The 57,671-nt window shown below is 56.1% G+C and carries 46 protein-coding genes and 1 tRNA gene (2 of these 47 cut by a window edge); 18 read left to right on the top strand and 29 right to left on the bottom strand.

Going from position 1 to position 57,671, the window contains the following annotated elements:
* Window positions 1-228 carry the start of an LPS export ABC transporter permease LptF gene (gene lptF / locus KUF54_RS08005; protein WP_219346096.1) on the bottom strand. The gene continues 882 nt to the left of window position 1, outside the view, so the window shows 228 of its 1,110 coding nt (coding positions 1-228); the start codon lies at window positions 226-228; its stop codon lies beyond the left edge, outside the window.
* Window positions 229-251: 23 nt separating this feature from the next.
* Here lptF and KUF54_RS08000 point away from each other — a divergent pair, with 23 nt between their 5' ends.
* The 3 genes from KUF54_RS08000 to KUF54_RS07990 are packed head-to-tail and all read left to right on the top strand — an operon-like array spanning window position 252 to window position 3,048.
* Complete coding sequence (locus KUF54_RS08000; RefSeq protein WP_219346095.1) at window positions 252-1,826, top strand: leucyl aminopeptidase; 1,575 nt, start codon at window positions 252-254, stop codon at window positions 1,824-1,826.
* Between the two features lie 52 nt (window positions 1,827-1,878).
* Window positions 1,879-2,310 carry a DNA polymerase III subunit chi gene (locus tag KUF54_RS07995; protein ID WP_219346094.1) on the top strand — a complete coding sequence of 144 codons (432 nt, stop codon included), beginning with the start codon at window positions 1,879-1,881 and terminating at the stop codon, window positions 2,308-2,310.
* 3 nt (window positions 2,311-2,313) lie between these two features.
* Window positions 2,314-3,048, top strand: coding sequence for a hypothetical protein (locus tag KUF54_RS07990; RefSeq protein ID WP_219346093.1), 735 nt, complete (start codon window positions 2,314-2,316; stop codon window positions 3,046-3,048).
* Window positions 3,049-3,208: 160 nt separating this feature from the next.
* On the opposite strand, the gene KUF54_RS07985 is transcribed toward KUF54_RS07990, so the two are convergent.
* The 8 genes from KUF54_RS07985 to KUF54_RS07950 all read right to left on the bottom strand — a co-directional run bounded on the left by KUF54_RS07985 (window position 3,209) and on the right by KUF54_RS07950 (window position 14,129).
* A tRNA-Sec gene (locus KUF54_RS07985) sits at window positions 3,209-3,304 on the bottom strand.
* A gap of 182 nt (window positions 3,305-3,486) precedes the next feature.
* A complete protein-coding gene (selB, locus tag KUF54_RS07980; RefSeq protein ID WP_219346092.1) occupies window positions 3,487-5,412 on the bottom strand; it encodes a selenocysteine-specific translation elongation factor in 1,926 nt (641 codons plus the stop codon).
* A 110-nt stretch (window positions 5,413-5,522) separates the two neighbouring features.
* Window positions 5,523-6,962, bottom strand: a complete 1,440-nt coding sequence (selA, locus tag KUF54_RS07975; protein ID WP_219346091.1) for an L-seryl-tRNA(Sec) selenium transferase — start codon at window positions 6,960-6,962, stop codon at window positions 5,523-5,525.
* A 131-nt stretch (window positions 6,963-7,093) separates the two neighbouring features.
* The gene (gene fdhE, locus KUF54_RS07970) at window positions 7,094-8,059 is read right to left on the bottom strand and encodes a formate dehydrogenase accessory protein FdhE (protein ID WP_219346090.1); all 966 of its coding nucleotides are present in this window, start codon (window positions 8,057-8,059) and stop codon (window positions 7,094-7,096) included.
* A 90-nt stretch (window positions 8,060-8,149) separates the two neighbouring features.
* Window positions 8,150-8,779, bottom strand: coding sequence for a formate dehydrogenase subunit gamma (locus KUF54_RS07965; RefSeq protein ID WP_219346089.1), 630 nt, complete (start codon window positions 8,777-8,779; stop codon window positions 8,150-8,152).
* Window positions 8,776-9,696 carry a formate dehydrogenase subunit beta gene (fdxH, locus tag KUF54_RS07960; protein ID WP_219346088.1) on the bottom strand — a complete coding sequence of 307 codons (921 nt, stop codon included), beginning with the start codon at window positions 9,694-9,696 and terminating at the stop codon, window positions 8,776-8,778. The genes KUF54_RS07965 and fdxH overlap by 4 nt, the downstream gene beginning before the upstream one ends.
* A 10-nt stretch (window positions 9,697-9,706) precedes the next feature.
* A complete protein-coding gene (gene fdnG, locus KUF54_RS07955) occupies window positions 9,707-12,766 on the bottom strand; it encodes a formate dehydrogenase-N subunit alpha (protein WP_219346087.1) in 3,060 nt (1,019 codons plus the stop codon).
* 160 nt (window positions 12,767-12,926) lie between these two features.
* Window positions 12,927-14,129 (bottom strand): AI-2E family transporter, encoded by a 1,203-nt coding sequence (locus tag KUF54_RS07950; RefSeq protein ID WP_219346086.1) that lies wholly within the window; start codon window positions 14,127-14,129, stop codon window positions 12,927-12,929.
* A gap of 220 nt (window positions 14,130-14,349) precedes the next feature.
* Between KUF54_RS07950 and KUF54_RS07945 the strand changes: the two genes are divergently transcribed.
* From KUF54_RS07945 to KUF54_RS07925, 5 genes are all read left to right on the top strand, one after another.
* A complete protein-coding gene (locus tag KUF54_RS07945) occupies window positions 14,350-17,229 on the top strand; it encodes a 2-oxoglutarate dehydrogenase E1 component (RefSeq protein WP_219346085.1) in 2,880 nt (959 codons plus the stop codon).
* Window positions 17,230-17,292: 63 nt separating this feature from the next.
* On the top strand, window positions 17,293-18,510 hold the full coding sequence (gene odhB / locus KUF54_RS07940) for a 2-oxoglutarate dehydrogenase complex dihydrolipoyllysine-residue succinyltransferase (protein ID WP_219346084.1): 1,218 nt from the start codon (window positions 17,293-17,295) through the stop codon (window positions 18,508-18,510).
* A gap of 83 nt (window positions 18,511-18,593) precedes the next feature.
* A complete protein-coding gene (gene lpdA / locus KUF54_RS07935; protein ID WP_219346083.1) occupies window positions 18,594-20,021 on the top strand; it encodes a dihydrolipoyl dehydrogenase in 1,428 nt (475 codons plus the stop codon).
* Between the two features lie 159 nt (window positions 20,022-20,180).
* A complete protein-coding gene (gene zapE, locus KUF54_RS07930; protein ID WP_219346082.1) occupies window positions 20,181-21,278 on the top strand; it encodes a cell division protein ZapE in 1,098 nt (365 codons plus the stop codon).
* An 85-nt stretch (window positions 21,279-21,363) separates the two neighbouring features.
* Window positions 21,364-22,134 (top strand): hypothetical protein, encoded by a 771-nt coding sequence (locus KUF54_RS07925; RefSeq protein WP_255576387.1) that lies wholly within the window; start codon window positions 21,364-21,366, stop codon window positions 22,132-22,134.
* 164 nt (window positions 22,135-22,298) lie between these two features.
* Here the strand turns inward: KUF54_RS07925 and KUF54_RS07920 are convergent, their stop codons facing one another.
* Window positions 22,299-23,060 carry a PP2C family serine/threonine-protein phosphatase gene (locus KUF54_RS07920; RefSeq protein ID WP_219346081.1) on the bottom strand — a complete coding sequence of 254 codons (762 nt, stop codon included), beginning with the start codon at window positions 23,058-23,060 and terminating at the stop codon, window positions 22,299-22,301.
* Window positions 23,061-23,194: 134 nt separating this feature from the next.
* On the opposite strand from KUF54_RS07920, the gene KUF54_RS07915 reads away from it, so the two are divergent.
* Complete coding sequence (locus KUF54_RS07915; protein ID WP_255576386.1) at window positions 23,195-25,264, top strand: ATP-dependent DNA helicase; 2,070 nt, start codon at window positions 23,195-23,197, stop codon at window positions 25,262-25,264.
* A gap of 70 nt (window positions 25,265-25,334) precedes the next feature.
* Here the strand turns inward: KUF54_RS07915 and KUF54_RS07910 are convergent, their stop codons facing one another.
* A complete protein-coding gene (locus KUF54_RS07910) occupies window positions 25,335-26,123 on the bottom strand; it encodes an outer membrane protein assembly factor BamD (RefSeq protein ID WP_219346322.1) in 789 nt (262 codons plus the stop codon).
* 250 nt (window positions 26,124-26,373) lie between these two features.
* On the opposite strand from KUF54_RS07910, the gene dnaE reads away from it, so the two are divergent.
* The 3 genes from dnaE (at window position 26,374) to clpA (ending at window position 32,843) form a co-directional block, all read left to right on the top strand.
* Entirely contained in the window at window positions 26,374-29,907 is a 3,534-nt protein-coding gene (gene dnaE, locus KUF54_RS07905; protein ID WP_219346080.1) for a DNA polymerase III subunit alpha, read from the top strand.
* Window positions 29,908-30,095: 188 nt separating this feature from the next.
* A complete protein-coding gene (clpS, locus tag KUF54_RS07900; RefSeq protein ID WP_219346079.1) occupies window positions 30,096-30,461 on the top strand; it encodes an ATP-dependent Clp protease adapter ClpS in 366 nt (121 codons plus the stop codon).
* A 63-nt stretch (window positions 30,462-30,524) separates the two neighbouring features.
* Entirely contained in the window at window positions 30,525-32,843 is a 2,319-nt protein-coding gene (clpA, locus tag KUF54_RS07895) for an ATP-dependent Clp protease ATP-binding subunit ClpA (RefSeq protein WP_219346078.1), read from the top strand.
* 177 nt (window positions 32,844-33,020) lie between these two features.
* Here clpA and KUF54_RS07890 read toward each other — a convergent pair whose 3' ends face one another.
* From KUF54_RS07890 to cyoA, 7 genes are all read right to left on the bottom strand, one after another.
* Window positions 33,021-33,557 carry a response regulator transcription factor gene (locus KUF54_RS07890; RefSeq protein ID WP_219346077.1) on the bottom strand — a complete coding sequence of 179 codons (537 nt, stop codon included), beginning with the start codon at window positions 33,555-33,557 and terminating at the stop codon, window positions 33,021-33,023.
* 15 nt (window positions 33,558-33,572) lie between these two features.
* Window positions 33,573-34,874, bottom strand: coding sequence for an ATP-binding protein (locus tag KUF54_RS07885; protein ID WP_219346076.1), 1,302 nt, complete (start codon window positions 34,872-34,874; stop codon window positions 33,573-33,575).
* Between the two features lie 123 nt (window positions 34,875-34,997).
* Window positions 34,998-35,792, bottom strand: a complete 795-nt coding sequence (locus KUF54_RS07880) for an SURF1 family protein (protein ID WP_219346075.1) — start codon at window positions 35,790-35,792, stop codon at window positions 34,998-35,000.
* An 8-nt stretch (window positions 35,793-35,800) separates the two neighbouring features.
* Window positions 35,801-36,226 (bottom strand): cytochrome o ubiquinol oxidase subunit IV, encoded by a 426-nt coding sequence (gene cyoD, locus KUF54_RS07875; protein WP_219346074.1) that lies wholly within the window; start codon window positions 36,224-36,226, stop codon window positions 35,801-35,803.
* On the bottom strand, window positions 36,227-36,859 hold the full coding sequence (gene cyoC, locus KUF54_RS07870) for a cytochrome o ubiquinol oxidase subunit III (RefSeq protein WP_219346073.1): 633 nt from the start codon (window positions 36,857-36,859) through the stop codon (window positions 36,227-36,229). It lies immediately after the preceding gene.
* Entirely contained in the window at window positions 36,852-38,858 is a 2,007-nt protein-coding gene (gene cyoB, locus KUF54_RS07865) for a cytochrome o ubiquinol oxidase subunit I (RefSeq protein WP_219346072.1), read from the bottom strand. Before cyoB ends, cyoC begins: the two co-directional genes overlap by 8 nt.
* Before the next feature lie 61 nt (window positions 38,859-38,919).
* Window positions 38,920-39,966, bottom strand: coding sequence for a ubiquinol oxidase subunit II (gene cyoA / locus KUF54_RS07860; RefSeq protein WP_219346071.1), 1,047 nt, complete (start codon window positions 39,964-39,966; stop codon window positions 38,920-38,922).
* A 10-nt stretch (window positions 39,967-39,976) separates the two neighbouring features.
* On the opposite strand from cyoA, the gene KUF54_RS07855 reads away from it, so the two are divergent.
* A complete protein-coding gene (locus KUF54_RS07855) occupies window positions 39,977-40,249 on the top strand; it encodes a hypothetical protein (protein WP_219346070.1) in 273 nt (90 codons plus the stop codon).
* 56 nt (window positions 40,250-40,305) lie between these two features.
* Complete coding sequence (locus tag KUF54_RS07850; RefSeq protein ID WP_219346069.1) at window positions 40,306-41,646, top strand: MFS transporter; 1,341 nt, start codon at window positions 40,306-40,308, stop codon at window positions 41,644-41,646.
* Window positions 41,647-41,759: 113 nt separating this feature from the next.
* On the opposite strand, the gene KUF54_RS07845 is transcribed toward KUF54_RS07850, so the two are convergent.
* A complete protein-coding gene (locus KUF54_RS07845; RefSeq protein WP_219346068.1) occupies window positions 41,760-42,758 on the bottom strand; it encodes a tripartite tricarboxylate transporter substrate binding protein in 999 nt (332 codons plus the stop codon).
* Between the two features lie 192 nt (window positions 42,759-42,950).
* Here KUF54_RS07845 and KUF54_RS07840 point away from each other — a divergent pair, with 192 nt between their 5' ends.
* Window positions 42,951-43,859: a LysR family transcriptional regulator gene (locus KUF54_RS07840; RefSeq protein WP_219346067.1), complete on the top strand. Its 909-nt coding sequence runs from the start codon at window positions 42,951-42,953 to the stop codon at window positions 43,857-43,859.
* Between the two features lie 18 nt (window positions 43,860-43,877).
* Here KUF54_RS07840 and KUF54_RS07835 read toward each other — a convergent pair whose 3' ends face one another.
* Window positions 43,878-45,092 (bottom strand): CAP domain-containing protein, encoded by a 1,215-nt coding sequence (locus KUF54_RS07835; RefSeq protein ID WP_219346066.1) that lies wholly within the window; start codon window positions 45,090-45,092, stop codon window positions 43,878-43,880.
* A 413-nt stretch (window positions 45,093-45,505) separates the two neighbouring features.
* Window positions 45,506-46,294 (bottom strand): IclR family transcriptional regulator C-terminal domain-containing protein, encoded by a 789-nt coding sequence (locus KUF54_RS07830; protein ID WP_219346065.1) that lies wholly within the window; start codon window positions 46,292-46,294, stop codon window positions 45,506-45,508.
* A gap of 182 nt (window positions 46,295-46,476) precedes the next feature.
* Here KUF54_RS07830 and pobA point away from each other — a divergent pair, with 182 nt between their 5' ends.
* The 3 genes from pobA (at window position 46,477) to KUF54_RS07815 (ending at window position 49,426) form a co-directional block, all read left to right on the top strand.
* On the top strand, window positions 46,477-47,652 hold the full coding sequence (gene pobA / locus KUF54_RS07825) for a 4-hydroxybenzoate 3-monooxygenase (protein WP_219346064.1): 1,176 nt from the start codon (window positions 46,477-46,479) through the stop codon (window positions 47,650-47,652).
* 296 nt (window positions 47,653-47,948) lie between these two features.
* Window positions 47,949-48,704, top strand: coding sequence for a 2OG-Fe dioxygenase family protein (locus tag KUF54_RS07820; protein WP_219346063.1), 756 nt, complete (start codon window positions 47,949-47,951; stop codon window positions 48,702-48,704).
* A 284-nt stretch (window positions 48,705-48,988) separates the two neighbouring features.
* Window positions 48,989-49,426, top strand: a complete 438-nt coding sequence (locus KUF54_RS07815) for a universal stress protein (RefSeq protein ID WP_219346321.1) — start codon at window positions 48,989-48,991, stop codon at window positions 49,424-49,426.
* A gap of 160 nt (window positions 49,427-49,586) precedes the next feature.
* Here KUF54_RS07815 and KUF54_RS07810 read toward each other — a convergent pair whose 3' ends face one another.
* From KUF54_RS07810 to KUF54_RS07775, 8 genes are all read right to left on the bottom strand, one after another.
* On the bottom strand, window positions 49,587-50,570 hold the full coding sequence (locus KUF54_RS07810; RefSeq protein WP_219346062.1) for a tripartite tricarboxylate transporter substrate binding protein: 984 nt from the start codon (window positions 50,568-50,570) through the stop codon (window positions 49,587-49,589).
* A 437-nt stretch (window positions 50,571-51,007) separates the two neighbouring features.
* Window positions 51,008-51,763: an SDR family NAD(P)-dependent oxidoreductase gene (locus KUF54_RS07805; protein ID WP_219346061.1), complete on the bottom strand. Its 756-nt coding sequence runs from the start codon at window positions 51,761-51,763 to the stop codon at window positions 51,008-51,010.
* A gap of 99 nt (window positions 51,764-51,862) precedes the next feature.
* On the bottom strand, window positions 51,863-52,576 hold the full coding sequence (locus KUF54_RS07800; RefSeq protein ID WP_370627590.1) for an ABC transporter ATP-binding protein: 714 nt from the start codon (window positions 52,574-52,576) through the stop codon (window positions 51,863-51,865).
* Window positions 52,576-53,343, bottom strand: a complete 768-nt coding sequence (gene livG, locus KUF54_RS07795; RefSeq protein WP_219346060.1) for a high-affinity branched-chain amino acid ABC transporter ATP-binding protein LivG — start codon at window positions 53,341-53,343, stop codon at window positions 52,576-52,578. Before livG ends, KUF54_RS07800 begins: the two co-directional genes overlap by 1 nt.
* Before the next feature lie 55 nt (window positions 53,344-53,398).
* The gene (locus tag KUF54_RS07790) at window positions 53,399-54,637 is read right to left on the bottom strand and encodes a high-affinity branched-chain amino acid ABC transporter permease LivM (protein WP_219346059.1); all 1,239 of its coding nucleotides are present in this window, start codon (window positions 54,635-54,637) and stop codon (window positions 53,399-53,401) included.
* Window positions 54,637-55,560 (bottom strand): high-affinity branched-chain amino acid ABC transporter permease LivH, encoded by a 924-nt coding sequence (livH, locus tag KUF54_RS07785; protein ID WP_219346058.1) that lies wholly within the window; start codon window positions 55,558-55,560, stop codon window positions 54,637-54,639. Before livH ends, KUF54_RS07790 begins: the two co-directional genes overlap by 1 nt.
* Window positions 55,561-55,657: 97 nt before the next feature.
* Window positions 55,658-56,779, bottom strand: coding sequence for a high-affinity branched-chain amino acid ABC transporter substrate-binding protein (locus KUF54_RS07780; protein WP_219346057.1), 1,122 nt, complete (start codon window positions 56,777-56,779; stop codon window positions 55,658-55,660).
* Between the two features lie 326 nt (window positions 56,780-57,105).
* A protein-coding gene (locus tag KUF54_RS07775) for an RluA family pseudouridine synthase (protein ID WP_219346056.1) crosses the window boundary here: on the bottom strand, window positions 57,106-57,671 show its 3' portion. It continues 97 nt past the right edge of the window; 566 of the gene's 663 nt are visible here — the last part of the coding sequence; the start codon falls outside the window, past its right edge; its stop codon occupies window positions 57,106-57,108.

Raw genomic sequence — 57,671 nt, 5'->3', positions numbered from 1 at the left:
CAGGGACCCCACAATGGCGACAAATAGGCTCAGGCCCAAAATAGTGGGCAGTTGCCCGAGCACGGTGAAGCCCATGACCAGCATCACGTCGGAAGGGCTGACACTGCCCTTATAAGCTTGGCCCAGGGTGCGAATCAGCATCATGGTCATCACCACAGTGATGAGAACCACAGCTGTAGCACCAAAGCTGCGCGCTAGCTCTTTGCGTATGGATGAATCGAATAACATTGGCTAAAAGGAAAACACCGATTATGAACTTTGAACTGAAGGCTCTGACCGCAGCAGCCGCGGCACGCGAAAAATGTGATCTGCTGCTGGTGCTGGTTTCCGCGCAGGCTGCCTTGGGTAGCGATGCATTGGGCGCCATGGCAGCTCATGCAATCAAACAGGGTGATTTTGCCCTGTCTTGCGGCAAACAATTGGCTTTGTACCAAGTGCCCGCAATTGCTGCTCGCCGAGTCGTGCTGCTGGGCGTGGGCGCAGGCACGGCAAAAGAAGTGCGCAACGCTTTGGCTGGCTGCGCTGTAGCGCTCAAGTCCGAGGGTGTTGCCAAGGCGGTGGTCAGTCTAGCTTTTGAGGCCAGCGCGCAAGTCGCAGCTGCTGCCGTGCAGGCCTTGGCTGATGCGACTTACCTGTATACCCATACCAAATCGAAAGCCAAGCCGATTACTCTGACCAAAGTAGTGCTGGGTGTTACTTCGAAAAACGCTGCTTTGAGCGCCGCTTTTGAGACCGCCGTGGCGCAGCAAGAAGGTGTGGCTGTGGCGCGTGAATGGGCTAACCGCCCCGCTAACTATTCCACCCCCACGATGCTGGCCAATGCCGCCAAGAGCATTGCCAAGGCAGCGCGCATGACGTGCAAGATTCATGGCCCGGCCGAAGTGGCAAAGTTGGGTATGGGTGCTTTCATGGCCGTAGCTCAAGGCTCGCGTGAGCCGCTGCGCTTGATTGAGCTGCACTACAACGGCGCGGCTAAGACCGATGCGCCGATTGTGCTGGTGGGCAAGGGCATTACTTTTGATACCGGCGGTATCTCGATTAAGCCTGCCGCTGAGATGGATGAGATGAAGTACGACATGGGCGGCGCAGCCAGCGTGCTTGGTGTGTTCCAGTCTTTGGCTAAGCTGCAGCCTGCCATCAATGTGGTGGGTTTGATCCCCGCTTGCGAAAACATGCCCGATGGCGCTGCCGTCAAGCCCGGTGATGTGGTTACCAGCATGAGTGGCCAGACCATTGAAATTTTGAACACGGACGCTGAAGGCCGTTTGGTGTTGTGCGATGCACTGCATTACGCTGCACGTTTTAAGCCCACCGCCCTCGTTGATATGGCCACGCTCACCGGTGCTTGCGTGATCGCTTTGGGCGGCCTGCGCAGTGGTCTGTTCTCTACCAATGACGAGCTGGCTGCCTCGCTGCAAAGCGCGGGTGATGCGGCGCTGGACCCTTGCTGGCGCATGCCGCTGGACGACGAGTACGCGGACGGTCTCAAGAGCAATTTTGCCGACATGGGCAATGTGGCCGGTCGTGCTGGCGGTGCGGTGACAGCCGCTAAATTCTTGCAAAAGTTTGTCGGCGACATTCCTTGGGCACACTTGGATATCGCGGGTACCGCTTGGAAGAGCGGCGCGGCCAAGGGCGCGACCGGTCGTCCCGTGGGCTTGCTGCTGCAATACTTGCTGGCTCAGGCGAAGTCTCCTGCAAAGGCAGTCAAAGTGGTCAAGGTAGTTAAGTCTGTCAAGACCACCACGGCAGCTCGTTCAGCAGCCCGAAAGAGCCCAGTCAAACCAGCGGCTTCGCGTCGCACTACAGCCAAGGCATCGGCTTAAAGGAAGTCGGCTGGCGTGGCTTGGAAACAAGCTACCGCCAGCTGCAAGTGATGTGACAGAAATTGCCTTTCATTTCAATGCGCCAGACAAGCTGGGCTATGTGTGCCGATTTGCACGCAAGGCCTTGCGTCATGGCGCGCGTTTGGTTGTCGTTGGCGATGAAGCTGTGTTGACTCGGCTTTCAGCGAGGCTTTGGAGTGTGTCTTCGACAGACTTTCTCGCCCATGCCACTGCGGCAGATGGGGGAGAGTTGCTCGCGGTGTCTCCTATCGTGCTAGCAGCGCAGCTGCAAGACTTGCCACACCACAATGTGCTTGTGAATCTAACGCCGCAGATCCCAGAAGGTTTTGAGCGCTTTGAGCGCGTGGTGGAAATTGTTTCTTCAAGTGACGAAATGGACCGCCAAGAGGCACGTACGCGCTGGCGCGACTACGAAGCGCGCGGTTTTGCTATTGTTCGACATGATCTGAATCTCAAGGGTTAAACCATGAATTCATCATCCAAGACTCCTCCTCGTTTCATTCCTACGCTAACTGAAGAGGTTGCCCCGGCTGCTGCTCCAGAAGCAGCAGATGACTCCTCCGCCCATGCTGGTGAACACAGTGAGAGCAGCTCTGCGCTGGAGGAGTCAATAAACCAAGTGGCCCGTGTGCTGACCCAGCCAGAGTCGCATGAAAGTACCGCACCCAAGCCGAGAGCTTCGTTTCACTCCCCGTGGTTGGCAGACGGTCTTTATGTGCGCGGTCAAGCTGCATCTATTCCGCATGAGCTACCGCCGTTACCCGAGTCATTGCCACCTCAGCAGCCATTTGCGCAGAGTGCAGAAGTAGAGCCTGCTAGCAATCAAGCTGCTGCACTGATTGAAGTTCCGGATTTGCCGGCCAATGAGGTGGATGTAAACGGTGAGCTTGACGAAGTAGAAGCAGCGGGTACGCCTAAGCCATCTCAATTGACAGCCTCACCTGATTCAGAGATACCGACTGCATTTGCGGCAAGTATCTCTGAAGAGCAATTGGTCAACCGCCTAATGCAGCGTATTGACTTGGTGCTGGAGCAGCGACTTAAAGCAGCGATTGAGCAGGTTGTGGAGGCGCAAACTCGCTCGCTCGTGCTGCATCTGCGTGATGAGTTGGAGTCGCTTGTACGCCACTCAGTTCATGAGGCAGTTGAGAGTGAATTCGAGCAACACCCGCTGCTTACGGAACATCTCAAAGACAGGTAAAAACTTGGTACTGCAGCCACTGATTAGTGGCGTTGAAGCGAATCCCGTGAGCCTAGTCGCCCGGTCATTGCTCATGAATGAGTCACTTGGATGTATCACCAAGCTGTATCACTTAGGCAATAAAAAAGCCTTGGTTTTAGTAACCAAGGCTTTGAAATTCTGGCGGAAGACAGCTGGAGTCGAACCAACCCAGGAGTGACTGACACCCCTCACCGGGTTTGAAGCCCGGCCGCACCACCGGGCACGATTGCCTTCCTTTTACACAAAAATTGTACGTGCAACTCTTGTAGAAGATAGAAGAGTGATTGTAGCGAGCAATTGGGTGGTGATTGCGCCAATTGTTGAGATAGCCTCGTTCTCAAGAGCGTTTAATTTTTGCTAATTTGATAGCAAGCACCCGAAGTACCGTATGGACTACAGGTCTGAGGAGTATTAAGTTCAAAGCACAGAGCTTTTCCATTGCACATCGGGGCGCAGCAGGTGGGCATCACGCACGCGGCGGGTATAGCCTATGCGGTCGAAGAACTCAAGAATCTGAATGGCGCGTTTGCGGCCTAGGCCCGTGGCATCGCGAAAGGCGCGGGCTTCGATCTCGCTGTTGGGATTTTGGGCGGCAATCTCAGCACTCAAGGCTGCCAATTCATCCATACGCTCTGGCGCATAAAACAAGTCTTTGACCACCTGAAACACCAAGCCTTGACGCGAGAGCTTTTTGAGCAATTGGCGTACGACTTCTTCGCCTGCGCTGTGGTCGCTGGCCAAATCGCGCACCCAAGGTGGATCGAAGCGGGCTTCGGTGATGGCGGGCAGAAGTTTTTCGGCCAGCGTCTGCTCGGCACTGCTAAGCTGGACGCTGTGCTGCGGCAGGTGCAGCCATGCCCCAGTGCTGCTGAGTTGTTTTTGCATCAGCAGGGAATCGATCAGCCCTTGATAGAGCGCGTCGTAACTGGCATGTTGCAGGCCGGGCAAAGCCATGCGGCGCAGACGGGCGGCGTTAACGCCGGGCTCATCTGGCGACTTTTCGTGAAAGCGACTCAGGCTTTCGAATACCTGCGCTTGCAACTGCTGCCAGCGTTGCTCACCGATGAGCAGTGCATCGCCGTTAGCGGTGGGCAATTGAATGGTGTGGCTGATACCGTTGTCGCTTAGCGCATGGCCGCTTAAGCGCATGAGTTGCGAGCGGGCGATGCCATGCGGTGCTTGTGCAATCAGTGCCGAAAAATCTTGGCGCGTGATGAGCTGCTCTAGCGCGTCAAGATATGCCATGCGCTCGGGGCTGCGGCGCTTGCGGGCGGGGGCGTAGGGGTCAAGCACCATGCCGCCTGCAATGGTGCGGCTGGCTTGGGCATTGCGCAAAATGAGTCGGTCGCCGGGGAGGGTGAGCACGGGTGCATCCAGTACCAGTTGCACTCGGGTCTCGGTACCTGGCTCAATCGCTGTGTCTTGCAGCAAGGCAATATGGCCGGTGGTGCGTTTGGTGCCAAGGTGTGCATGTACGGCCGTCCACTGCGCAAGCGCTGGGGCTTCGCTGAGCAGGTGCAGATGGATGTCCATGCGATCTGTGGCTTGCAGCAGGTGCGCATCCATGATCCAGTCGCCGCGCTCGATATCTTCTTTGGCAAGACCTGCGATGTTCAGTGCGCAGCGTTGGCCGGCCACTCCCACATCACTGCTTTGGTTTTGGGCATGAATGCTGCGCACTCGCACGGCTTGGCCGCTGGCCGAGTGCACCAAGGTGTCGCCCACTTTGACTTGGCCGTTGAAGACGGTGCCGGTGACCACGGTGCCTTGGCCGGGCAGGGTAAAAGCGCGATCAACAGCCAGTCTGAACAGGCCGCCTTGTGGGCGGGCAGTCATCATTTGGGCCTGCACATGCAAATGCTCGCGCAGGGCTTGTACGCCTGCGTTATCGGCTTGTGCGGCGTTGGTCTCAAAGATGGGGCTGTCTGCTAGCGCTGTGACCGAAAGGATGGCGTTAATTTCGCGGCGCACATCGGCCAGGCGCTCGGGCAGTACACGGTCGGCCTTGGTCAGCGCGACGGTGCCGCGCTTGACGCCCAGTAGTTGCAGTATTTCTAGGTGCTCTATGGTTTGCGGCATCACGCCGTCATCGGCGGCGACGACGAGTAGGGCATGGTCAATGCCCACGGCCCCTGCAGCCATGGTATGCACGAATTTTTCGTGGCCGGGCACGTCGATGATGCCCAGAACATCACCGTTGGGCAGCGGGCTGTAGGCATAGCCCAGTTCGATGGAAATGCCGCGGGCTTTCTCTTCCTTAAGGCGATCAGTCTCTACGCCGGTAAGCGCGCGAACTAGGGTGGTCTTGCCGTGGTCGATATGGCCTGCGGTTCCGATAATCATGGGTGCTAGTCTTATTTTGATAGCTGCTAGTGCTTATGTATCAAGCACTGCAAGGCATTTTTGTATCAAGTGTGCGTGGGCTGGCAGGCCTAGGTAGGCATAGGAGGTTGTTAGCCTAGTTGCGCAAGCTGTTCGATAAACAAGGCTTGTGCAGCGCTTTCAAGGCAGCGCAGGTCTAGCCAGAAAGCATCGTCATGCAGGCGGCCAATGACGGGGCGCGGCAGGGTGCGAAAGCGCGCTTCGAGTTGGGTGAGCTGACGACCGGCCTGCTTGCCGCTGACAGGGTAAATTTTCAGCCCAAAGCTGGGCAGGTTTTCAATGGGTAGGGCGCCGCTGCCAATTTGGCTGTTCATGGCAGCGGTCTCCACCACAAAGCCTTGGCCCAAGGCTTGCTGAAGCAAAGGCTGCAACTGCTCGGCTTGGGCCTGCATATCGGCCGCTTTGCGGGTGAACAGGCGCAGCGTGGTCAGTTCCTCGGCCAATTTTTCGGGGTTGAGGTATAGGCGCAGCGTGGGCTCTAGCGCGGCCAGCGTGATTTTGCCTACTCGCAGGGCACGCTTGAGAGGGTTTTTTTTGATCTGCGCAATCAGCTCTTTTTTGCCCACGATGATGCCGGCCTGCGGGCCGCCCAGCAGCTTGTCGCCGCTGAAAGTAACGATGTCGGCGCCGGATTCGACTGTTTCACGCACTGTGACTTCATAGGGCAGGCCCCAGTCACGCATATCGATCAGAGTGCCGCTGCCCAGGTCGACGATCATGGGCAGTTGGTGCTCGTGCGCAATGCGCGCTACATCGGCGTCGCTTACGGCTTTGGTAAAGCCAGTGATGGCGTAGTTGCTGCAATGCACCTTCATCAGCGCGCCGGTTTGCTCGCTGATGGCGCCTGCATAGTCTTTCTCGTGCGTGCGGTTGGTGGTGCCGACCTCGATCAGCTTGGCACCCGCGCGGGTCATCACGTCAGGGATGCGGAAGGCGCCGCCAATCTCCACCAACTCGCCGCGCGAGACGATGACCTCTTTGCCCATGGCCATGGTGGACAGCACCAGCAGCACGGCGGCGGCATTGTTGTTGACGACGGTTGCAGCTTCTGCGCCGGTCAACTCGCAGATCAGCGATTCAACCAAGTCATCGCGGTCACCACGGCCGCCGCTTTGAAGGTCGTATTCAAGGTTGGCAGGCGCGCTCATGGCTTGCACCACCGCATCAATAGCCGCTTGGGGCAGCAGGGCGCGGCCCAAATTGGTGTGCAGCACTGTGCCAGTGAGGTTGATGACGGGTTGCAGGCGGGGTGCAAAGCGCTCTTGCAACTGGCGCTGGGCGCTTTGCACAATGCTGGCTAGGCTGGCCTGCACGGCTTGGCCGGGTTGATCGGCTGAGCCCAGCAGTTGCTGGCGCAACTGCGTCAGTACGTCACGTGCGGCCTTGGTGCATGCCTGCAGCCCATAAGCCTCGCGCAGGGACTGCATCTCAGCGGTGAGCAAGACCTTGTCCACGGCGGGCAGCTGTGATGGATGCGAAATTTCGGTGAAGGTCGCTGCGGTAGAGCTCATGGACAGGGGTTCTGAATCTTAGAAATGAAAAAGGCGGCAGGTTTTACACCTGCCGCCTTCATTATGGTGGCGGTTTGCCTTAGTAAGCCTTTTTCCGGCTCGTGTCGGCTTATGCGTGGCTTACGTTTGATTTACGCGGCTGGGTCAACCAGTTCGCTGTTCAGCTCGCCGTTTTGCTCTTCGGCAACAGCCACAAACAGCAAGGGGTTGGGGCTGGCGCGCTGGAACTCGGTCTCGCTCATCAGCAAGTCCAGCATAAGGCTGGCCAAATCGTCGGCCAGAGGGTCGACCATGGGATTTTTTTCTTGATTCACGATTTTGCGGTAGCAGCCGCATTCATCGCAGGTTTCGGCCAGCACTTCTTCGCCAGCACCTTCAAGGCCCTGGTAGTGGATGCCCTTGGTGGATTCGCAGTGTGTGCACTTGACGCGCACGGTATGCCATTCGCAGGCGCAGGTGCCGCAATGTGCGTAGCGGTGACCTGCCATCTTGCCGCCGATGCGCACCACGCTGGCCACAGGCTCGCTTGCGCAGATGGGGCAAATGCTGGCGGGGTCGGTGTAAGGGACGTCGCGGGGGCTGAGGTTGGCTGAGCGCTTGGCAAAGGTGACTTGCAGCGCTGCCATGATGAAGGGGGCCATGCCTACGTGGCGGGCGGCAACTTCTTTTTGCAGCAGCTTTTTAGCGATGTCGGCACGTGCTTCAGGGGCCAGGGCGCGCAGCTCTTGGAGCAGGGGCTGCAGCGGCGCGGGCAGGCCTTCGCTGCCTTGCAGCGTGTCGAGCATATTGTCCAGCACGGTTTGCCAAACGGCGTCGATGGTGTCGACAGCGGGCAGCAAAGGCATGGAGTGCGCCTGTGCGCGGGCGATGAGCTCTGCATCAGGGGCAGTAACTTCTAGGCCGGCAACAGCTTTGTGCTGTGCGTCCATGATTTGCGCGACGAACAGTAGGTAGTCGGCAATGGGATTGCCATCGGCCAGTTGGCGCAGGCGTGCAGCGCGTTCAGCGAACAAGCTACTAACTTGAGGCAGCAAGATACGGGGAAAGCTGGTGTGATCCAGTGCTTCAATTTCACCGGGTTGCAGGATGCGTTGCATATTCATTCCCAAAAAGTAAATGGCCGCCGACCACCATGATGGAGGTCGGCGGCTTCATTCAGGCGCAAGGCCTGAAACCGACTAAGGCAATTACTTGTCTTTTCCGGTGACCTTGTTGAACCACAAGGGGTGGTGGTAACGTGCCCAAGCACGAGTCACAGTTCCGCGAGTCATGGCGCGGATGGTGCCCTTGGTCCAGATCGCGGCATAAATATGCGCAATGATCAGACCGATCAGGCCAAACGCGCTGATGGCATGCACCAAAGAGCCGATGCGAACAACGGTCACGGGGAGGTTCCACCAAGAGCGCCACATCAGCACACCAGTGACCGTCAGGCCAAGCATGCACGCCACCAACAACCAAAAGAGAACCTTCTGGCCGCCGTTGTATTTCTCAACGGGTGGCATTTTGTCATGGTCACCATTGACCAGCGCGCCGACGTTCTTGAGCCATTCCACATCGCGTTGTTTGATGATGTTCAGCTGCCAGAAGCGGAAGAACATCAAGACAAAGCCGACGGCCATTACGACGCCGATGTAGGGGTGCAAGATACGGGTCCAAGGACCACCACCGAACAAGTTCGTCATAAAGAAGAACGAGGGGTGGAAGAACGCCAGACCGGACAGAGCCAGCAGCACAAAGCTGATAGCTACTACCCAGTGGTTGATGCGCTCACCGGCGGTGTAACGGACGATGTCACGAGATTTACGGGTGCTCATGTGCGATCCTCCTCACGCTTGGCTGCACGGTTTTCTTCCTCTTCCAGCTCCTCAGGCACTTCCATAGGGCCCTTGGTGATGTAGTGGAAGAAGCTACCAACGGCGGCTGCGCCGAGTGCGGCCAAAGCCAGAGGCTTGGCAACACCCTTCCACAGCGCGACCATGGGGCTGATGGACGGATCGTCCGGCAGGCCCTTGTACAGCGAAGGCTTGTCCGCGTGATGCAGAACATACATCACGTGTGTGCCGCCCACACCTGCTGGGTCGTACAGGCCAGCCTTTTCGTAGCCGCGTTCCTTCAGGTCCACGACACGACGAGACGCTTGTTCCTTCATGGCATCTTTAGTGCCGAACTGGATAGCGCCTGTAGGGCAGGTCTTGACGCAGGCAGGTTCCTGGCCAACAGCCACGCGGTCCGAACACAAGGTGCACTTGTACGCCTTGTTGTCCTTCTTGGAGATGCGTGGAATGTTGAACGGACAGCCGGTCACGCAGTAGCCGCAGCCCACGCACTGGTCTTGCTGGAAGTCCACGATGCCATTGGCATATTGGACGATAGCGCCAGGCGAAGGGCAAGCCTTCAAGCAGCCTGGGTCTTCGCAGTGCATGCAGCCGTCCTTGCGGATCAGCCACTCCAGATTGCCTGTAGCTTCGTTTTCGTACTCGGTAAAGCGCATGACAGTCCACGAATCGGCCGTGAGGTCGGTCGGGTTGTCATAAACGCCAGCAGCCAAAGTGCCGACTTCGTCGCGCAGGTCGTTCCACTCCATACATGCGGTTTGGCAAGCTTTGCAGCCAATGCATTTGGAGACGTCGATCAGCTTGGCGACTTCACCGCTATACGCTTCGCGTTGGCTTGGCGCAGGAGTTGTGGTCGCCGAGCGGCGCTTGATATCAAGAGACATGGTTGAAGACATCAGCTACTCCTTATGCCTTTTCGACCTTGACCAGGAAGGTCTTGGACTCAGGTGTGTTGCTGTTGCCATCGCCAATCGATGCGGTCAGGTTGTTGGCCAGATAGCCCTTACGACCTGTCGTCGAGAAGCCCCAGTGGATAGGTACACCCACGTGATGGATTGTCTTGCCGTCGATCTTCATCTCTTTGAGGCGCTTAGTCACCACGGCAGCCGCCTTGATGAATCCACGTGCAGAAGAAACTTTGACCTTTTGGCCGGTCTCGATACCCAACTCCTTGGCCAGCGATTCACCAATTTCCACAAACTGCTCAGGCTGAACAATGTTGTTCAGCTGAACGTGCTTGGTCCAGTAGTGGAAGTGCTCGGTCAAGCGGTAAGTCGTACCCACATGTGGATATTCCTTAGGATCGCCTGCTGTGCCCTTAGTCGATTCCAAGATACGCGCTGCGGGGTTGATAACGGCCAGCTTGTTTTCTGGGTACATCGGGTTGTAGCCCAATGGGTTATCAAACGCTTCGTAGTGCGTTGGGAATGGACCTTCGTTCAAGCCCTTGCGAGCGAAGAAGCGAGCCACACCTTCGGGGTTCATGATGAACGGGTTGATGACTTCGGGGTCCAAAGTCACACCAACGTCTGGTACATCCGGGCCAACCCACTTAGCGCCATCCCACTTAACAAGGACGCGCTTTGGATCGAACGGCTTACCTTGACGGTCAGCAGAGGCACGGTTGTACAGCACGCGGCGGTTAGCCGGCCATGCCCAAGCCCAGTTCAGCGTGTTGCCTATGCCAGAAGGGTCGCTGTTGTCGCGGCGGGCCATTTGGTTGCCCGACGAAGTCCAGCAACCAGTCCAAACCCAGCAGCCGCCGACGGTGGAGCCGTCATCGCGCAGTTCACCAAAACCACCCAACTGCTCGCCAGCCTTGCGGATAACGTTGCCGTTAGCGTCCTTGACGTCTGCCAGCGCACGACCGTTGTATTCCTTGGCGATTTCTTCCGAGGATGGGTGTGCAGGCTGGGCGTAAGGCCACCACAGGTTCTTGATGGGGTCAGGGAACTTGCCGCCATCGGCCTCGTACATCTTCTTCAGACGCAGGTGCAGGCCCGACATGATTGCGATGTCGGTCTTGGCCTCTCCTGGTGGCTCTGCAGCCTTCCAGTGCCACTGCAGCACGCGTGAAGAGCTCACGACTGCGCCATCTTCTTCAGCGAAGCAGGTGGTGGGCAGGCGGAACACTTCGGTCTGGATGGATGCGGAGTCCACATCATTGAACTCGCCGTGGTTCTTCCAGAACTCGGAGGTTTCAGTGACCAGAGGATCCATGATCACCAGGAACTTCAGATTGCTCAGCCCCTTGCGAACATTGTTCGAGTTGGCCAGCGATGCCAATGGGTTAAAGCCTTGGGCAATGTAGCCATTGACCTTGCCTTGCACCATCAGGTCGGCAACTTGCAGCATGTCGTACTGCTTGTCCAACTTAGGCAAATAGTCATAAGCCCAGTTGTTTTCAGCAGTCGCTGCAGGGCCGTACCAAGCCTTCATCAGGCTGACGTGGAACTTGGGCGTGTTCGACCAGTAGTTCATCTGACCGGGGCGCATCAGCTTAGGTGTGCGTGAGTCGATGAACTTGCTGTACTCTTGCTCCGCTTCATTTGGAAGCGTCAGGTACCCGGGAAGCGAAGCAGACAGAATGCCCAGGTCAGTCAGACCTTGGATGTTGGAGTGGCCACGCAGCGCGTTCATGCCGCCGCCAGCAAGACCGATATTGCCGCAAAGCAACTGGATCATGGCGCCCGTACGCAGCATCTGTGCGCCGGTGGTGTGCTGTGTCCAGCCCAGGGCGTACATGATGGTTGCGACACGACCTGCTTGAGCAGTCGAAGCAAACTTTTCGGCCACATGCAGGAACTTTTCCTTGGGTGTGCCGCAGATGCTTTCCACCTTTTCAGGGGTGTAGCCTGCGTAGTGGCGCTTGAGCCACTGGTACACACTGCGGGGGTGCTGCAGCGAGGGGTCAGTCTTCACAAAGCCGTCTTCACCCAGCTCGTAATCCCACGACGATTTGTCGTAAGTGCGAGTCTCGGGGTTGTAGCCAGAGAAGATACCTTCGTCGAACGCAAAGTCTTCGCGCACGATGTACGAGAAGTCTGTGTAGTTCTTAACGTATTCGTGGTGAATCTTGTCGTTGGTCAACAAGTAATTAATGATGCCGCCCAGGAACACGATGTCCGAGCCCGAACGGATAGGGGCGTAGAAATCGGCGACCGATGCGGAGCGGTTGAAACGCGGATCCACCACCATGAAGTGAGCCTTGTTGTGCTCTTTAGCTTCGGTGACCCACTTAAAACCACAAGGATGAGCTTCTGCTGCGTTACCACCCATTACCAGGATCACATCAGCATTTTTGATGTCAACCCAGTGATTGGTCATGGCTCCACGGCCAAACGTCGGGGCAAGACCTGCCACCGTCGGGCCGTGTCAGACACGTGCTTGGTTATCGAGCGCCAGCATGCCCCATGAACGGGCTACTTTGTGTGTGACGTAACCGGCTTCGTTGCTGGAGGCCGAAGCGGCCAGCATGCCAGTGGTGAGCCAACGGTTAACCGTCTGGCCTTTTTCATTTTTTTCAATGAAGTTGGCGTCGCGGTCGTCCTTGAGGAGCTTGGCAACACGGCTCAGAGCATCATCCCAGGAGATGCGCTTCCATTCGGTCGAGCCGGGAGCGCGGTACTCTGGATACTTGAGGCGGTTGGGGCTGTGAACGAAGTCCAGCAGCGAAGCACCCTTGGGGCACAGTGTGCCGCGATTGACCGGGTGATCCGGGTCGCCTTCCACGTGCAGTACTGACAGATGGGCGTTCTTAACGCCATCACCCAAGGAGTACATCAAAATTCCGCAGCCTACTGAGCAGTAGGTGCAGGTCTGGCGAGTTACGGTGGTGGCTGACAGTTTGTACTGTCGCACCTCAGCAAGAGCAGCTGTGGGGGAGAAACCCATCAGAGCCAAGCTCGAACCCGCCAGAGTCGAACCAGTCACTTTCATGAACTGGCGTCTGGAGAATTGGACCATTGTGGGGTACCTTTTCGGTTGAACGCTTATGTGAAAACAGATTTTACGACTTGTTCCTTTTTTGATAGCAGTCGCTAACCCTTAAAAGTTGAGTGGTTCTGAGCGTCTTTGATTGTTTAAATTCGTTTTTGTTTTTTTCAATCAGACCTATATTGAATAGCTATGACTTATTCTGCTTGTTGTTGTTTGAGTTTTCAGTATTTTCTGAAATTTCATTAATCGTCGAATTTGATTCGTTTTGCAATTCATTTGGAATGAAGGCATTGGTTTGAATAATGCTTTTTCGAGCGAGTTCATCACGCAGTTGTTTCTCTTCTTGTTCTTGCATGGTGGTAAATAATTCCCACGCAGCCATGAACAATGCTGCAATAGCGGGGCCGAGGACAAAGCCCGAAAGCCCAAACAAGGCCATGCCGCCCAGGGTGGAGATCAGCACCACATAGTCCGGCATTTTGGTGTCCTTGCCAACCAGTAAGGGGCGCAGAACGTTGTCTACCAAGCCGATCACCAAAATTCCGTAAGCGGCTAAAACAACACCCTTGGTGGCGTCGCCAGTGGCGAAGAAGTAAATCGCAACAGGGCCCCAGACCAGGCCAGCTCCTACAGCGGGCAGCAAAGATAGAAAAGCCATGACCACGGCCCATAGCACGGCGCCTTGGATGCCGAGAATCCAGAAAATCAAACCACCGAGAGCGCCTTGAGCCGCAGCCACAGCCAAATTGCCTTTAACGGTGGCGCGAATGACTGTGATGAATTTGATAGCAAGCTCTCGTTTATGGTCGTGCGCTAAAGGGGTGGCGGCCCAGATGCGGGCGACCAATGCTTTGCCGTCTCGCAGCAAAAAGAAGATGAGGTACAGCATCACGCCAAAGCCCACCACAAAGCCTAGCGTGTTCTGTCCCAAGCCTACGGCCTTGCTTGCGGCAAGCTTGCTCGCTTCCAAGGCGACATTGGAGAGCTTGGTCTGAATTTCACTCAGCGTGCCTAGGTGCAGCTTCTCCATCCACGGCGTCATCCAAGAGGGCATGGCGTTGAAAATTTGTTCTACATAGCTGCCTGCTGACAGGTTGCCGCTGTTGATGCGTTCATAAATAGCGGCGGTTTCCTTGATGAGCGAAAGACTGATCAAGGTCAGTGGAAGAATCACCATTACCAGACTAATTAGCAGGGTCGCAAGAGCTGCTAGCGTGGGTTTTTGAGGCATGCGCACCAGCAGCTTGCGGTGCAAAGGAGCAAAGACGATGGCAAATACAACACCCCAGAAGATGGCAACGACATATTCTTGTAAAACCAAGCCGAAACCAAGAGTGACTGCTATCAAAAGAAGAATAAATGCACGTTTGTGAAGGGGCAGAAGTGGCATACGAATCCAAGTTTTTGAGATTCACGCAATGTAAGCGAGTACTCGGTGTGTAAACAGCATGTCTTTTATAAGACTCAAGCTTTGAACGGTGGCACAATGACTCCCGCAACTTCAGGCCCTTCCCATGCCACAGTCGCATCCGCCAATCGGTACAGCCGTGTCGCGGAAGGTTCTACAAACCAGCTAATGCTTTCTTCAGGAGAGCGGAGGTCAGCGCAATATGAGTGATCAATCATCGATCTATCAAGCCTATGAAGGCAATACTTATCTTTTCGGCGGCAATGCGCCTTATGTCGAAGAGATGTACGAAAGCTATTTGGCTAATCCCAATAGCGTCCCCGATTCATGGCGCGAGTATTTCGATGCTCTGCAGCATGTGCCAGCCGTCGATGGTACGGACAACAAGGATATCCCTCACCTGCCAGTGATCAATGCTTTTGCCGAACGTGCAAAGCAAGGCGGCACCAAGGTGGTTGTGGCTTCTGGCGCAGACTCCGAGTTGGGTCGCAAACGCACAGCAGTGCAGCAGCTGATTGCTGCTTACCGCAATGTGGGCCAGCGCTGGGCTGATCTGGATCCTCTGAAGCGCACCGAGCGCCCCGAAATTCCTGAGCTGGAGCTGTCGTTCTACGGCTTCACCGATGCCGACCAAGAAGTGGTATTCAACACCAGCAACACCTTCTTCGGCAAAGACACTATGACTTTGCGCGAGCTGGTCAATGCTCTGCGCGAAACGTACTGCGGCACTTTGGGTGCTGAGTACATGTATGCCACCGATCAAAACCAAAAACGCTGGTGGCAGCAGCGCTTGGAGTCCATTCGCTCCAAGCCCGTCTTTAATGCAGACGAAAAGAAGCGCATTCTGGATCGCTTGACCGCTGCTGAAGGCCTAGAGCGCTACCTGCACACCAAGTATGTGGGTCAGAAGCGCTTCTCGCTGGAAGGCGGCGAGTCCTTCATTGCTGCGATGGATGAGCTAATCAACACGGCTAGCGCCTTGGGCGTACAAGAAGTTGTGATCGGTATGGCTCACCGCGGTCGCTTGAACGTGCTGGTGAACACCTTGGGCAAAATGCCTAAGGACTTGTTCGCTGAGTTCGATCACACAGCGCCTGAAGACCTGCCTGCTGGTGACGTGAAGTATCACCAAGGCTTCAGTTCTGACGTGTCTGCCAAGGGCGGCCCCGTTCACCTGTCGCTGGCGTTTAACCCTTCTCACCTAGAAATCGTCAACCCCGTGGTTGAAGGCTCGGTGCGTTCGCGTATGGATCGTCGCGATGACCCTCAAGGCAAGCAAGTGCTGCCTGTGCTGGTGCACGGTGATGCCGCTTTTGCCGGTCAGGGCGTGAACCAAGAAACTCTGGCTCTTTCCGAAACCCGTGGCTACACCACAGGCGGTACGGTTCACATCATCATTAACAACCAGATCGGTTTCACCACCTCTGACCCCCGTGACCTCCGTTCGACCACGTATTGCACGGACATCGTGAAGATGGTTGAGTCGCCTGTTCTGCACGTCAACGGTGATGATCCTGAAGCCGTGTGTCTGGCTATGAAGCTGGCGATGGACTTCCGCATGGAGTTCTCCAAGGACATCGTTGTTGATATCGTCTGCTTCCGCAAGCTGGGTCACAACGAGCAAGACACTCCTGCGCTGACACAGCCTCTGATGTACAAAAAGATCGCTGCCCACCCCGGCACGCGCAAGCTGTACGCAGACAAGCTGGCCACTCAAGGCTTGGGCGAAACGCTGGGCGACGACATGGTCAAGGCCTACCGAGCTGCGATGGATGCAGGTCGTCACACACAAGATGTGGTGCTGACCAACTTCAAGAGCAAGTACGCAGTGGACTGGAGCCCATTCGTTGGCAAGACTTGGACTGACGCTGGCGACACCGCCATTCCTTTGGCTGAGTGGAAGCGTCTGGCCGAGAGAATCACTACCCTGCCAGCCAGCGTGAACCCTCACGCGCTGGTCAAGAAGGTGTATGACGATCGCGCAGCCATGGGCCGTGGCGATGTGAACATTGACTGGGGCATGGGCGAAACCATGGCTTTCGGCTCGTTGGCTGCTTCGGGCTTCCCCGTGCGTCTGTCGGGTGAAGACTCTGGTCGCGGCACCTTTACCCACCGCCACGCTGTGGTTCACGATCAAAAGCGTGAAAAGTGGGACGAGGGCACCTACATCCCTCTGCAAAACGTGGCTGACAACCAAGCCCCGTTCGTCGTGATCGACTCCATCTTGTCTGAAGAGGCAGTGCTGGGCTTTGAATACGGCTACGCATCGAACGACCCCAACACCCTGGTGGTGTGGGAAGCCCAGTTCGGCGACTTCGCCAACGGCGCTCAAGTTGTGATCGACCAGTTCATCGCCTCCGGTGAAGTCAAGTGGGGTCGTGTCAACGGCCTGACTCTGATGCTGCCACACGGCTATGAAGGCCAAGGCCCTGAGCACAGCTCAGCCCGTCTGGAACGCTTCATGCAGCTGGCTGCTGACGCTAACATGCAGATCGTGCAGCCTACAACGGCCAGCCAGATCTTCCACGTGCTGCGTCGTCAGATGGTGCGCAACCTGCGCAAGCCACTGATCATCATGACTCCCAAGTCGCTGCTGCGTAACAAGGACGCAACTTCGCCTCTGTCCGAGTTCACCTCTGGTGGCTTCCAGACCGTGATTCCTGAGCAGAACGAGGCCATCGTCAAGAACGCTGCCAAGGTCAAGCGCATCGTCGCTTGCTCGGGCAAGGTGTATTACGATCTGGTCAAGAAGCGTACGGAGAAAGAAATTGATGACGTGGCTATCATCCGCGTCGAACAGGTCTACCCCTTCCCGCACAAGGCATTCGCTGCCGAAGTGAAGAAGTACTCCAACGCGACTGACATCGTGTGGTGCCAGGATGAGCCACAGAACCAAGGTGCTTGGTTCTTCATTCAGCACAATATTCACGAAAACATGCGTGAAGGCCAAAAGCTGGGCTACTCCGGTCGCGCTGCGTCCGCTTCGCCTGCTGTGGGTTACTCGCATCTGCACCAAGAGCAACAAAAGGCACTGGTGGAAGGCGCATTCGCCAAACTCAAGGGTTTTGTTCTGACCAAATAAGGCAGTCAAACCGCTTCTCTACGTTTGTTCGTATCAGACAAAACACTTTTGGAAAGAAATAAAATGGCTATCGTTGAAGTCAAAGTCCCCCAGTTGTCCGAATCCATCGCTGAAGCAACCATGCTGACCTGGAAAAAAAAGGTTGGCGAGGCAGTGGCTGTGGACGAAATCCTGATCGAAATCGAAACCGACAAGGTCGTGCTCGAAGTGCCTGCTCCTTCGGCTGGCGTGATCACTGAAATCCTGCAAGGCGACGGCGCAACCGTGATCGCTGAGCAGCTGATCGCTAAGATCGACTCCGCAGCTGTGGCTGGCGCTCCTGCTGCCGCTCCCGCCGTTTCGGCTCCTGCTGCTGCCCCCGTGGCTGCTGCAGCTCCTGCTGCCGACAAGAGCGGTGTGGCGATGCCTGCTGCTGCCAAGATTTTGGCCGACAACAATCTGTCCACAGCGAATGTGGCTGGTTCCGGCAAAGACGGCCGCGTGACCAAGGGTGATGCGCTGAACGCAGTCAAGACTGGCGCAGCCGCTCCTGCTGCAGCTCCCGTGGCTCAAGTGGCTGCTGCTCCCGCTATTTTGGGCGAGCGCCCAGAGCAGCGCGTGCCTATGACACGTCTGCGTGCCCGTATTGCTGAGCGTCTGCTGCAGTCGCAAGCCACCAACGCCATCCTGACCACGTTCAATGAAGTGAACATGGCTCCTGTGATGGACATGCGCAAGAAGTTCCAGGACTCCTTCACCAAGGAACACGGTGTGAAGCTGGGCTTCATGTCCTTCTTCGTCAAGGCGGCTGTGCACGCTTTGAAGAAGTTCCCTGCGGTGAACGCTTCGGTGGACGGCAACGACATCATCTATCACGGTTACTTCGACATCGGTATCGCTGTGAGCTCTCCTCGCGGTCTGGTGGTGCCCATCCTGCGCAATGCAGATCAGATGAGCTTCGCCGACATCGAAAAGAAGATTGCTGAATTCGGTCAAAAGGCCAAGGAAGGCAAGCTGGGCATTGAAGACATGACTGGCGGTACTTTCTCCATCTCCAATGGCGGCACCTTCGGCTCGATGATGTCTACCCCCATCATCAACCCACCTCAGTCCGCCATTCTGGGCGTGCACGCAACCAAGGACCGTGCTGTGGTCGAAAACGGTCAGATCGTGATTCGCCCCATGAACTATCTGGCACTGTCTTATGACCACCGCATCATCGACGGCCGCGAAGCTGTGCTGAGCCTGGTCGCCATGAAGGACGCGCTGGAAGATCCATCCCGTCTGCTGTTTGATCTGTAATTTTTCGCAGGTCTCAATTCGATAAGGCCCACCACCAAAAGCGGTGGGCTTTTTTGCAGTTAAACAGAGTAAAGATTTCAATCATGAGCAAGCAATTTGACGTCGTCGTGATCGGCGCAGGCCCTGGCGGCTACATCGCAGCGATCCGTGCTGCACAACTGGGTTTCAACGTCGCCTGTATCGACGAGTGGAAGAACGCTGCGGGCGGCGCTGCTCCTGGCGGTACCTGCACCAACGTGGGTTGCATCCCCTCCAAGGCGCTGCTGCAGTCTTCCGAGCATTTCGAACATGCCGAGCTGCACTTTGCTGACCACGGCATCTCGACTGGCAAGGTGGAGATGGATGTGGCCAAGATGATCGCCCGCAAGGAAGCGATCGTGAAGCAAAACAACGACGGCATTCTGTACCTGCTGAAGAAAAACAAGGTTACGTTTTTCCACGGCCGAGGCTCCTTTGTGAAGGCTGCTGAAGGCGGCTATGAAATCAAGGTGGCTGGCAAGGAAGAAGAAGTCATCACCGGCAAGCAAATCATTGTGGCAACTGGCTCCAATGCCCGTGCACTGCCCGGACTGCCTTTTGATGAAGAAAACGTGCTGTCCAACGACGGCGCTTTGAGCCTGAACAACATGCCTAAGAAGCTGGCACTGATCGGCGCTGGCGTGATCGGTCTGGAAATGGGTTCGGTCTGGCGTCGTCTGGGCACGGAAGTGACCGTGCTCGAAGGCATGGACAAGTTCCTGCCTGTGGTGGACGAGCAAATCGCCAAGGAAGCCAAGAAGGCTTTCGACAAGCAAGGTCTGAAGATCGAGCTGGGCGTGAAGATCGGCGAAGTCAAGGCTGGCAAGAAGGGCGTGTCTGTTGCTTATACCAACGCCAAGGGCGAAGCCCAGTCGCTGGAAGTGGACAAGTTGATTGTCTCTATTGGCCGTACCGCCAACACCATCGGCCTGAACGCTGAAGCCGTGGGCCTGGCTCTGGACGAGCGCGGCGCCATCGTGGTGGACGACCTGTGCAAGACCAACTTGCCCGGCGTGTGGGCGGTGGGCGACGTGGTGCGTGGCCCTATGCTGGCACACAAGGCTGAAGAAGAAGCTGTGGCCGTGGCCGAGCGCATCGCGGGCCAGCATGGTCATGTGAACTTCGCAACTCTGCCTTCCGTGATCTACACCAGCCCTGAAGTGGCATGGGTGGGCCGCACCGAGCAGCAGCTCAAGGCTGATGGCGTTAAGTACAAGGCCGGCACATTCCCATTCCTGGCGAACGGCCGCGCACGTGCGCTGGGCGATACGACCGGCATGGTGAAGTTCCTGGCCGATGCTGAGACCGATGAAATCTTGGGCGTCCACATGGTCGGCCCCATGGTGTCCGAGCTGATCTCTGAAGCCGTGGTGGCCATGGAGTTCAAGGCATCGAGCGAAGACATCGCCCGCATCTGCCACGCACACCCATCGCTGTCTGAATCTACCAAGGAAGCCGCTCTGGCTGTAGATAAGCGCACTTTGAATTTCTAAAGTTTCATCAGTCTTGCGCGCAGGTTTTTGACATGGCTGTGAAGTACCCGCGCGCAAGCTGAGTTTCTTTAAAATTTAGATAAAAATGGCTGCTAGCGCTTAATCTATAAGCACTAGCAGCTATTGTTTTTTGAGCATCTGAAATCTGGAGACAAGACGGTGAATGTAAAACAGGCCTATGAGGCAGAGCTGGCCGCCAAGGGTTTCAAAAGCGATCCTGCGCAATTGCGTGCCGTCGAAGCGCTGCAGCGCTGCGCTGATGAATGGACGGCCTATAAAGGCAAGCGCTCCAACGCGCTCAAAAAACTGATCAACCACCCCGACTTGCCCAAAGGCGTTTACATGTACGGGGGGGTAGGGCGCGGCAAAAGTTTTTTGATGGAATGCTTTTTCAACGCCGTGCCCATCAAGCGCAAGGTGCGTCTGCACTTTCACGAATTCATGCGCGAGGTGCACCGCGAGATGCACCTGATGCAAGGCACGCAGGACCCGCTGAGCGCGCTGGGTGCCAAGATCTCCAAGAAGTACAAACTGATCTGTTTTGACGAGTTTCACGTCGCCGATATCACCGACGCCATGATTCTCTACAAGCTGCTGGAGTCCTTGTTTGCCAATGGCGTGGGCTTTGTCACCACTTCCAACTTCATGCCTGACGGTCTATATCCCGACGGTCTGCACCGTGACCGTATCTTGCCCGCGATTGCGCTGATTAAAGAGCGTATGGAAGTGGTGAACGTAGACAACGGCACTGACTACCGCCGCCGCACCTTGGAAGACGCCAAGCTCTTCCACTGCCCGCTAGGTGCTGAGGCCGATGCGGCCATGACGGATACCTTTAACCGTCTGGCCGAAGTGCATGACGAAGAACCCGTGATGCAGATCGAGACCCGCAAGATTGCGGCCAAGCGCCGTGCGGGTGGTGTGGTCTGGTTTGATTTCCGTGAGCTGTGCGGCGGCCCGCGTTCGCAAAACGACTACCTTGAAATTGCCACGCAGTTCCATACCGTCTTGCTGTCTGATGTGCCGGAGTTGCATGTGAATATGGCATCGGCTGCGCGGCGTTTTACGCTGCTGGTGGACGTGCTGTATGACCGCCATGTCAAGCTCATCATGTCGGCTGCTGTGGCTCCTGAGAAAATTTATACAGAAGGTCCGCTATCCCATGAGTTCCCGCGCACTGTCTCGCGTTTGAATGAGATGCGCTCTAAGGAGTATCTGGCGCTGGAGCGTCGCGTTGTGGACACCCGCTTGACCTGATGTGCCAAGCAGAGCTGTCAAGCCTTGCAGCCCAGTGTTTACTAATCGCTTTAAGATACTTGCCTGTCCCTTAAGCCTTAAGTTGATGAAGATGTCTACTCACTTTGCCTTGCCAATCATTCGCCGCTTTGCTACTTTGGCACTTGCCCCAGTCGCTGCGGTCTGGATGTTTTGTGCGCCTGCCAATGCGCAGATGCCTCAGGTGCAAGGTGAAGCCCTGTTGACGCCAAAGACCGCAGCAGAGCGCCAGCAAGAGCAGCGAGAACAGTTGCACAAAGAAATCGCTGCTGAGCGCGCAGAAATCGTGAGCAAGCGAGTCGTCATCGAGCAGCAGCGCGTTGCTGACGACAAGCTTTGCTACCAAAAGTTTTCGGTTGAAAGCTGCCTTGCTGATGCGCGTGAGCAAGCCCGCATAAAAGATGCCCCGCTGCGTGCGCGTGAGTTGCAAATCAACGAGCTCGAGCGCAGACAAGCAGCAGCGGCTAGGTTGCAAAGCATTGAAGAAAAAAAGGCCGAGAAATCAGCGGTCCCCATGAAGTCGCAAAAGCGCGAGGGGGCAGACAAGCGTCAGCCCACACCCACAGGTGTGGGCGCTAAGCCTGCTGTTGATGAGCAAGCGGCTCAGGCGCTGCGCCATAGTGAGGCCCAGCAGCGCGCCAGCAAGCAGGCCGAGTATCAGCGCAGTCATGAGCTAAGCCGTGCAAAGGCCGATCAGGGCAGGGCAGAGCGTGAAGCCAAGGCCAGAGCTGAGCGTGAGGCCAAGCTAAAAGAGGCTGCTGAGCGCAAGGCTCGTTCGTTGCAGCAAGCCAAGGAGCGCGGCCAGACCGCAGCGCCGCTGCCTGCACCAGCTCCTTAAAGCGTGTTTGCTACCTCTGCGGCGATAGCTAGAAGATCGTTGCTATGCTCCTAAACCTCATCAAGCATCTGGTTAAGTTGAACGGTTTAGTTATTGATAGATTTTGCTATTAAAAGCATTGCTGCTAATGCATGTATCTAAAGCGCCTTGGCTCAATTAGCTAGCTAATTAGCAATGGCCGATAGCTTCAAAATAGCGAGTGAAAGGTTGTCGCCGCTGCCCGTGGCGCGCTGGCGGGCTTTTTCGATCAAAAATCCCGAAGCCTCCCGGGGTGAGAGTCCATTGAGCACGGTGGCTAGCTCTTGTTTGTTGAAGTAGTGCCAGACACCGTCAGAACAAGCCATCAGCGTATCGCCGGGCAGCAGTTTTTTGATGTGATGGTGAACCATGGGTGGCTCATTTTCTGAGCCAAGACACCCCAGCAAAATATTGGATTGAGGATGATAGCTGGCCTCTTCCTCAGTAAGTTCGCCGCGGTCAACTAAGGCCTGTACGTAAGAGTGATCCAGCGAGCGGTGGATAAGATGTTCGCCCCGAAAGTGATAAAGCCGCGAATCGCCCGAGTGCATGAGGTGGCAGCCGCCATCTGGCAGCAATACAAAGGCGGCGACGGTGCTGTGCGGCTCTTGCTCTGAGGAGATGGCGGTGAGGCGGATGACCATGTGCGCTTCCTGCACAATGGAGCGAAGCATCTGGGTGCAATCTTCTTTGCCGGGCTCAAAGCGCTCAAATAGTTGGCGCGAAGTGAGCATGACTTGGTCAGAAGCTTTGCGCCCACCGCTGCGACCCCCCATACCGTCAGCTACTACACCAAGAATGCAAGATTCAGAGTAGGGGTGGGCCATCAGCAAAACTTGGTCTTGCTGATATTCCCTGTCGCCACGATGAATACCCGTTGCGGCTTGGATGCGGTAGTTAGATGACATGAGTGAGGTAGAGGACTGGAGTGGCTTTTCTTAACGCCGCGTTACATCTTATCTGGCGCAGAGAGGTTGACGGCGCTTCTTTGTCAGCTTGTGTGTGCTTATCTTGAGGTGATTTTTCTAAAGGTGGAACGGATTTGACTCAATTGCAGGACGCTGTTGCGCATGTATTTGCTGTGGACGGCGCATTGTCTCAAGCCGAGCCTGCATTTTTGCCGCGCTCGGGCCAGACGCGCATGGCGTTGGCTGTGGCGCAGGCGATTGAAGAGGCTGATGTGCTGGTGGTTGAAGCGGGCACGGGTGTAGGCAAAACCTATGCCTATATGGTTCCGGCACTGCTCAGTGGTCAGCGTGTGCTGGTTTCCACTGCCACCAAGGCCTTGCAAGACCAGTTGTTTGCACGTGATTTGCCAAGGTTGGTGCACGGCTTAGGTTTACCGCTACGCATGGCGCGGCTCAAAGGGCGTGCGTCATATTTGTGTATTGAGCGGCTTGAACGCGTGCGCCAAGGCCGCACAGCGCCGCAGGACCCGCAGGTGCTGCGTGCAGTGGCCGATGTAGAGCGTTGGGCCAGAGTCACTCGCACGGGCGATATGGCAGAAATGCAGGCGCTGGATGAACGCTCGCCGGTTATCGCTCTGGTCACCTCGACCAAAGACAATTGCCTGGGCTCTGATTGCCCCCACTGGCAGGCCTGCCACGTCAATGTGGCCCGCCAGCATGCGCTGCAGGCGGATGTTGTGGTGGTCAATCACCACCTGCTTTTTGCAGATCTGGACGTGCGCGATAGCGGCGTGGCCAACCTGTTGCCCAATACGGGCGTGGTGGTGGTGGATGAGGCCCATCAACTCAACGATATTGGCGTGCAGTTTGCGGGCGAAACTCTTTCTAGCCAGCAGTTGGTGGGCTATGCCCGCGATGCTTTGAGGCTGACGCAAGAACATGCGCGGGGCATGGCCGATTGGCTGGTGCTGTGCACCACCCTAGAGCAAGCCATGCGCGAGCTGCGCTTGCAAGCAGGCAAGCCCCCGGTGGGTGGCCGCCTGCCTTGGCAAGGCATTACGCCGCAGGGCTTAGATGGCCTCGCGTGGCGCGCGGCGCTGGTGCGGCTGGGGCAAAGCCTGCGGGCGCTGCTGAAGTCCTTGGCGGTATTGGCGGATACGGCGGCCGATTTGCAGCGCCTATATGAGCGCGGTGCTGAACTGCTGGCAAGGTTGGCCCGGTTTGCGGCGCCTGCCGATGATGAGTGCGTGCGCTGGTTGGAGGTGGGCGCGCAGCACCTGCGCATGCTGGAGTCGCCACTGTCGATTGCCCGCATCATGCAGCAGCGCTTGCTACAGCGCACTCTGGATGGGAGTGTCAATAATGAGAGCAAAGAGTCCAATGCTCGTGCTGACAAGACATGGATTTTTACCTCAGCCACGCTGGGGCATGACGAACGCTTGAGCTGGTTTACCGAATCCTGTGGTTTGCATGGTGCGAAAGTGCTGCAGGTAGAAAGCCCGTTTGACTATCACCATCAGGCCGGCGTCTATGTGCCCCAGCCTTTTGCTGCGGCGGGCAGTGCCCAACACAGCCCGCAAGTGGCGCAGTTGGTGCTGGATGCGGCCCAGCGCATTGGCGGGCGTACGCTGGTATTGACGACAACGCTCAAGGCCTTGCACGCGATCAGCGAATCGCTGCGCTCCTCTTTGGGCTTGTTTGCTGATCTCGATGTTCTGGTGCAGGGTGAGGCGCCGAAACTGGCGCTGATTGAGCGTTTTATGGCTGCAGGTGTCAGCCACTTGACGCAGCAGCGGGGCGCGATTCTTGTGGCTTCAGCCACTTTCTGGGAAGGCGTAGATTTACCCGGCGATGTGCTGCAACTGGTGGTGATCGACAAACTGCCATTTCCCCCGCCGGATGACCCGCTGGTTGAAGCCCGCTCGCGGCAGCTGGAAAGTGTGGGGCGAACCGCTTTTTACGACTACATGATCCCCGAGGCCGCCTTGGCGCTAAAGCAAGGGGCGGGGCGCTTGATTCGCAGTGAATCTGATCGAGGTGTGCTGGTGATTTGCGATAGTCGTTTGATCAGCATGGGCTATGGCGCCCAGCTCATGGCGGCGCTGCCGCCCATGCGAGTGCTGGGTAGTCAGCCTGAATTTGAAGAAACCCTCAGTCAGTTGGCTGCACAGCGTGGCGAAGGTTCTATGGAATCGAATGCTTGATCTCAACAAAAAAGGATACGCAGTACGTATCCTTTTTTGTGGGAGCTTCACCGCAGTGATGCGAGTTTGATTACCAGAGCTTCCACCAAGAAGCTTTTTTCTCTTGGGTGGGCGCGGCGGCAGTGCCGTAGCTGGTTTCTAGAACACGCTTGGCATCGTCGCGCAGCTGGGTCATGCCCAATGCGTCATAGGACTTGACGAGGATCGCCATGGCTTCGCGCACTGCTGGCACGTTCTGGTAGTCACGCACAGCGGTTTGTGCGCGGGCAATGGCTGCCACATAAGCGCCGCGGCTGTAGTAGTAATTGGCCACGTGAACTTCGTACTGAGCCAGTGAGTTCACGATGTACTGCATGCGCTGGCGGCTGTCTTCTGCATACTTCGAGTCAGGAAAGCGTGTAACCAGTTCGCGGAAAGACTCGAACGAGTCCTTGGCAGCTTTTTGGTCGCGCTCAGACAGGTCTTGGCGGGTCAGCCAGCCAAACATGCCCAAGTTATCGTTGAAATTGACGAGGCCCTTGAGGTACAGCGCATAGTCCATCGCCGGGCTTGCGGGGTGCAGTTTGGTAAAGCGGTCCAAAGTGGCCAGAGCCTGCACTTTATCGCCGGCCTTGAACTGGGCGTAAGCCTTTTCCAGCTGAGCCTGCTGAGCCAAAGGCGTGCCAGCGGCACGGCCTTCGAGCTTTTCAAACAGTGGCACAGCCTTATCAAAGGCTCCCGAGGAAGACTCGTCACGTGCTTCTGTATAGATACGTTCGGGAGTCCACTTGGCCGTCGGGTCATCCTTGGTGCTGGAGCATCCCGCGAGGGCTGCGGCGATTAACACGGCAGGGACAAGAGTCAGTGAAATACGCGGCATGGTGGACAGTTTTCTGACGATCATTAGCGGTAGTTTGAAGGTAGACCCGGCTGTTGATGCGGCTGGGCTAAAGCACCACACCATACACCACCAGACTTTGAGCCTCCCGAAAAAGGATCGAAGCATTGTAAGGGGCAGTCGTGCTGCTGTAGTGAGTTCCTCGCGTCTTTCGGATGCATTGGCGAAAGCGAGCGTAGTAACAGAGGCATTGCGCCCGCAGGGATGCCGCGCTCTTTCTACAATAGCGACCATGTTTGTCCATTTGCGCCTGCACACCGAATTTTCCGTAGTCGACGGAACCACCCGCATCAATGCCATGATCAAGGCCGCTGCTGAAGATGGGCAGGTGGCAATGGCCATCACTGACTTCAACAACCTGTTTGGCGGCATCAAGTTCTACCGCGAAGGCCGCGCCAAGGGCGTCAAGCCCGTGTTGGGGGCCGAGATTGTGCTGGAAGGTCTGGGCGACTCGCCAGCCTCTCGCATCATCGTGCTGGTGCAAAGCAAGCAGGGTTATCACAACCTGGCGGAGTTGCTGTCCCGTGGCTGGACGCGCGGTGTGGTGCGCGATCAAGCTCAGCACAAGTGGGAATGGCTGCAAGAGCTAGGCGAAGGCCTGATCGTGCTGGCCGGAGCACAGGCGGGCCCCGTAGGCATTGCCCTGACCCGTGGTGATGAAAAGGGTGCGGCGGAGATTGCGCAGCGCCTGGCCACCATGTTCCCCCACCGTTTCTACATGGAAATTCAGCGTGCAGGCCGCGTTGATGATGAATCGCATCTGCTGGCAGCGGTGAAGCTGGCCAGCCGCTTGAACTTGCCCGTGGTGGCTACCCACCCGATTCAGTTTCCCAAGCCCGACGACTATGAGTCGCATGAGGCTCGGGTATGTATTTCCGAAGGCGAAATTCTGGGTAACGCCAAGCGCGTGCGCAAGTTCACGCGCCAGCAGCATTTCAAGACCGCAGCCGAGATGCAGGCCCTGTTTGCCGACATTCCTAGCGCCATTGAAAACACGCTTGAAATTGCCCGCCGCTGTAGCCTGACACTGGATCTGGGCAACCCGCAGCTGCCCAACTTCCCAGTGCCTGATGGCATGACCATGGATGAGTTCTTCCGCCAAGAGTCGTTTGAAGGCCTGGAAGAGCGCCTGGTCCACCTTTACCGCGACCCCGTTAAGCGCGATGCCGAACGCCCTCGCTATGTAGAGCGATTGGAGTTTGAGCTGGGCACCATCATGAAGATGGGTTTTCCCGGTTACTTCCTGATCGTGGGCGACTTTATTAAATGGGCCAAGCAAAATGGTTGCCCCGTGGGGCCGGGTCGCGGCTCGGGCGCGGGCTCGTTGGTGGCCTACGTACTCAAGATCACTGACCTTGACCCACTGGAATACAACTTGCTGTTTGAGCGCTTTCTGAACCCAGAACGCGTTTCCATGCCTGACTTTGACATCGACTTTTGTCAGCAAAATCGTGACCGTGTCATCGACTATGTGAAGGACAAATACGGGCGCAATGCGGTCAGCCAGATTGCTACTTTCGGCACCATGGCTGCGCGCGCTTCGATTCGAGACGTGGGTCGTGTACTGGACATGAGCTATATGTTCTGCGACGGCATCTCCAAGCTGATCCCGAACAAGCCCGGTTTGAACGTCACGCTGAAGTACCCGCCCAACCCTAAAAAGGAAGGCGATAAGTACACCTATGCGATTGAGGCCGAGCCCATTTTGGCTGAGCGCATTGAGCGTGAGGAAGACGTCAAGACCCTCATCGAGATGGCGCAAAGCTTGGAAGGCATGTGCCGCAACATCGGCATGCACGCCGGTGGTGTGGTGATTGCGCCGGGTCGCTTGGCAGATTTTTGCCCGTTGTACCAGCAGCCCGGCAGTACCTCGGCCGTGGCCATGTTTGACAAGGATGACGTGGAACTGGTGGGTCTGGTCAAGTTCGACTTTTTGGGCTTGGCCACGCTGACCATTCTGGAGATTGCGCGCGAATTCATCATGAAGCGCCACAAGGGTCAGGAAAATTTCCAGTTTGAGAACATTCCTCTCGATGACTACCCGACTTACAAACTGTTCTCAGATGGCAAAACCGAAGCCGTGTTCCAGTTTGAATCGCGCGGCATGCAGCAGATGCTCAAGGAAGCCAAGCCTTCGCGTCTGGAAGACCTGATTGCGCTGAACGCTCTGTATCGCCCCGGCCCTATGGACCTGATTCCCAGCTTTATTGCCCGCAAACACGGGCAGGAAGTGGTGGAGTACCCGCACCCCATGGTTGAAAAGGTGCTGGCCGAGACCTACGGCATCATGGTTTACCAAGAGCAGGTGATGCAGACCGCTCAGGTACTGGGCGGCTACTCATTGGGCGGCGCTGACTTGCTGCGCCGAGCCATGGGCAAGAAAAAGCTCGAAGAAATGGCCAAGCACCGCGCCTTGTTCCGCGAAGGTGCGGCCAAGAACGGACTCAATGAGACCAAGGCCGACGAAGTTTTCGACTTGATGGAAAAGTTCGCGGGCTATGGCTTTAACAAGTCGCACGCCGCCGCTTACTCCCTGCTGGCCTATCACACCGGCTGGCTCAAGGTGCATTACACGGCTGAGTTCTACTGCGGCAATATGACCGTAGAAATGGACAACACTGACAAGCTCAAGGTGCTGTACGAAGACGCGCTGCGCATGGGCATCACTTTTGAGATGCCCGACGTGAACCGCGGCGTGCACCGCTTTGAGCCGGTGACCGATAAAGTGATACGTTATGGGCTCGGAGCCATTAAAGGCACTGGACAAGCTGCTATCGAAGCGATAGTGGCTGCGCGCAATGGCGTGGGTGCAGGTCCTAATGGCCAAGAAAGTGGCCCATTCAAAAGCCTGTTCGACTTCTGCTTGCGCGTGGAGCGCAGCAAGCTCAACAAGCGCACCGTTGAAGCGCTGATCAAGGGCGGGGCTTTTGACTCCATCGACCTAAACCGCGCATCGCTCATGGCGACGCTCGATACGGCCATGGGCTTTGCGGCCAAATCCATCGCCAATGCCGACCAAGGCGGTTTGTTCGACATGATGGGCGCCGATGCCGTCGGCTCCAGCACGGCAGAGCCCCCCATGGCCGATGTACTGCCCTGGGGCGTGAAGGAAAAGCTGACGCTGGAGAAAACCGCCATCGGCTTTTATCTCACGGGTCATCTGTTTGACGAGGTTGAGGCCGAGGTGCGCCGCTTTGTACGCACCCCTATTGCCGAGATGCGCGATAGCCGCGAGGCGCAAACCATGGCCGGCATCATCAGTGGCCTGCGCACCATTAACGGCCAGCGCGGCAAGCTCAGCATTTTCAGCATCGACGATAAATCGATGGCGATTGAAGCGTCGGTGGATGAAAAAACCATGGCGGCTTGCGTGGATGTGCTCAAAGAAGACGAATTTGTCGTCGTCTCAGGCCGTTTGCAGCCTGATCGCTTTAGCGGCGGCCTGCGCATGAAGGTCCAGCAAATGTGGACGCTGTCCGATGCGCGCTGCCGCTACGCCCGCTATTTGCAAGTGAGCGTGGGTGAAAACATGCCTGATGTGCCGGGTCTGCTGCGCCAATTCCCCGCAAAGGTGGAAGAAACCGAGAGTGGCAACGTCACCCATGGTGTGAAGGTGCGGCTTGACATGGTTTGCAAGGACGAGCGCGGCGCAGCTAGCTGTGAGCTGGAGTTGGGCGAGAGCAGCCGCTTTTATCCATCAGATGCGGCGCTGGCCGCTTGGTATGGCTCGGTGGGTGCGGGCCAGGTCAAGGTGATTTATAAGTAAAAAGTCTATAGCCGCTGCCGGATGAAGTAACCAGCAGCGGCCTGATTTTTTGATAGCGCTCACTGCTTAATCAATGCGGGATTCCCAAGGATTTCATGCTGTTTTCCTTGTTTTACTTTTAATCTGCTTGAAATCCCTAACAATGCTATGCATATGCCAGCGCAAAAACATTGCGATGGCTCGCTAGAATGGATTTCATGGCTACCCAACCCCCAACAATTCCCCCGATCTCGCCAGCGATCCGAACGCCTGACGGTGGTGACGCTTTGGTGCTGGAACGCCGCCGTCAAAAGCTTCAGCCGCCTAGCATGTACCAAGTGGTGATGCTCAACGATGACTTCACACCGATGGAGTTTGTGATTGCCGTTCTGCAGGAGCTTTTCAACAAAGACCGCGAATCCGCCACACAAATCATGCTCAAAATTCATCTGGATGGCCGCGGTATCTGTGGCGTCTTCAGTCAAGATGTAGCTGCGACCAAGGTCGAGCAAGTCCTGCAAGCGGCGCACAAATCTGGCCATCCACTACAAGCCACGTTTGAACCTGTTGAATAAGCGCAGATCGCCCTCAGATTACTTAGCATTGAGTCAACCCAAGCAAGCCCAAAGGAGTCGCACATGATCGCTCAAGAACTGGAAGTCAGCTTGCACATGGCGTTTGTCGAGGCACGCCAGCAGCGCCACGAGTTCATTACCGTGGAGCATTTGCTGCTCGCCTTGCTAGACAACCCCAGTGCAGCCGAAGTGCTGCGCGCATGCGCGGCCAATATTGACGACCTGCGCTCATCGTTGTCTAACTTCATCAAGGACAACACGCCGCAGGTGGATGGCACCGACGAGGTGGACACGCAGCCCACGCTGGGATTCCAGCGCGTGATTCAGCGCGCCATCATGCATGTGCAGTCCACAGGCAATGGCAAAAAAGAGGTGACGGGCGCGAATGTGCTCGTGGCCATCTTTGGCGAAAAAGATTCGCACGCCGTGTACTACTTGCACCAGCAAGGCGTGACCCGCCTTGATGTAGTGAATTTCATCGCTCACGGTATCAAAAAGGGTGAACCGCCCGAGCCTGCCAAGGCCGATTCTCCTTCGGAGGGCGAAGAGGGCGGTGGCGGTGAGCGCAGTGAAAAAGCCTCGCCGCTGGAGCAGTTCACGCTCAACTTGAACGTGGCCGCTAAGGAAGGCAAGATTGATCCGTTGATCGGGCGCGAATACGAAGTCGAGCGCACGATTCAGATTCTCTGCCGCCGCCGCAAAAACAACCCGCTTCTGGTGGGTGAAGCGGGCGTGGGCAAGACCGCGATTGCGGAAGGCCTGGCATGGCGCATCACCGAAGGCACGGTGCCTGATGTGCTCAAGGACGGCGTGGTTTACTCGCTGGACATGGGCGCGCTGCTGGCCGGCACCAAGTACCGCGGTGACTTCGAGCAGCGCCTCAAGGGCGTTCTCAAGTCGCTCAAGGACAAGCCCTATGCGATTTTGTTCATCGACGAAATCCACACGCTGATCGGCGCTGGTGCGGCTTCGGGCGGCACGCTGGATGCATCCAACCTCTTGAAGCCTGCCCTATCCAGCGGTCAGCTGCGCTGCATTGGCGCGACGACGTTCACAGAATACCGCGGCATTTTTGAAAAAGACGCGGCTCTGTCGCGCCGTTTCCAGAAGGTAGACGTGGTTGAGCCGACGGTGCAAGAGACCGTGGACATCTTGAAGGGCTTGAAGTCGCGCTTTGAAGAGCACCACAGCATTCAATACGCAGCGGAAGCTCTGCAGGCTGCGGCTGAGCTGTCGGCCAAGTACATCAACGACCGTCACCTGCCCGACAAGGCCATTGACGTGATCGACGAAGCCGGTGCCGCCCAGCGCATTGCCCCTGAGGACAAGCGCAAGGAAATCATTGGTAAAGCTGAGATCGAAGCTATCGTGGCCAAGATTGCGCGCATTCCGCCAGCCAACGTCAGCAATGACGACCGCAGCAAGCTGCAAACACTGGAGCGTGACTTGAAGAGCGTGGTCTTCGGTCAAGACAAGGCGCTGGAAGTGTTGGCGTCCGCCGTCAAGATGGCGCGCTCGGGTCTGGGCAAGCCTGATAAGCCGATTGGCTCCTTCCTGTTCTCCGGCCCCACGGGCGTCGGCAAGACAGAAGCCGCCAAACAGCTGGCCTACATCTTGGGCGTGGACTTGATCCGCTTTGATATGTCGGAGTACATGGAGCGCCATGCGGTGTCGCGCCTGATTGGTGCGCCTCCCGGCTACGTGGGCTTTGACCAGGGTGGTCTGCTGACTGAAGCCGTCACCAAGAAGCCGCACTCTGTGCTGCTGCTCGACGAAATCGAGAAGGCCCACCCGGACATCTTCAACGTGCTGCTGCAGGTCATGGACCACGGTACGCTGACGGACAACAACGGACGTAAGGCCGACTTCCGCAACGTGATCATCATCATGACTACGAATGCAGGTGCCGAGACCATGAACAAGGCCAGCATTGGCTTTACCAATGCGCGTGAAGCCGGTGATGAGATGGCCGATATCAAGCGCCTGTTCACACCTGAGTTCCGCAACCGTCTGGACTCCACTGTCAGCTTCAAGGCGCTGGACGAGCAGATCATTTTGCGCGTGGTGGACAAGTTCTTGCTGCAACTGGAGCAGCAGCTGGCTGAGAAGAAGGTGGAGGTAACCTTCAGCGACGAGCTGCGCAAGCACTTGGCTAAGAAGGGCTTTGATCCGCTGATGGGCGCGCGTCCTATGCAGCGCCTGATTCAGGACACTATCCGCCGCTCTTTGGCTGATGAGCTGCTGTTCGGTCGCCTGACCCATGGCGGCCGTCTGGAAGTTGAGTGGGATGAAGCGGCCAACGAAGGCAAGGGTGACGTCAAACTCACCATTACCGAGTTGCCCAAGGATGAGACGGCATCTGAGCCCGCAGTCGCTCAATAAGTCCTGCTAAAAGCAAAAGCCGACAGTGTTAAAGCTGTCGGCTTTTTCTTTTTGATCAATTTTATTGATAGCAGTCAGTCCCAGTAATTTCTTGTTTTCAGAGGTAATGGTAGCTGAGGTTTAATTGAATAAATGACTAGCTGCTATCAAAATAATTATCTGCCTTTGCCGGAAGATTTATTTGACCTGCCGCTTTTCCAGTTTGCGCGCCAGCGTTCGGCGATGCATGCCTAGGCGCCTAGCCGCTTCAGAGATGTTGAACCCTGACTCAGCCAGCGTCTCGTGAATATGTTCCCACTCGAGGGTTTTGATCGAAGTGGTTTGGTTGCTGACCTCCACGTCGGTGCGGCCTTCGACACGGCCAAAAGCGGCTTCTATGTCGTCGGTGTTGGAGGGTTTGGCCAGGTAGTGGCAGGCGCCGAGTTTCACGGCTTCCACGGCAGTGGCAATGCTGGCGTAGCCGGTGAGGACGACGATGAGCGCTTCGGGATTGAGCTGGTGCAGCATTTGTACGCAGTTCAGGCCCGAGGCATTGCCTGCCAGTTTTAAGTCCATGACGGCATACTGGGGCAGGTTTCCAGTCAGCAACTCCTGCGCTTCTTCGCCGCTGGCTGCGTGCAGCACGCGATAGCCCCGGCGCTCAAAAGAGCGCTTGAGGGTGCGTGCAAAAGCTGCATCGTCTTCAACCAGCAGCAGTAATCGGTCTTCATCCATGCAGACAACAAAGCTTTAAATGGCGAGGGCGGATTGGGGAAGGCAAACTTCAACCAATGCGCCACCACCTTGATGGAGGGGGAGATTTGTGACCTGAACTCGGCCACCCAAGGCACGCGCTACGTTGGTGACAAGGAATAAGCCCAAGCCGCGGCCCGGACGTTCTTGCTTTGTAGAGATGTGGCATTGGCCTAGTTGTGACAACACGGCTGCATCAAATCCGGCTCCGCGGTCGCGAACCTGAATGCGCACCTGATCCTGATTATTGGAGAGGCTCAGTTCTACCCAGTCGGCAGAGGCTTCGAGCGCATTGTCCAGCAAATTACATATCATTTGCTGGAGTGCAGTATCTGAGAGCATGGCGAAGTTTGTGACGCCTTCATTGCGTAAAGCAAAGTGCTGCAAGCTGTTGTGGCTTTGCCAGTGACTGACGACGCCTTCGACAAAGTTGACAAATGTGGTGCTCTTCGTGCCTTCAGCGCGTGTTTCTCCGGCGGACAGCAGCACGCCAGAGACGATGGATTTGCAGCGCAGAAGCTGGCGCTGCATTTCCTGCAAATCTTCGCGCAGGTCTTCATCTTTCATCAGTGCTGGCATGTGCTGCCAGTCGCCCAAAATGACGGACATGGTGGCCATGGGGGTGCCTAACTCATGGGCTGCGCCGGTGGCCAGAAGGCCTAGGCGAAGGATATGCTCTTCCTCGCTGGCCCGCTGTCGCATATTGGAGATGCGGCTATCTCGGCGGCGCATGTTTTCCACAACACGCGTCAAAAAAACGATGGTCAGGATGCTGGTTAGTGCAAAGCTGATGAGTACCCCCACGATGTAGAGGCTGGGCAGCCCCTCATGAGAGGCAAACTGCACGTGCAGCGGTTGGTGAAAGAGGGTCAGCCCTGTAATGCCCACAAAAGATGCTGCCACCACCGCCCATGTGAAGTGGGACTGCAGCAGCACTGCACTCAAAATGCCTTGCAGCAAGTAAAGGTAGATAAAGGGGTTGCTAGCGCCGCCGCTGAGATAAAGCTGAATGGTGAGGGCTAGAACATCGGCCAGCAAAGCGTAGAAGACGCTGCGCGAGGTGACAGGTCTGTGCAGCCCTTGACTCCAGTAGATATAAGCAAGGTTCGTCGCTACCAGTGCGGCCAGCACCAAGGCCATGGGTAGCAAGGGCAGGGTGATCTTAAAGCCATAGTGCACTAACGAAATGGTGACGACTTGGCCTATCACGGCGATCCAGCGCAGCTGAATCAGCAGTTGCATGTTTTGCCGCTGGGTCAGGCGCTGAACGCGAAATAGGGAGTCGGAAATTGGGTTCACCGCGCAATTGTCACTGAGTGAATTCTTTGACGGGTGATTGGGGCTATGTCTTGCTGATGTATATGTGCAGTGAGTTTGGGCAATAAAAAACGCCCCGAAGGGCGTTTTGAAAAGAGGCGAGGCTTAGCTATTTTTTGCAGCTTTTTCGTGCTTCCGCACCAGCCAGAATGCTCCTAAAACCATAGCTGCAAGTCCATACCAAGTAAAGGCATAGACCAGGTGGCTGTTGGAGAACTGAATCACCGTCATGCCTGGGCGCAGCGTGTCGTTGCTGGCGCTGTTGTTGTCGCTGGCTTTGACATGTGCAGGGTTGCTGGCAGGAACGCCCAAGTCGATGAAGTAGGGCGCCGCTTGGCTAAGACCTTGGGCCTGAGCGATGGCAGCGACATCGCGGGAGAACCACAAACCGTTAGCGGCATCGTTCTCGCGCAAAAATCCGCCACCAGTCTCGCTCATGCGCAGCAGTCCGGTAACGGTCACCACTTCGGTCGAAGGCCCTGCTTCGCTGATTTGCTTGAGCCAAGTGCTGCGTAGCTTTTCAGGAGTGAAGCCTCGGTTGACCAAAATCTGCGAGCCGTCAGCGCGCTGCAATGGAGTAAGCAGCCAAAAACCTGCTCCGGCCTCAGTCAGCGCCTTGGCCAGCACGCTTTGCTTGTCCAGCCAAATGCCCTGAGCTTGCACTGGCAGGTACTCGTAGTTGGCAGCATTGATCTGGGACCACTGGCTTTGATCAGGCGCTGCCACGGGGGTGCTGTGCACGCGCAGGTCCACGCGTTCAATCAATTGAGTCTTCCAGATGAGTCGCTTCACCTGCCAAGTGCCCAGTGCCATAAACCCTAAAAACAAGGCGATGCCCACTATTGCGAGCATCGCCTTGGTGAAGGGAGAGCGCTGACGCGCAGCGCTCTGGTTCTTCATGGTGTCAGTCAAGGGGTGACTGTGGCAGGGGCCGTGTGACCAGCATGATCTGCATGGCTTGCAGCGGCTGGCATGTCATGGCCGGGCATCATGTGGGCGTTCATGTGGAACATGACCCATAAGGTGCCTGAAATGGCAATCGCCAAGAAGATGACCGTGAAGATAGTCGACAACATGGTCCAGCCACCTTGGATTTTGCCGTTCATGTGCAAGAAGTACACCATGTGTACCAGCACCTGAGCAATGGCGAACAAACCCAGCACAGCCACGGCGGTAGTGCGGTCGGTGATGACGCCATTCATGACCAAGTAGAAGGGGATGGCTGTCAAGATGACGGCCAAGATGAAGCCCTTTACATAGTCGCCCATGGAGACATGCAGGTCATCGTGATCGTGGTGGTCGTCGTGACCAGCGTGGATATCGTGTGCGCTCATTTACAGCACCCCCATCAGATATACAAAGGTGAACACGCCAATCCAGACCACGTCCAAGAAGTGCCAGAACATGGACAGGCAGTTGATACGGCGCACGTTCTCATTGATCAGGCCGTGCTTTTTGATTTGAATCATCAAGGTGATGAGCCAGATCAGACCAAAGGTCACGTGGATACCGTGGGTGCCCACGAGCGTGAAGAAGGAGGACAGGAAGGCGCTAGTCTGAGGCGTAGCACCTTGGTGAATCAGGTGATAGAACTCATAGATTTCTACCGCCAAGAAGGCTGCGCCCAGCAGGCCAGTGATGCCCAGCCACAGCAGCGTGCCGTTGACGTTCTTCTTTTGCTTTTGCAGCATTGCAAAGCCGAAGGTGATGGATGACATCAGCAGGAAGGCCGTATTGATGGCCACCAAGCTCAGGTCAAACAGTTCCTTGCCAGAAGGCCCGCCTGCATAGGCGCGGCCTAGTACGCCGTAAGTGGCGAACAGCGCTGCAAAGATCAAGCAGTCGCTCATCAAGTAGAGCCAGAAGCCCAGCGATGTGCCGTTTTCTGGATGGGGCTCGTGCGCGAGGTGGTACTCGCGCTTCGCCATGGCGGCAGTGCCGCCTGCGTGTGTATGCGAATTAGACATGGGCTGCTGCAAGCTGCTTAGTACGTGCTTCTTCCGTCGCGGCCACTTCGGCTGCGGGGATGTAGTAGTCACGCTTGTAGTTGAAGGTATGGATGATCGAGGCCAGCACGGTCGCGATGAACGATGCGATGGTCAGGGGCCACATGTGCCAGATCAGAGCAAAGCCCAAAACGGTGGACAGGGCTGCAATCACCACGCCCGAGCCAGTGTTGGCAGGCATGTGGATGGGCTCGTAGCCGCTCAGCTTGCGCAGGTAGCCGTGCTTCTTCATGTCGTGCCAGGCATCGATGTCATGTACCACGGGGGTGAAGGCAAAGTTGTACTGGGGAGGAGGCGAAGAAGTGGCCCATTCCAGAGTGCGGCCTTCCCATGGGTCACCCGTTTCGTCGCGCAGCTCGTCACGCTTCCAGACGGAAACGCCAATCTGAATGAAGAAGCAAGCGATACCGATAGCGACCAGACCAGCGCCCAAGGCGGCGATCACGAACCAGATTTGCAGCGAAGGATCTTCAAAATGGTTGGCACGACGAGTCACGCCCATCAGACCCAAGATGTACAAGGGAGTGAAAGCAACCCAGAAGCCGACCAGCCAGAACCAGAACGAAGCCTTGCCCCAGAACTCGTTGAGCTTGAAGCCAAAAGCCTTGGGGAACCAGAAGTTGATACCGGCGAACACGGCAAACACCACGCCACCAATGATCACGTTGTGGAAGTGAGCGATCAGGAACAACGAGTTGTGCAGCACAAAGTCTGCTGGAGGAACGGCCAGCAAAACGCCAGTCATACCGCCGATGGCGAAGGTGACCATGAAGCCCACCGTCCACAGCATAGGCACTGTGAAGTTGATGCGACCCTTGTACATGGTGAACAGCCAGTTGAAGATCTTCGCGCCCGTGGGGATCGAGATAATCATCGTGGTGATACCGAAGAAGGTATTCACGCTGGCGCCTGAGCCCATGGTGAAGAAGTGGTGCAACCAGACCACGTACGACAAGATGGTGATACAGACGGTGGCGTAAACCATCGAGGTGTAACCAAACAAGCGCTTGCGGCTGAATGTCGACACAATTTCGGAGAAGATACCGAAGCAAGGCAGGATCAGGATGTAGACCTCAGGGTGGCCCCAGATCCAGATCAAGTTCACGTACAACATCGGGTTGCCACCGAAGTCGTTCGAGAAGAAGTGCGTGCCCATGTAGCGGTCCAAAGTCATCAGCAGCAGAGCTGCAGTCAGAACAGGGAACGAAGCCACGATCAGGGCGTTGGTGCACAGGGCTGTCCAAGTGAAGATAGGCATCTTCATCAGGTTCATACCAGGAGCGCGCATCTTGATGATGGTCACGATCAGGTTGATACCTGAAAGCGTGGTGCCGACACCGGCGACCTGCAGGCCCCAGATGTAGTAGTCAAGACCTGTACTTCCGCTTTGGTGCCCCAGATTGGACAGAGCCAGCCAGCCAGAGGTAGAGAACTCGCCCAAGAACAGGGAGATCATCACCAGCACTGCGCCGCCAGTGGTCATCCAGAAGCTGAAGTTATTCAGGAACGGGAAGGACACGTCACGTGCGCCGATCTGCAGAGGAACCAGGTAGTTCATCAGGCCGGTCACGAAAGGCATCGCTACGAAGAAGATCATGATCACGCCGTGGGCTGTGAAGATCTGGTCGTAGTGGTGAGGGGGCAAGTAGCCGAGATTGTCGCCAAAGGCCATAGCCTGTTGCAGGCGCATCATTGCAGCGTCGGCAAAGCCACGCACGAACATGACCAGACCGAGGATCATGTACATGATGCCGATCTTCTTGTGGTCAATCGAGGTGAACCAGTCGTTCCAGAGCGGAGCCCAGAGTTTGAACTTGGTCAGGCCGGCCATCATGACGAGGCCACCGAGCACCACGGCAATGAAGGTCATGAGCACGATGGGCTCATGCGTCATGGGAATCTGATCCCATGTGATGCGGCCCAGCAGCCAGTGCGAGGCTGGGGTTGTTGTTTCAGACATGTTGAGTCACTTTTGTCGTATTGGAGCGGCTAGGCCTTGGCTCAGCCGCTCCGTAAGCTACTTATTGCTGTGCGACAGCTCCGGAGGCTGCAACTTCGTCGAGCAGGGCTACAACGCGATCAGCATCCTTGGTTGTGCATACATCCAAGGGCAGATTGACGCTGGAGGTTTTGCCGTGTGCGTGGCCGCCTGCAGCATCTTTGGCCATCATCTCGTTCATGCACATCTTGCCGTCTTCAACACAGCGGTTGAGGACCTTGTTGTACAGGCCTTCATCAACGGTGGAGAAACGCTCGACAGGGTTGCGCTCGCTTGGCTTGACCAAGTCAAGGTAAGTATCGCGAGTCAGCGCCTTGCCTTCAGTCTTGGCCTTGGCAATCCACTGGTCAAACTGATCGTTTTCCAGACCGTGCATTTTGAACGTCATGCCAGCAAAACCTGCACCGCTGTAGTGAGACGACTTACCGCCATACACGCCAGGCTTGTTGATCACGCCGTTAAGTTCAGTCTGCATTCCGGGCATGGTGTAGATCATGCCGGCAAAATCAGGCACATAGAACGCGTTCATCGTGTGGCTGGAGGTCAGTTTGAAGATGACTGGGCGGTCTACTGGCGCAGCCACTTCGTTCACTGTGGCAATGCCTTGTTCTGGATAGAAGAACAGCCATTTCCAGTCCAGAGACACGACTTGAATTTCCAAAGGCTTGACATTGGGGTCAAGAGCCTTGGTTGCGGAAATGCGGTCCAGAGGGCGGTAGGGATCGAGCTTATGGGTGCTGATCCAAGTGATGGCGCCCAAAGCAATGATGATAAGCAGCGGAACGGTCCAGATCACCAATTCCAGCGCAGTGGAGTGGTGCCATTCAGGGTCGTATTCAGCTTCTTTGTTGGACTGGCGGTATTTCCAGGCAAACAACAGCGTCAAAAAGATGACGGGGACGATGATGAGGAGCATCAGCAAGGTGGCCGTAATGACCAGATCGCCTTGTTGCTTGGCAACATCGCCAGCTGGGTTAAGCACGACAAGCTTGCTGCAACCGGCGAGGGTTGCAGTCAAAGCAGCCGCTGCGAGCCACATGGGCCCGCGGGTTTCCTTGATATTTAACATTGCTTTCGGCGTGACAAAGTCGCGCTTAGGTGTAAACGCGGATTACTGGATCTACGCAAATGTAATACCTGAGTGTCATTTGTCTATTGGACATTTTGTCCAAGGTCAATGTAGCGGTTTTGAAAATCCTCAGCGTGACAATAAGTTAGCGGATATTTCTCTGTCTGAAAAAGATCGCCAAAGAGGGCTTGTAATTGTTAAATCGGACCTCAAGGCGCTGTTTTGGTGTCGCCTGGCTGACAGTGTTGATGGCAAAAGCTCTATTGCAGCTGCACATTCTTGAGCGTAGAACGGAAGATGTCCTCGGGACAGAAAAGTAAGACAAGGAGAACGCACTCTATGACAAGCATGAACCCGTCCATTGGTCTTACTCAGCAAGACTATGAGAACTCGGAAACCCTGGCCTACGCGGATACCGATGAAGATGTGAGCCCCGGTGAAATTGCGGTGGGCGTCATCATTGGACGATCTTCAGAGTATTTTGATTTTTTTGTGTTCGGCATCGCCTGCGTGCTGGTGTTTCCAACACTGCTATTTCCCTATCTGTCCAAGCTTGATGGCACTTTGGCTGCATTTGCCATTTTTTCACTGGCTTTTGTTGCCCGCCCTATAGGGACTGCATTGTCTATGGCTGTGCAACGCCGCTGGGGTCGCGCTACCAAGCTGACACTTGCGCTGCTGCTGCTCGGTGTGTGCACAGTGAGTATGACGTTTTTGCCCAGCTATGCAGATGTGGGTATGAAGGCTGTTTGGGCGCTGGTTGTGTTGCGCATTGGTCAAGGCTTGGCACTAGGCGGAACTTGGGATGGTTTGCCTTCGCTGCTGGCCATGTCTGCACCGCAAAATAAACGTGGCTGGTATTCAATGATTGGGCAGTTGGGCGCGCCATTAGGCTTTGTCATTGCCGCGGCACTGTTTGCGTACCTGTACACCAGCTTGACCGCTGATGAGTTTATGAGCTACGGCTGGCGCTACCCGTTTTGCGTGGCTTTTGCTATTAACGTCGTTGCGCTCTTCGCTCGCCTGCGCTTGGTTGTGGGGCAATCCTATACACAGCTGCTGCAAGAGCGCGAGTTGGAGCCTATCGGCGTGACACAGCTTGTGAAGAATGAGGGTCGCAATGTGATGATTGGCGCTTTTGCTGCGCTGGCCAGCTTTGCCTTATTCCACTTGGTCACGGTGTTTCCTCTGTCTTGGATCACGATGTACTCTGATCAGTCAGTAGTCTCAGTGTTGGTGGTGCAGATCATCGGCGCGTTGCTGGCCGGTGTTGCCATCATGGTTTCAGGCTGGCTGGCAGACCGGGTGGGGCGCCGTAACACGCTGGGCGCTATGGCTTGCTTGATTGGTATTTTTAGCTTCTTGGCGCCTTGGCTGTTGGGCAACGGAACCACGGGCAACAATGTGTTCATCATTGTGGGCTTTATTTTGCTAGGTCTGTCTTACGGTCAGGCTTCAGGCACCGTGACTTCCAACTTTTCCTCACGTTACCGCTACACAGGCGCTGCGCTGACTACGGATATGGCTTGGCTGGTTGGAGCTGCGTTTGCGCCGCTGGTGGCTTTGGGAGTGTCGGCTAGGTTTGGCCTGGTGGCGCTGGCTATCTATCTGTTGTCGGGTGCGCTGTGCACCTTGGCAGCTTTGGGGATTAACCGTGCACTGGAGTCGCGTGATCAGTAATCCAAAGCACTAATATTCAAAGTTCTAAACGCAATGCAAAACGCCCGGCTGGTACCGGGCGTTTTCTTTATCGTGAACGGCTAAATATGCTTTTTTGAGCCGCTAGCTTGGAATTAATCCAGAGCCAAGCCTGCCTTTTTAATCACATCACCGAAGCGCTTGCTTTCAGCGGCCATGAAGGTCTTGAATTCAGCGGGTGTGGGGTTGAATGCCTCATAACCGAACGCAGTGAACTTGTCTTTGACGTCTTGACCAGTCAATGCCTGACGCACATCGGCGCGGATCTTTTCGACCACAGTTGCTGGTGTGCCGGGGCGTACAGCCAGAGCGTTCCAGCCGATGACTGCGTAATCCTTAGGGCCACCCGATTCGGACACAGTAGGCACGTTTTCAAAACCGGCAATACGGCTGGGGCCTGCCACCGCCAGGAAGCGTAGCTTGTTACCGCGCACCAGAGGACCTGCGGTGCCTAGAGAGCCCAGTGCAAAGGTCAACTCACCATTGGCAACGCCTTGATATAGCTGGCTAGTTTCCTTGTAGATCACGTGTTCCATCTTTGTGCCGGTCTGGTTTTCCAGCAGGGCCGAGCCCAGATGCACGGGATTGCCTACAGACCAAGAACCGTAGTTCAGCTTACCGGGGTTGGCCTTGGCATCTGCAATCAGGTCGCCAATGGTCTTGTAGGGGCTGTTGACGGGAACGCAAACAAAGAAGTAATTGCGGAACAGGGGCAGCAGAATGTCGAAGTCTTTGTTCAAGTCGTAAGGCAGCTTCTTGAACAGATGGGGGTAAGCGGCGATGTGGACATTGTCCAGCTGAATCATGTCTGTGCCGTCTGTAGCACCACGTTTGAATTCGCTAATAGCAATGAAGCCGTTGCCGCCAGGCCGGTTTTCCACCACCACAGGTTGACCCCAGGCGCGCCCCAGCTTGTCGGCGACAAGGCGGGACAGTCCGTCAGGTCCGCCGCCCACAGGGAAGGGGTTGATGATGCGTGAAGGTTTGGTAGGCCATTTGCCTGTTTGGGCAAAGCTTGGGGATGCCACGGCTGCGGCAATGGAGCCGAGCGCAAATGCGGCTTGGCGACGGCTCATGTTGAGCGATTGAGTCATTTTGTCTCCCTGGAAGGACTGTCTACGATGAGCTACGTGTTTTTTGTCACGTATTTTTAATTTTCTAGGCTGTTATTTTGATGTATTTATGCCCAGTTGATTACATTGTGTCACTGAGATTTCATTTGCTAAAACCCAGTGAACGCTAGCAGGTATAGCAAAATAGCATAGCTTGTTTTAAAAATTAATGACATGAATTTGCAGCAAATAGAGAGCTTTGTACGAGTTGCAGAGGTGGGCAGCTTCAGCAAAGCAGCAGTGCTGCTGGATACCGCTCAGCCAGCATTGAGCCGCCAGGTGCGGGCGCTTGAGACTGAGCTGCGCGAAACTTTGCTGATTCGTACAGGCCGCGGTGTCACGCTGACGGATGCCGGTAGGCGGCTGCTAGAGCATGGCAACGCCATCATGCAGCGTGTGGCGTTGGCCAAGGAGGATTTGAGCAGCCAGCGCGATGAACCCGTGGGCCGAATCACTGTGGGCTTGCCACCAAGTTTGGCAAGGCGATTGACTTTGCCTTTGATCGACATATTTAGCCGTGAAATGCCCAAGGCACGGCTGGCTGTGGTCGAAGGTTTTTCGATGAATATTTCCGAGTGGCTGACCTCGGGACGCATGGATTTGGGGCTGGTTTATACGCCTGAGCCACATCCGCAAATTGAAGTCACGCCAGTGTTGGAAGAGCGTTTGTGCCTGATTGGCCCAGCCAGCGCGCTAGCTGGTCGCACCAGTATTCCGTTTGCACATTTGGAAGAGTTTCCACTCATCATGCCGCAGCATGGGCAGATTTTTCGCAAGCTGATGGAGGCGCAGGCCACGCTCTCACAGGTCAAGCTTAATGTCGTGTGGGAAGTCTCCAGCGTGCCCGCCATTCTGGATCTGGTGCGTGGAGGCTACGGCTATGCAGCCCTGACGGACAGTGCCATGCACAGTCATTCAAGGGATGCATCGCTGGTAGAGGTGCCAATCAAATCACCGCATATTGTGAGCACGCTGTGTGTGGTGCAGTCAGCCAAGAAAAAGTCTACCCCACTGATACGCCGCACGGCTGAGTTGCTGCGGCGACTGAGCCTTCAGATATGTGCGGTGGAAAGCGGCGTGTAAGCGCCGCTCCCAAGCACTTTAGCTACCCGTTTGAAAGCTGAATTTCTTGGTGAATGGCGTGGATCCAGTTGTACCTTGAATATTGACCTGATACTGCGTATTCGCCTTGAGTGGCTGATCTGGAATGATGAAAGCCTCGTTGGTGCTTACTAAGGAGTGGGGGTCGTTGTTGGCGACCATGATCTCCAGTTTCAAGGGCACTTTGTCTGCCAAGGCATAGACTTGCGCAGAAGCAATAGCAATGGGAGCTCCCTTTGGCGACTTCAGGAGGATAGGGGTTCCCATGGGGGAATTAATGAAGTCACGCTTGGGATAGGGGCTGGGACTTTCGGGGCCAAAAATGGGCATGATGCCTGTCAGGCCGTTGCAGGGGAAGCTTAGAACTTGAGAGCTAGCCAAGCTAGCCGACGCTGAGGCGGGGTTCGCAAAGTTGATAGCGGTTGCCGAAAATGAGGTGTAGGACGTTGGGGTGGTAGTTAAATCGGGGCTCAGGGCCTGAGAAAAACCAACCCCCACGTCTTGCCAGTCCCCGACTGCCGATGAGAGATGGTAGACGGTTGTGAACAGGCTCTTGATCAAAAAACTGCCGGCAGAGCCCACCAATCTTGAATTGAGCCAGTTGCTATTGTCTGCGCCTTGGAACCAGGAGCTGCCAGTCGCAACGATTTCACCTGAACTGGAGAAACGATAGCCTGCTGCATCAATGCGATTGGAAGGGCTGGCACCCGTGAAATCCTGTTTACTAGGATTTTGATAGTGCCCGCCCCCTGCATTGACACGCAAGTAGTTGGCATGGCCTTGTCCAGCTTTGTCCAGCAGCAGTGATTGTTTTACAGGGCTAAATCCACAGGAAACTCTGTAAGTGTTGATGATGTCGAAGATTTGGTTTCTCTGCGCATCCGGATAGGTGCGCGGGATGTTGATCGATGAGCTGCTTGCGGGGACGCCCAAGCCTGAAGTGCTGCCTCCTGCGGCGTTGCCTGCTGGTAATGAGCCGGCTGAGGAAGGATTCTCCGAGGAGGGGCTGTTACTTGTGGTGTGACCACTGCCGGTGCTGTTGTCAACCACATTGAGGGAGTCTGTCTTTTCGATAGAGCTTCCGCTTTCACTGCCTCCGCCGCCACCCCCGCAAGATGCGAGTATGGAAATGGAAGCTGCAAGCACTGTTTTATTCAATAACTTCATCGAGACACAATAAGCAAGGGTGAGGGAGAGTCTTGGCAGGGCATGCATTCACGACCAGAGTCGGCGATGTCAAGCCGATCTTGGTTTTGGAGCAAGTCGATATCTTTCGCCGGATTGTTCAGCCGTCGGGCATGACAGGGGCAGAGCAGAGAAGTCTTGCTGTCACCGGCGTTGAACGCACGATGGATGCAGAAGACAAGCTTTCAAACTAGAGGCCGTGGTTTAGCCCATGGGGCAATATCAGCCCGAGGAGGGGCTTGGCGCTGAGCGCTGTCATCGATCAGCGAGCCTTAATATAGTGTCCGGCAGGTCCGATCTGCATGGTGATTCAATGCAGTTCTCATTACTGGTCATATTGATCGTTCAGATCGGCGAAATGCTGTCCTATGGCTGCCAATTGAACGTTAAAATGACCTACTCTTCGAGTCGTAGATGTCCTTGCACCTTGGCAGGTGAATGAATCACATAAGAGGGCGCAATGTTCTAGCCGCTTCCTGCAGCAATGGCAGCAGCGCTTGCTGCATGACATCTGGCTGCATTCGCCTAGCAGATGTCACCACATTAAGCGCAGCGACGGTGCGCCCTTGCATATTGCGCAGCGGTACGGCAATGGCCTGAATGGCGAGTTCGTGCTCTTCCAGAGCCACGCAGAAATCTTGGCGGCGCACTTGATCCAGTACCGCCTTGAGGGCGACAGCGTCCGTCAGCGTATGGGATGTAAGCCTTGGGAGCGTGAAGCCTTCCAGCCATTGCTCCAGCTCTGCTGCGCTGAGTGAAGCGAGCAAAACGCGGCCTGTGGAAGTTGCGTGTGCGGGAAGGCGAGTACCCAGATGCAGGCCATGGGCCATGAGCCGCTCGCCTTTTTCGTGCACGGTACTTCGTGCGACGATGACGACTTCCCTTCCTTCGCGCACGACGCAGGAGTAGGAAAGTCCTGTTTGCGCAGCCAACTGGTGCAGCACAGGCTGGACCACGCGAGGCAAGCGTGCCGATGCCAGATAGCTGCCCGACAGACCTAGTACCTTGGGAGCGAGCCAGTAATAGCTGCCATCGGTTTCCAGATAGCCGAGATAGGCTAGCGTCAGCAGGTGGCGCCGGGCTGCGGCTCGGGTGATGCCAGCGCGATCCGCGGCCATGGTGGCATTGAGGCGCTGGCGCTCGGTATCAAAACTTTCCAAAACGGCCAGACCTTTGGCCAGCCCGGCAATGAAGTCTGCGGGGGCAATGGTGGGGGCGTCGTGCTCATTCATTCGGAAGCTTTGGTAATTGTTTTGTGCGGTGATCGCTCAATTTGTGCGATTGTCGCGCAATTCAGGGCATCTTCTCTTGGGTTTGATTCAACACAAAACGTAATCTTGTGACTGAGACATTGGTGCCGCACAGAAGGCACTGATTCACGCCTTTTCTGAGCTATCACAAGGAGACATATATCGTGCGTACACAAGTCGCCATCATCGGAGCCGGTCCTTCAGGACTTTTGCTGGGTCAATTGCTGTACAAGGCTGGCATCGACAACATCATCATCGAGCAACGCAGTGCTGACTATGTGCTGGGCCGTATCCGTGCAGGGGTGCTTGAGCAGGTGACGGTGGATTTGCTCAAGCAAGCAGGTGCAGACGAACGAATGAACGAGGAAGGCTTGCCGCATGATGGTATTGAGCTGCTGTTCAAGGGAAAGCGTCACCGCATCAACCTGCATGACCTGACGGGTGGTAAGCGCGTCATGGTGTATGGCCAGACCGAAGTCACGCGTGATCTGATGGACGTGCGCGCCGCAGAAGGTCTGACCACGGTTTATGAGGCCAACAATGTACAACCCATTGATTTCGAGAGCGCCAAGCCCAAGGTTCGCTACGAAAAGGATGGTCAGGTACACGAGATCGAATGTGACTTCATCGCCGGCTGTGACGGTTTTCACGGTATTTGCCGCGCAAGCGCACCGCAAGACAAGATCAAGACGTTTGAGAAGGTCTATCCGTTTGGCTGGCTGGGCCTGCTGTCGGATACGCCTCCCGTCTCGCACGAGTTGATCTATGCCAATACCGAGCGTGGCTTTGCTCTGTGCAGCCAGCGCAGCGCCACCCGCAGCCGCTACTATCTGCAAGTGCCTTTGACCGACAAGGTCGAAGACTGGAGCGATGAGGCCTTCTGGGAAGAGCTCAAAAAGCGTCTCGACCCCGAAGCCCGCGCCAATTTGGTAACTGGCCCTTCGCTGGAAAAGAGCATTGCCCCCCTGCGCAGCTTTGTCACTGAGCCCATGCGCTTTGGACGTATGTTCCTGGCGGGTGATGCAGCGCACATCGTGCCGCCTACGGGCGCTAAAGGTCTGAACTTGGCAGCATCCGACGTAGGCTATTTGTCGCAAGCCTTTGTGGAGTATTACAAGGACAATTCAGAAGCCGGTATCGACCTTTATTCTGAGAAGGCGCTGCGCCGCGTCTGGAAGGCTGAACGCTTTTCGTGGTGGATGACTTCCATGCTGCACAACTTCCCAGAAGCGGGCGAGTTCAATACCAAGATGCAAGAAGCCGAGCTTGACTACATCGTGAACTCTGAAGCGGGTTCTACATCGCTGGCTGAAAACTATGTAGGCCTGCCATTGGTGTAAGCCTGTGGATTAAGAGCCGCTAACACCACCCTTGATAGGTCGTTGCTTTGCCTTGTCGTACTCATGTACTGCCTGCGGCTTCGCGCCTTGTCTCAAACGTAAACCTTCGGTTTACTGGGTTGTGTTAGCTGCTCTAATTGCCCGTGTCATTACGGGTCGTAGTCTTAAAATGCCTGCATTGCTAAGAGCGATGCAGGCAGTTTTTCATTCATGCAATTTGTGGACTGCTGCCTTGCGTAAATTTTGATGTGGTATCGCCGCCGAGCACGGCCGTGAGGAGTAAGCTTGCCCACCTTATGACGCACATCATATTTTCCCCTCCCTACACGGCAGCGGCTAAGGCGGCTCAGTCTTTACGTACCAGTGGCTATGCAGTGCTGCAGCCAGAGGTCTTTGCCCAGTGGATGGGGCTTAATGTGAGTGATTTGCACGTGATAGATGCGGACTGGCAGGGTCTGCCGCCTGATGCTTTTTTGAAAGACGGTGGCCGTTACCGCCGCCGTCGCCACTCCTGCTTTGTGAGCGAGGGCAGTGCCGTGCAGCAAGTGCCGCACCGCGCCCACTGGCAGCCTGTGGAGTACAACGCTTTGCACGGTGGCATGCAGCGCTTGTTTGATCCCATGCTGGATGCAACTGTGCAAAACCCAGCTTGGCTAAAGATGATTAATGCTTTGGGGCAGTTGTCTGATCAAGTTTTCTGCGCCAATGACTTGCCGCAGCGTTGGTTTGTGGAAGCGCATCAGTTTCGCATCGACACCACAGACGGCATTGGCCGCCCCACGCCTGAAGGCGCACACCGTGATGGCGTGGACTTGGTGGCGGTTTTGCTGGTCAATCGCCAAGGCGTAAAGGGCGGTGAGACCCGCGTGTTCGAAGCCGCAGGTCCAAGCGGACAGCGCTTTACGCTGACTGAGCCTTGGTCTGTGATGCTGCTCGACGATGCGCGCATGATTCATGAAACCACGCCTATTCAGCCAACTGAGCCCGGCGGTGTGCGGGACACGTTAGTGCTGACCTATCGACGTGGAAACTTTCAGGGCGCTAATTTATAGGCGAAATTTTGCGGTTGATTTAGCGCAATACGCTCAGGCATGATGAAGGCACAGTAGAGATCTTAAGAGTCGCTAACCCAACCCTTAATGCGTCGTTGCTTTGCCTTATCGTACTTTTGTGCTGCTTGCAATTTAGCGCATAGTCACAAACGCAAACCTTGATTTATTGGCGTTAACTGGGGCATTTTCTCGGTCGTGCAAGCGGCTCTAATTGGCGCAAGTGACATTGTGCAAATGCTTTGTTGCATCAACCGTCCTCAATTGAAAAGGAGTCCTATATGTCCATGTTCAATCATATTTTGGTTCCGGTCGATGGCTCCAAGCCGTCCCTCTTAGCCGCGCGCAAGGCGGCAGAACTTGCCAAGGTGTTTGGCAGTTCGGTCACGGCGGTCTATGTAGTGGATCCTTATCCCTTCACCGGCGTGGGCGCAGACTTTGCCTATGGCCAGTCGCAATACCTGAGTGCCGCCACGGCGGAAGCAGATACAGCGCTCAATCTCGTTAAAGCCATCATGCAAGAAGAGGGCCAGAGCGTGACTACCTTGGTGAGCGAGGCGCATGGGGTGCACGAAGGGATTGTGAGCACCATGGTCAGCGTAGGTGCAGACCTGATCGTGATGGGCTCGCAAGGCCGCCGAGGACTGGAAAAGCTGATGCTGGGTAGCGTCACCCAGCGCGTGCTGGGTGCGGTCAAGATCCCCGTCTTGGTTGTGCGTGAATAAAAGCAGCCCACATTAAACAAAAGGCCTCTTCGGAGGTCTTTTGCATTTCAGGGCGAGGCATAAAAAAAGGCATGCCCCAAAACCAGAGACATCAAGCAAGGGCCGCCCCGCAGCTAGGATGTCGTCCCCCTTGGGGGAAGCGGCAAAGCCGCTCAGGGGGTTACTGAATACTAGCGCCTGAAGCCTCAACAATGGCCTTGTTGGCCTTGAAGTCAGCTTGGAAGAAGTCGTTGAACGCCTGCACGCTCATGGCCTTAGGCTCAGCGCCTTGGGTCAAGATAGCTTCCTTGACTTCAGGCATGGCCAACAGCTTGTTCACTTCAGCGTTGACCTTGTTCACGATGGGCGTGGGCGTGTTGCGAGGCATGAAGATGCCGTACCAGGTGCTCACATTAAAGCCTTTGAGGCCAGATTCGGCCAGAGTCGGCGTGTCAGGCAACGAGCTGGAGCGGGCGGCGGATGTTACGGCTATGGCGCGCATCTTGCCGGCCTTGATTTGGGCGATGGCCGAGGGCACGGAAGACACCAGCAGGTCCACATTGCCAGACAGTGCATCCATCATGGCAGGGCTGGAGCCTTTGTAAGGCACATGCGTGAGTTGAATGCCTGCGGCTTTTTCCAGCATCACGGCGGATAAGTGAATGCTGGTGCCGTTGCCCGGTGACCCGTAAGTGATCTTTGAAGGATTCTTCTTAGCAGCAGCAATCACATCGGCCAGCGTTTTGTAGGGCGAGTTGGCTGCTGTGGCAATCACGATGGGGGTGTAAGCCACGTGGGCTACAGGCGTCAGATCGCGTGTGGGGTTCCAAAGCAGACTTTTGTACAAATAGGGGCCTAAAACCACATTGTCTTTTTGGCCCATGACCATGTCGTAGCCCGTGGGGGCAGATTTGACGGCTTCGCTAATGCCCATGGTGCCGCCCGCACCGGCGCGGTTATCAGGCACGATGCTCCATTTGCTAACTTCAGTGAGCTTGCTGGCAATCACGCGGGACAAGATATCGGTGCCGCCGCCTGGAGGGAAGGGAACGATCATGCGAACCGGTTTGTTCGGATAGTCTTTGGCGAGGTCTTGTGCAGCGGCAGAAAAGCTCAAGCCTGTGCTTGCGATGAAGGCTGTGCTGATGAGGATTTGGCGAAACATGAAAAAGAAAACTCCAGAGACTATGGGGGGAGCGCTACGCGGCAAAAAAGGGCGGCGCAGTCACTGCTGATGTTCTTGGCGGATAAGCCAGAAAACAGCGTCACGGAAGGTGGGCTTTTCGATGATCGGGGAGGGTGGTTCCGCCATCAATGGGTATTTATCTTTACCGCAAAGGCTTGCCATGCAGTACAGGCATGGCAGGCTGTTATTCGCGCGCGCTGCACGGCAGGGTTGCTGCTTGTACTAGCACGGAGGCAGCGTACCGATCAGGTGTCGCTGCCGTTGTGGCCCACGGGCGCGGATTGCTGTTTGACACAGTCGAAACATTCTGCCATGCGCAATGGGCTTGAAAGAGCTTGAAGCGGCTTGCAAGGACTTACATCGAAAATAGCACGCTAATAAAGCACTAGTAGCTATGCTTTTATTGAGTCCAATACTCAGGGCTGACGCACATCGGCAATGACTTGCTCGCCAAAATCGGCGCGATCAAGCCATGCCAGAACGCGGGCGGCCGCATCGTTTGTAGAGGTCAATTGCCCATTGGTATGCAGGCCTGCAAAGCGCGCCACATCAGGAAAGTCGGTAGCCGCTGCGCTGCGCAGTTGCACCTGCATGTCAGTATCAATCACGCCCGGCGCTAACGACACAATACGTGCTCCATTGGGCTTGGCAGCTTCTTCAAGCGCGACGCAGCTGCTGAACTGGTCCATGCCTGCCTTGGTGGTGCAGTACGCAGCTTGTGATGCCATGGCGCGGCGGCCAAGGCCTGAGGAAATGTTGAGCACTTTGCGCGGGATGCTCCAGCTTTGTGTGGCGGCCAGAAAAGCGCTGGTTAGTGCCATAGGTGCTTCAAGGCCCACGCGCAGGGCGTTGATCATGTCAGCGGCTGAGACTTGGGACAGCGCTGCAATTTGCGGAATCACACCCGCGTTATTGATCAAGGTAATGCTGGCCCAGCCACTACTTTTGAGCGTAGCCAGCCAAGCGCTTAGGCGCTGCGCAGCTGCCGCGCTTTGGGCTAGGTCTTGCTCCCATTGCAATAGCTGCTCAGGCTTGCTGGCGCTGGACTGTAGCGCAGAACTGCTGTTGCGAGCAATGCTTAAGACGTGATAGCCTTGAGCCAGAAGTTGCTGCCCCATTGCTAGGCCCATGCCGCGGGAGCCGCCCGTCAAAATTGTCAGATGCTTGTTCATTCAAGTCATCTTACGGGTGATTCACAGCAGAAATAGACAAGCCCCGGCAGATTGAAATCAGCCGGGGCTTGGTTGGAACACTTCAAATAAGTGCTTTGATCAATGGCCTAAGTAAGCCTTGCGCACATCGTCGTTGCTCAGCAGGTTGGCTCCGGTATCTTCGAGCACCACCTTGCCGGTTTCCAACACATAGCCGCGATCGGCAATTTGCAAGGCGCGGTTGGCGTTTTGCTCGACAAGGAACACCGTCACGCCCGCAGCGCGAATGGTCTGAATGATCTCGAAGATCTGCGCAATGATCAGCGGGGCCAGGCCCAGCGTGGGCTCATCGAGCAGCAGCAGGCGAGGCTTGCTCATCAGCGCACGGCCAATGGCCAGCATCTGCTGCTCGCCGCCGGACATGGTGCCCGAGCGCTGCGTGGCGCGTTCTTGCAAACGGGGAAAGAGCTTGAAGACATGCTCAATGCCCTCGGCGATTTCGCTCTTGTTCAGAAAAAAAGCGCCCATTTGCAGGTTCTCTGTCACCGTCAGGTCTTTGAAGACGCGCCGGCCTTCAGGAGAGATGGCAATGCCGCGCCGCATGATGTGATGGGTAGACATCTGGGTGATGTCCTCGCCCTCAAACATAATGCGTCCACTGCTGGCTCGTGGGTTGCCGCACAAGGTCATTAGCAGCGAGGTTTTACCCGCGCCGTTACTGCCAATCAAGGTAACGATCTCGCCTTGATTGACATGCAAGCTCACTTGGTTGACTGCGCAGATGGCGCCGTAGTGGGTGGAGACCTGCTCCAGTTGCAACATAGGCTGACTCATCAAGCCTCTCCCAAATAGGCCTTGATGACCCGTTCATCATTGCGAATGGCTTCCGGCAGGCCCATGGCGATGGGCTTGCCGTATTCCATGACCAAAATGCGCTCAGACACGCCCATGACCAAGCCCATATCGTGCTCAATCAGCAGCACGGCCACGCCGTATTGCTTGCGCAGCTGGTCAATGAGTTGCTGCAGGTCTTTTTTCTCTTGCGGGTTCAGACCGGCGGCGGGCTCATCGAGCATCAGCACGCGGGGCTTGGTAATCATGCAGCGCGCAATCTCCAGGCGGCGCTGGTGACCATAGGCCAGGTTGCCTGCTTCGCGGTTGGCAAATTGGCGCAGGCCCATGACGTCCAGCCATTGCAAGGCGTTTTCGACCTTTTCCTCTTCCGCGCGGCGATAAGCGGGTGTGTTGAACAGGCCGCTGATCAGGTTGACCCGGCCCGTGCGGTGCTGCGCGACCAGCAGGTTTTCAAGAGCTGTCATGCTTTTGAATAAGCGCACGTTTTGGAAGGTGCGAACCACGCCGTGGTTTGCCACCTGGTGGCTGCTTTGTCCGGCAATGCTTTGCCCGTTCAAGATGACGGAGCCCTCTGAGGGCTGGTAGAAACCGCTGATGCAGTTAAACACCGTGGTCTTGCCTGCGCCGTTAGGGCCGATGATGGCAAAGACTTCTTGCGGGCGCACGTTAAAGCCCACATGGTCTACCGCCAGCAGGCCGCCAAAGCGCATGCACAGGTCTTTGACTTCTAGCAAATACTCGCTCATGTCGTTGTCCTAGCTGTATTTGTAGTTATTGAAATGATAGCGATCAAGTGCAGGTTCATGGTTTCACCTCCACATGATGGCGCTTCATAGGAAGCAGACCTTGCGGGCGCCAGACCATCATCAAAATCATGACCAGACCAAAAATCAGCATGCGGTATTCAGAGAATTCGCGGGCGAGCTCGGGCAGCACGGTCAAGATGATGGCGGCGATGATGACGCCCAGTTGCGAGCCCATACCGCCCAGCACCACGATGGCCAAAATCAGTGCAGATTCGATGAAGGTAAAGGACTCGGGGCTGACGATGCCTTGGCGCGCGGCAAAGAAAGCGCCGCCCAAGCCTGCAAACATGGCACCCAGCGTGAAGGCTGAGAGCTTGATCTTCATGGGGTTCATGCCCAGCGAGCGGCAGGCGATTTCGTCTTCGCGCAGGGCTTCCCAAGAGCGGCCAATGGGCATGCGGATTAGGCGATTGCTGATAAACAGCGTCACCATGGCCAGCAGTAGCGCCATCAGGTACAGCGCAATCACCATGTGCATGGAGTTGAACTCCAAGCCAAAGAATTGGTGAAAGGTGGTTCCACCTTCGGTGGCTGGGGTGCGTGTAATGGGCAGGCCAAAAATCGTGGGCTTGGGGATGCTGGAGATACCGTCTGGGCCCCCAGTGATGCTGGTCAGGTTGACCAGCAACAAGCGGATGATTTCACCAAAACCCAGCGTCACAATGGCCAGATAGTCACCGCGTAGGCGCAGTACCGGAAAGCCCAGCACAAAGCCAAACAGCGCTGCAGCTGCACCGGCCAGTGGCAGTGCCTCCCAGAATGACCAGCCAGCCCAGTGAAAGAGCAGGGCGTAGGTGTAGGCGCCCACGGCGTAAAAACCCACAAAGCCCAAGTCCAGCAGACCGGCAAAGCCCACGACCACGTTCAGGCCCAAGCCCAGCATCACGTAAATCATGGCCAGTGTGGCAATGTCTACCGCATTGCGGCCGGCGAAGAAGGGCCAGGAAGCGGCCATCATCAGCACCACGAAGATGACGACATTGCGGGTGCCCGACTTCATTTGCGGCAGTGGCGGCAGGTTGACCTTGGGCATCTTGCCGGTGAGCAGCGGCTTGAGCATTTGACCGATGAAGACAATGACGCAGGCCCAAATCGTCCAGCGCCAGTCAGGGGCGATCTGGGTGCGCATGCCGGCGCGTTCTAGATGCAGGCTGAAGACGGGGGTGACGACAATGGCCGTCATCACCGTGGCAATCAGTGCATCGCGAAAGGAGGCGGAAAAGCTGTACTTCATCAGACTTTCTCCACTTCAGGTTTGCCCAAGAGGCCTGAGGGGCGGAACATCAAGATGGTGACCAGCAGGCCAAAAGCCACGATGTCTTTGTACTCTGACGAGATATAGGCTGCGGCAAAAGTCTCTGCCACTCCCAAAATCACGCCGCCGAGCATGGCACCGGGAATCGAGCCAATACCGCCCAGCACCGCTGCCGTAAAGGCCTTGATGCCGGCCAAAAAGCCGATGTAGGGGTTGAGTTTGCCCACAGCCAGCGCAATCAATACGCCGCCCACAGCGGCCAGCACGGCACCCAGAACAAAGGTGAAGGAGATGACTTTGTTGGTATCAATGCCCAGCAAGTTGGCCATGTGCATGTCTTGGGCGCAGGCGCGCGAGGCACGACCCATGCGGGAATGCTTGATGTACAGGGTCAGGGCAATCATCAGCACCACGGTCACGGCAACGATGAGTATGCGGGTGTAGGGGATGAAGACCTCGAAATCACCCATGTGGAAGTTGACGGCACCCGGCAGCAGCGAAGGCACAGCCATGTCGCGTGCGCCTTGGCCCAAAGCCACCCAGTTTTGCAAAAAGATGGACATGCCGATGGCCGAGATCAGCGCCACAAGGCGTGGGCTTTGTCGAACCGGCTTGTACGCGACTTGTTCGACCACCAGGCCATAGACACCGGTGACGAAGACCGAGACCACCAGCATCAGGCCGATGATGGCCCAGATAGGCAGGCCGCTTTGCGTGCCCACTGCCGAAAGCGTAACGAGGCCGATATAGGCCCCGAGCATGTAGATGTCACCGTGGGCGAAATTGATCATGCCGATGATGCCGTAGACCATGGTGTAGCCAATGGCGATCAAAGCGTAAATGGCTCCGAGTGAGAGCCCGTTGAAAAGCTGTTGTATCAGCTGAGGGAGAAAGTCTGACATGTAACGCCACCCTTGAAACAGGAAAAGGCCCGAGGGCCAGATTGCAAGTATCCGAAGGCATGGCCTAAACCATGCAACTTCGGAAAAAGCGGTGGATTTACTTGGCCAGCGACTTGCTGCCGTCCTTGTGCCACTGGAACACTTGGAAGTCGAAAGCGTTCAAATCGCCTTGCTTGTTCCAAGAGACGGGGCCGAGCACCGTGTCCACAGTCGACTTGTGCAGCCAGTCAGCTACCTTGGCAGGTTTGTCACCCGCAGCCTTAATGCCGGCCAAAATAGCCTGAGTTGCTGCGAACGATGTCAGCTGGAAGGCGCCCGAAGCATTGCGCTTTTTGTCAGCAAAAGCCTTCACTACGGCTGCATTCTTGGGGTTGGCAGAGAAGTCTGCGGGCAGGGTGACCAGCATGCCTTCGACGGCCGGGCCGGCAATGGCGTTGACTTCAGGGTTGCCCACACCTTCAGGGCCCATCATCTTGACCTTCAGGCCTTGCTCAGCAGCTTGGCGCAGCAGCAGGCCCATTTCGGGGTGGTAGCCGCCGTAGTAGACAAAGTCCACGCCCGCGCCCTTGAGCTTGGTGATGACGGCGGAGTAGTCGCTGTCACCAGCATTGACGCCTTCAAACAGCGCGACTGGAATATTGGCTTTTTGCAGGTCAGCGCGAACAGAGGCGGCAATACCTTGGCCGTAAGACTGCTTGTCGTGCAGCACGGCAACCTTCTTAGGCTTGATTTTTTCAGCGATGAACTTGGCAGCGGCTGGGCCTTGCTGGTCATCACGGCCGATGGTCCGGAAGATGAAGTGGTAGTTTTTGCCATCCGTCAGCGCAGGCGATGTTGCAGATGGAGTTACCACCACCACGCCTTCGTTGTTGTAGATGGGGGCGGCGGCAATGGATGCACCCGAGCAGACGGGTCCGACCACATAGCCAATCTTGCTGTTCACTACGCGGTTGGCGGCGACAGGGCCTTGCTTGGGTTCACATGCGTCATCCACGGGCACCAGTTCAATCTTCTTGCCACCAATGCCGCCGGCGGCGTTGGCCATTTCAACAGCAGTGGTCGCGCCTTCTTTGACCATGTCGCCGTATTGGGTCACAGGGCCTGTGGTGGGGATGACCAAGGCGATCTTGATTTGGGCGTTTGCGGCGGTAGATACCAAAGCGGCGCTAGCCAGACCCAAGGCTGCAACAATGGCTTGCAAGCGGAACGGAGTGCTCATGAGGACTTCCTTCGAATCGGAATATTCGTAAAACGCAAATCTGCAGATGCAGCTTGCGCAAAGAAGTCCAGATTAATCGAGTGGTTGCTGAAGGCAACAGGGTATGCAGGGGGTGGTGCAGCTGAACCGTTTTTGCTATGCACTGCATAGCAGCCCACCTATAAGGGCTATGGGATAGCATTCATTTAGGCATGAAATGCATAACTGCGCAGATCTTTGCGCCACCCATCAACCCAATAGAGGCGAAAAAAGACCTTTAAACCTGCTATCAATGTTGCAGCGCGGCAACGTTAAATTGTTTGAGCTGAGTTTATTTTTGATGCGCTTTAAAAATCATGGGTGCATTGATGCAGCACTACCTCGCCTGAGACGGGGTGTGTGAACTCCAAATCGGTGGCTTGTAGCAAAAGGCGTGGGCTGCCTGCTAGGACATTCCCGCTGGCGTAAAGCGCATCACCCAAAATGGCATGACCCGTGGCGGCCATATGCACGCGCAGTTGATGGGTGCGGCCGGTCACCGGGCTTAGCTGCACGCGGGTGCAGTGCATACCTTGGTGGGTGATGTGTTCCATAACTTTCCAAAGCGTCTGGCTGCTTTTGCCAGTTTCATGATTGATGACGCGCAGTGGGCGGCGTTCCCAGTCAGCGGCAATGGGCAGGTCGATGAGTTGCCAGCCATCTTCTGCGGCGGTTTTGGGGTCTGCCTGCAGCGTGCCAGCCACCACGGCCATATAGCGTTTGTTGACTTGGCGCTCAGCAAAAGCCTGACTGAGCTGGCGCTGCACGCTTAAGCTGCGGGCCATAACGACTAAGCCGGATGTGGCTTGGTCTAGCCTGTGCACTACCAGCGCATTGCCATAGTGCTGCAGCGCGCGCAGGCTCAGGCAGTCTT

It is taken from the genome of Comamonas sp. Y33R10-2, from assembly GCF_019355935.1.
In the GTDB taxonomy this organism is placed as follows: Bacteria; Pseudomonadota; Gammaproteobacteria; order Burkholderiales; family Burkholderiaceae_C; genus Comamonas.
The sequence above is the reverse complement of the archived record's forward strand: the minus strand, read 5'-3'. Positions and strand labels throughout refer to the sequence as shown.

What these genes read in the sequence shown, in the direction of transcription:
- KUF54_RS08000 (WP_219346095.1), top strand. Translation starts at nt 252, where the DNA reads ATGAACTTTGAACTGAAGGCTCTGACCGCAGCAGCCGCGGCACGCGAA.
- KUF54_RS07990 (WP_219346093.1), top strand. Translation starts at nt 2,314, where the DNA reads ATGAATTCATCATCCAAGACTCCTCCTCGTTTCATTCCTACGCTAACT.
- selB (WP_219346092.1), bottom strand. Translation starts at nt 5,412, where the DNA reads ATGATTATCGGAACCGCAGGCCATATCGACCACGGCAAGACCACCCTA.
- selA (WP_219346091.1), bottom strand. Translation starts at nt 6,962, where the DNA reads ATGAGCTCTACCGCAGCGACCTTCACCGAAATTTCGCATCCATCACAG.
- fdhE (WP_219346090.1), bottom strand. Translation starts at nt 8,059, where the DNA reads ATGCAACGCATCCTGCAACCCGGTGAAATTGAAGCACTGGATCACACC.
- KUF54_RS07965 (WP_219346089.1), bottom strand. Translation starts at nt 8,779, where the DNA reads ATGAGCACCCGTAAATCTCGTGACATCGTCCGTTACACCGCCGGTGAG.
- fdxH (WP_219346088.1), bottom strand. Translation starts at nt 9,696, where the DNA reads ATGTCTTCAACCATGTCTCTTGATATCAAGCGCCGCTCGGCGACCACA.
- KUF54_RS07950 (WP_219346086.1), bottom strand. Translation starts at nt 14,129, where the DNA reads ATGCCACTTCTGCCCCTTCACAAACGTGCATTTATTCTTCTTTTGATA.
- KUF54_RS07945 (WP_219346085.1), top strand. Translation starts at nt 14,350, where the DNA reads ATGAGTGATCAATCATCGATCTATCAAGCCTATGAAGGCAATACTTAT.
- odhB (WP_219346084.1), top strand. Translation starts at nt 17,293, where the DNA reads ATGGCTATCGTTGAAGTCAAAGTCCCCCAGTTGTCCGAATCCATCGCT.
- lpdA (WP_219346083.1), top strand. Translation starts at nt 18,594, where the DNA reads ATGAGCAAGCAATTTGACGTCGTCGTGATCGGCGCAGGCCCTGGCGGC.
- KUF54_RS07925 (WP_255576387.1), top strand. Translation starts at nt 21,364, where the DNA reads ATGAAGATGTCTACTCACTTTGCCTTGCCAATCATTCGCCGCTTTGCT.
- KUF54_RS07920 (WP_219346081.1), bottom strand. Translation starts at nt 23,060, where the DNA reads ATGTCATCTAACTACCGCATCCAAGCCGCAACGGGTATTCATCGTGGC.
- KUF54_RS07910 (WP_219346322.1), bottom strand. Translation starts at nt 26,123, where the DNA reads ATGCCGCGTATTTCACTGACTCTTGTCCCTGCCGTGTTAATCGCCGCA.
- dnaE (WP_219346080.1), top strand. Translation starts at nt 26,374, where the DNA reads ATGTTTGTCCATTTGCGCCTGCACACCGAATTTTCCGTAGTCGACGGA.
- clpS (WP_219346079.1), top strand. Translation starts at nt 30,096, where the DNA reads ATGGATTTCATGGCTACCCAACCCCCAACAATTCCCCCGATCTCGCCA.
- clpA (WP_219346078.1), top strand. Translation starts at nt 30,525, where the DNA reads ATGATCGCTCAAGAACTGGAAGTCAGCTTGCACATGGCGTTTGTCGAG.
- KUF54_RS07890 (WP_219346077.1), bottom strand. Translation starts at nt 33,557, where the DNA reads ATGGATGAAGACCGATTACTGCTGCTGGTTGAAGACGATGCAGCTTTT.
- KUF54_RS07880 (WP_219346075.1), bottom strand. Translation starts at nt 35,792, where the DNA reads ATGAAGAACCAGAGCGCTGCGCGTCAGCGCTCTCCCTTCACCAAGGCG.
- cyoD (WP_219346074.1), bottom strand. Translation starts at nt 36,226, where the DNA reads ATGAGCGCACACGATATCCACGCTGGTCACGACGACCACCACGATCAC.
- cyoC (WP_219346073.1), bottom strand. Translation starts at nt 36,859, where the DNA reads ATGTCTAATTCGCATACACACGCAGGCGGCACTGCCGCCATGGCGAAG.
- cyoB (WP_219346072.1), bottom strand. Translation starts at nt 38,858, where the DNA reads ATGTCTGAAACAACAACCCCAGCCTCGCACTGGCTGCTGGGCCGCATC.
- cyoA (WP_219346071.1), bottom strand. Translation starts at nt 39,966, where the DNA reads ATGTTAAATATCAAGGAAACCCGCGGGCCCATGTGGCTCGCAGCGGCT.
- KUF54_RS07850 (WP_219346069.1), top strand. Translation starts at nt 40,306, where the DNA reads ATGACAAGCATGAACCCGTCCATTGGTCTTACTCAGCAAGACTATGAG.
- KUF54_RS07845 (WP_219346068.1), bottom strand. Translation starts at nt 42,758, where the DNA reads ATGACTCAATCGCTCAACATGAGCCGTCGCCAAGCCGCATTTGCGCTC.
- KUF54_RS07840 (WP_219346067.1), top strand. Translation starts at nt 42,951, where the DNA reads ATGAATTTGCAGCAAATAGAGAGCTTTGTACGAGTTGCAGAGGTGGGC.
- KUF54_RS07835 (WP_219346066.1), bottom strand. Translation starts at nt 45,092, where the DNA reads ATGCATGCCCTGCCAAGACTCTCCCTCACCCTTGCTTATTGTGTCTCG.
- KUF54_RS07830 (WP_219346065.1), bottom strand. Translation starts at nt 46,294, where the DNA reads ATGAATGAGCACGACGCCCCCACCATTGCCCCCGCAGACTTCATTGCC.
- KUF54_RS07820 (WP_219346063.1), top strand. Translation starts at nt 47,949, where the DNA reads ATGACGCACATCATATTTTCCCCTCCCTACACGGCAGCGGCTAAGGCG.
- KUF54_RS07815 (WP_219346321.1), top strand. Translation starts at nt 48,989, where the DNA reads ATGTTCAATCATATTTTGGTTCCGGTCGATGGCTCCAAGCCGTCCCTC.
- KUF54_RS07810 (WP_219346062.1), bottom strand. Translation starts at nt 50,570, where the DNA reads ATGTTTCGCCAAATCCTCATCAGCACAGCCTTCATCGCAAGCACAGGC.
- KUF54_RS07805 (WP_219346061.1), bottom strand. Translation starts at nt 51,763, where the DNA reads ATGAACAAGCATCTGACAATTTTGACGGGCGGCTCCCGCGGCATGGGC.
- KUF54_RS07800 (WP_370627590.1), bottom strand. Translation starts at nt 52,576, where the DNA reads ATGAGTCAGCCTATGTTGCAACTGGAGCAGGTCTCCACCCACTACGGC.
- livG (WP_219346060.1), bottom strand. Translation starts at nt 53,343, where the DNA reads ATGAGCGAGTATTTGCTAGAAGTCAAAGACCTGTGCATGCGCTTTGGC.
- KUF54_RS07790 (WP_219346059.1), bottom strand. Translation starts at nt 54,637, where the DNA reads ATGAAGTACAGCTTTTCCGCCTCCTTTCGCGATGCACTGATTGCCACG.
- livH (WP_219346058.1), bottom strand. Translation starts at nt 55,560, where the DNA reads ATGTCAGACTTTCTCCCTCAGCTGATACAACAGCTTTTCAACGGGCTC.
- KUF54_RS07780 (WP_219346057.1), bottom strand. Translation starts at nt 56,779, where the DNA reads ATGAGCACTCCGTTCCGCTTGCAAGCCATTGTTGCAGCCTTGGGTCTG.